Annotated in this window: 34 protein-coding genes (1 of these 34 only partly in view); 11 read left to right on the top strand and 23 right to left on the bottom strand. The window is 60.7% G+C overall.

Annotated elements, in window-relative coordinates; translation table 11 throughout:
* The 10 genes from ACI2KG_RS19980 to ACI2KG_RS19935 all read left to right on the top strand — a co-directional run.
* Positions 1-154, top strand: a 154-nt coding sequence (locus ACI2KG_RS19980) for a transketolase-like TK C-terminal-containing protein (protein WP_404662996.1), incomplete at its 5' end; no start/stop codon positions are given.
* Positions 155-522: 368 nt separating this feature from the next.
* On the top strand, positions 523-1,581 hold the full coding sequence (locus ACI2KG_RS19975; RefSeq protein ID WP_404662991.1) for a phosphotransferase family protein: 1,059 nt from the start codon (positions 523-525) through the stop codon (positions 1,579-1,581).
* Between the two features lie 286 nt (positions 1,582-1,867).
* Positions 1,868-3,889 (top strand): capsular polysaccharide biosynthesis protein, encoded by a 2,022-nt coding sequence (locus tag ACI2KG_RS19970; protein WP_404662990.1) that lies wholly within the window; start codon positions 1,868-1,870, stop codon positions 3,887-3,889.
* Entirely contained in the window at positions 3,829-5,148 is a 1,320-nt protein-coding gene (locus tag ACI2KG_RS19965; protein ID WP_404662989.1) for a capsule biosynthesis protein, read from the top strand. The genes ACI2KG_RS19970 and ACI2KG_RS19965 overlap by 61 nt, the downstream gene beginning before the upstream one ends.
* The gene (locus ACI2KG_RS19960; protein ID WP_201205996.1) at positions 5,145-5,921 is read left to right on the top strand and encodes an SDR family oxidoreductase; all 777 of its coding nucleotides are present in this window, start codon (positions 5,145-5,147) and stop codon (positions 5,919-5,921) included. The genes ACI2KG_RS19965 and ACI2KG_RS19960 overlap by 4 nt, the downstream gene beginning before the upstream one ends.
* A gap of 7 nt (positions 5,922-5,928) precedes the next feature.
* Positions 5,929-7,701, top strand: a complete 1,773-nt coding sequence (locus tag ACI2KG_RS19955) for a sulfatase-like hydrolase/transferase (RefSeq protein WP_404662995.1) — start codon at positions 5,929-5,931, stop codon at positions 7,699-7,701.
* Between the two features lie 4 nt (positions 7,702-7,705).
* Positions 7,706-8,272, top strand: a complete 567-nt coding sequence (locus ACI2KG_RS19950) for a GNAT family N-acetyltransferase (protein ID WP_404662988.1) — start codon at positions 7,706-7,708, stop codon at positions 8,270-8,272.
* On the top strand, positions 8,272-10,413 hold the full coding sequence (locus ACI2KG_RS19945; RefSeq protein ID WP_404662987.1) for a capsular polysaccharide biosynthesis protein: 2,142 nt from the start codon (positions 8,272-8,274) through the stop codon (positions 10,411-10,413). The genes ACI2KG_RS19950 and ACI2KG_RS19945 overlap by 1 nt, the downstream gene beginning before the upstream one ends.
* Before the next feature lie 3 nt (positions 10,414-10,416).
* Positions 10,417-11,460 (top strand): phytanoyl-CoA dioxygenase family protein, encoded by a 1,044-nt coding sequence (locus ACI2KG_RS19940; protein WP_404662986.1) that lies wholly within the window; start codon positions 10,417-10,419, stop codon positions 11,458-11,460.
* Between the two features lie 654 nt (positions 11,461-12,114).
* Positions 12,115-12,570, top strand: coding sequence for an REP-associated tyrosine transposase (locus ACI2KG_RS19935; RefSeq protein ID WP_400622408.1), 456 nt, complete (start codon positions 12,115-12,117; stop codon positions 12,568-12,570).
* A 490-nt stretch (positions 12,571-13,060) separates the two neighbouring features.
* Here the strand turns inward: ACI2KG_RS19935 and ACI2KG_RS19930 are convergent, their stop codons facing one another.
* The 5 genes from ACI2KG_RS19930 to ACI2KG_RS19910 all read right to left on the bottom strand — a co-directional run bounded on the left by ACI2KG_RS19930 (position 13,061) and on the right by ACI2KG_RS19910 (position 25,408).
* The gene (locus tag ACI2KG_RS19930) at positions 13,061-14,413 is read right to left on the bottom strand and encodes an aminotransferase class I/II-fold pyridoxal phosphate-dependent enzyme (RefSeq protein ID WP_404662985.1); all 1,353 of its coding nucleotides are present in this window, start codon (positions 14,411-14,413) and stop codon (positions 13,061-13,063) included.
* Between the two features lie 9 nt (positions 14,414-14,422).
* Positions 14,423-21,922, bottom strand: coding sequence for an SDR family NAD(P)-dependent oxidoreductase (locus ACI2KG_RS19925; protein WP_404662984.1), 7,500 nt, complete (start codon positions 21,920-21,922; stop codon positions 14,423-14,425).
* 269 nt (positions 21,923-22,191) lie between these two features.
* Positions 22,192-22,629 (bottom strand): MaoC family dehydratase, encoded by a 438-nt coding sequence (locus ACI2KG_RS19920; RefSeq protein ID WP_404662983.1) that lies wholly within the window; start codon positions 22,627-22,629, stop codon positions 22,192-22,194.
* Entirely contained in the window at positions 22,629-23,294 is a 666-nt protein-coding gene (locus ACI2KG_RS19915; protein WP_404662982.1) for an acetyltransferase, read from the bottom strand. Before ACI2KG_RS19915 ends, ACI2KG_RS19920 begins: the two co-directional genes overlap by 1 nt.
* A gap of 116 nt (positions 23,295-23,410) precedes the next feature.
* A complete protein-coding gene (locus ACI2KG_RS19910) occupies positions 23,411-25,408 on the bottom strand; it encodes a polysaccharide biosynthesis protein (protein ID WP_404662994.1) in 1,998 nt (665 codons plus the stop codon).
* Between the two features lie 400 nt (positions 25,409-25,808).
* On the opposite strand from ACI2KG_RS19910, the gene ACI2KG_RS19905 reads away from it, so the two are divergent.
* Positions 25,809-26,978, top strand: a complete 1,170-nt coding sequence (locus ACI2KG_RS19905; protein ID WP_404662980.1) for an EpsG family protein — start codon at positions 25,809-25,811, stop codon at positions 26,976-26,978.
* Positions 26,979-27,019: 41 nt separating this feature from the next.
* Here the strand turns inward: ACI2KG_RS19905 and ACI2KG_RS19900 are convergent, their stop codons facing one another.
* From ACI2KG_RS19900 to ACI2KG_RS19815, 18 genes are all read right to left on the bottom strand, one after another.
* On the bottom strand, positions 27,020-29,017 hold the full coding sequence (locus ACI2KG_RS19900; protein WP_404662979.1) for a polysaccharide biosynthesis protein: 1,998 nt from the start codon (positions 29,015-29,017) through the stop codon (positions 27,020-27,022).
* Positions 29,018-29,070: 53 nt separating this feature from the next.
* Positions 29,071-30,246: a DegT/DnrJ/EryC1/StrS family aminotransferase gene (locus ACI2KG_RS19895; RefSeq protein ID WP_404662978.1), complete on the bottom strand. Its 1,176-nt coding sequence runs from the start codon at positions 30,244-30,246 to the stop codon at positions 29,071-29,073.
* Positions 30,247-30,347: 101 nt separating this feature from the next.
* Complete coding sequence (locus tag ACI2KG_RS19890; RefSeq protein ID WP_404662993.1) at positions 30,348-30,944, bottom strand: sugar transferase; 597 nt, start codon at positions 30,942-30,944, stop codon at positions 30,348-30,350.
* A 42-nt stretch (positions 30,945-30,986) separates the two neighbouring features.
* Positions 30,987-32,207, bottom strand: a complete 1,221-nt coding sequence (locus tag ACI2KG_RS19885) for a glycosyltransferase family 4 protein (RefSeq protein ID WP_404662977.1) — start codon at positions 32,205-32,207, stop codon at positions 30,987-30,989.
* A 6-nt stretch (positions 32,208-32,213) separates the two neighbouring features.
* Entirely contained in the window at positions 32,214-33,344 is a 1,131-nt protein-coding gene (wecB, locus tag ACI2KG_RS19880) for a non-hydrolyzing UDP-N-acetylglucosamine 2-epimerase (RefSeq protein WP_404662976.1), read from the bottom strand.
* A 25-nt stretch (positions 33,345-33,369) separates the two neighbouring features.
* The gene (locus tag ACI2KG_RS19875) at positions 33,370-34,482 is read right to left on the bottom strand and encodes an NAD-dependent epimerase/dehydratase family protein (RefSeq protein WP_404662975.1); all 1,113 of its coding nucleotides are present in this window, start codon (positions 34,480-34,482) and stop codon (positions 33,370-33,372) included.
* Positions 34,483-34,487: 5 nt separating this feature from the next.
* Positions 34,488-35,522 (bottom strand): polysaccharide biosynthesis protein, encoded by a 1,035-nt coding sequence (locus ACI2KG_RS19870; protein ID WP_404662974.1) that lies wholly within the window; start codon positions 35,520-35,522, stop codon positions 34,488-34,490.
* Positions 35,523-35,544: 22 nt separating this feature from the next.
* Positions 35,545-36,846 (bottom strand): hypothetical protein, encoded by a 1,302-nt coding sequence (locus ACI2KG_RS19865; protein WP_404662973.1) that lies wholly within the window; start codon positions 36,844-36,846, stop codon positions 35,545-35,547.
* Between the two features lies 1 nt (position 36,847).
* Entirely contained in the window at positions 36,848-38,065 is a 1,218-nt protein-coding gene (locus tag ACI2KG_RS19860) for a glycosyltransferase family 4 protein (RefSeq protein ID WP_404662972.1), read from the bottom strand.
* Positions 38,062-39,378 (bottom strand): O-antigen translocase, encoded by a 1,317-nt coding sequence (locus tag ACI2KG_RS19855; protein ID WP_404662971.1) that lies wholly within the window; start codon positions 39,376-39,378, stop codon positions 38,062-38,064. The genes ACI2KG_RS19860 and ACI2KG_RS19855 overlap by 4 nt, the downstream gene beginning before the upstream one ends.
* A gap of 154 nt (positions 39,379-39,532) precedes the next feature.
* Positions 39,533-40,582 carry a Wzz/FepE/Etk N-terminal domain-containing protein gene (locus ACI2KG_RS19850; RefSeq protein WP_404662970.1) on the bottom strand — a complete coding sequence of 350 codons (1,050 nt, stop codon included), beginning with the start codon at positions 40,580-40,582 and terminating at the stop codon, positions 39,533-39,535.
* 241 nt (positions 40,583-40,823) lie between these two features.
* Entirely contained in the window at positions 40,824-42,269 is a 1,446-nt protein-coding gene (locus ACI2KG_RS19845) for an MBL fold metallo-hydrolase RNA specificity domain-containing protein (RefSeq protein WP_404662969.1), read from the bottom strand.
* 100 nt (positions 42,270-42,369) lie between these two features.
* Positions 42,370-42,633 carry a lipopolysaccharide assembly protein LapA domain-containing protein gene (locus tag ACI2KG_RS19840; protein ID WP_404662968.1) on the bottom strand — a complete coding sequence of 88 codons (264 nt, stop codon included), beginning with the start codon at positions 42,631-42,633 and terminating at the stop codon, positions 42,370-42,372.
* Between the two features lie 19 nt (positions 42,634-42,652).
* The gene (gene ihfB, locus ACI2KG_RS19835) at positions 42,653-42,949 is read right to left on the bottom strand and encodes an integration host factor subunit beta (protein WP_003252675.1); all 297 of its coding nucleotides are present in this window, start codon (positions 42,947-42,949) and stop codon (positions 42,653-42,655) included.
* 351 nt (positions 42,950-43,300) lie between these two features.
* Complete coding sequence (locus tag ACI2KG_RS19830; protein ID WP_404662967.1) at positions 43,301-43,972, bottom strand: aspartyl/asparaginyl beta-hydroxylase domain-containing protein; 672 nt, start codon at positions 43,970-43,972, stop codon at positions 43,301-43,303.
* 221 nt (positions 43,973-44,193) lie between these two features.
* Positions 44,194-45,870: a 30S ribosomal protein S1 gene (rpsA, locus tag ACI2KG_RS19825; protein WP_003252673.1), complete on the bottom strand. Its 1,677-nt coding sequence runs from the start codon at positions 45,868-45,870 to the stop codon at positions 44,194-44,196.
* 124 nt (positions 45,871-45,994) lie between these two features.
* Positions 45,995-46,681 carry a (d)CMP kinase gene (gene cmk / locus ACI2KG_RS19820; RefSeq protein ID WP_404662966.1) on the bottom strand — a complete coding sequence of 229 codons (687 nt, stop codon included), beginning with the start codon at positions 46,679-46,681 and terminating at the stop codon, positions 45,995-45,997.
* Positions 46,678-48,496: the 3' portion of a bifunctional prephenate dehydrogenase/3-phosphoshikimate 1-carboxyvinyltransferase gene (locus ACI2KG_RS19815; protein WP_404662992.1), read on the bottom strand. It continues 401 nt past the right edge of the window; only the last 1,819 of its 2,220 coding nucleotides appear in the window; the start codon falls outside the window, past its right edge; the stop codon is at positions 46,678-46,680. Before ACI2KG_RS19815 ends, cmk begins: the two co-directional genes overlap by 4 nt.

Here is a 48,496-nt window from a genome sequence, read left to right as displayed (position 1 = left end):
CGCCGACTTCTGGTACAAGTACGTCGGCCTGGAAGGTCGTATCATCGGCATGACCACCTACGGTGAGTCGGCGCCGGCTTCGGCACTGTTCGAAGCATTCGGTTTCACCCTGGAGAACATCCTGGGTACTGCCGAAGAGCTGCTGGAAGACTGATACAGGCGTAAGGCGAGGGCTTCGCCCTCGTTTCGCGACACAAGGCCGCTCCTACAGGGTACTGCGCACGCCGTCCCCTGTGGGGCGGCCTTGTGCCGAGCTAGGGCCGCATGGGTCGGCAAAAATCTTTGTTGCCGTATGTTGCTACCCTACCGTTTGGGGTAACAACCCAAAGAAATCGGAGCCCTTGAAAACAGTCTTCCCAGAGGCGCAACGCCTTGGGTTCGCTAGCTTCCAGCACCATACCGCCCGGCCCTCTTGTCCTTCTAAATCAATGTCTTGATGTAACTTTTCATTGTGCCCGACACTCTCATACAGCAGCATACCCTTCCTTCATAGCTTTAAGCCGGACGCATGGCATTGCCAACATGGATGTAACTACCCCCCCTACTCGCCCGCATCTGAGCAGCAAAACGCTCTATCGCTGGCACCGGGGCTCACTCGAAGAGCACCTGCGAGCGCTAAGGCCCGAATGGGCCAACAAACCGCTGGAAATCACCACAGAGATGCTGGGCGGCAACGCCTCCTTTGTGAATTACGTACGGCATCATCACCTGGTTGATCCAAGCACCGGCCAGCCAGTCGAGGTTGTAGAAAAGTCGATTCGCAAGCTGGCACTTATCGGAAGCCAGGAGGCCCGATTCCATCGCACAGAGGGGATGCTGGCTGGAAGCAAGCACTTCCATTACCCCTCCTGCCTAGGCGTCATCGAGACGCCATCTGAGAGCTTGATCTTTACTGAGTTCGTTCGCGGTAAACCGCCACGGATGCACAAAATTGGCAAGCAATTGGCGCTAGGTGTCGCCGAGCTGGAGGCGCTCAGCCACGATTACTTGCAAGCCCAGCCGCTTGGCAAAGCACCCTTGCTGTGGAGCATGGATTTCTTCAGGCCTTGGTTCCTCTTGCGCCCACGCTTCAACTTTGCCCGTTGTCTACCTGAACTCATAAAGCTTGGGCTTGATGACCAGCGCTTTACTGGCCTGGCAGAGCGATTTAAAGCGTTTGTACCCCTGACACAGAAAATGGCAGCCGAGGCCCGTCGAAGCCCCCACTGCATCAGCCACATGGACTACCTACAAAAGAACCTGTTCGTCGACAAAGGCCAATTGCATCTGATCGACTGGAGCGAGGTTAAGGTTGGGCGGATAGGCTTTGACGGCGGCGCCTACCTGGGCAGCCTGTTCCGACGCAAGGACATGAAGGTATTCCTGGCGGCGCAGGCCGAGTTCATCGAAACGTACCGAGCGGCCCTGCCAGAGCGCTTTGATGTAGAGCAGGCGCTAGGGAACTTGCGCTACGTATTCCTACTCACAGCCCTGTTCCACTGCCTGCGCCCGGAGACGGTCGCCGAGTACAAGGAACGTGATCGGATGGCGTTGTTGCTGGAAAAATACAACTATTTGCTGGGGTTGCTGGATCAGGGGTAGATCGGCGTTTTTGCAGGGTGGCAAAAAGCTTCGCGGGCAAGCCCGCGCCTACACTGAGCGGCGCATAACGCCCGCATATTGGGAAGCTTGTGGGCATCGTGTGGCATTTTGATGCCATAGATCATCAATTGCTCAGATCGTCTAATTTCTTTTCGCGATTTTTGCCCAGTGGCGCGCCTACAAATGTGAAATTGTATTAAGATTCGCCACCCCTTTTGATTTCAACGGACCCGCAGGGCTACAAGCCCCTGCCGCCCCTTTGCTGAATGGATACCGCTCCACGTTTATGGACGACGCTTCGCCCCGCCCTCGCCTGCTGGTCCTGTCAAAAGGCGCCCAGCGCATCAGTACGTTGCCTTCATTGCTGCCCGAATTCGCGCTGCAAAACGGTGCTGTGCGCGATGTCGAGCTGGCTGATTGGGTAATGGCCTGGGGCCGCAAGCCAAGCGCCATCAAGGCCATGGCCGAGGCGCGCAAGGCTGGCAAGCCCGTCCTCACGCTGGAAGACGGCTTCCTCCGCTCCGTAGGCCTGGGCGCCGATGAGCCGCCGCTGTCGCTGATCGTCGATGACGTGGGGGTGTACTACGACGCTACCCAGCCATCACGCCTCGAACAGCTGATCGCCACACCCCTCGACGCCGAACAAACCGAACGTGCCCTGGCGCTGCGTAGCTTGTGGCAGCAACAACGGGTGTCCAAGTACAACGACGCACGTATCGAGCTGCCAGCGCTGCCGGCGGACTGCGTGCTGGTGGCCGACCAGACCTGTGGCGATGCCTCGCTGCAAGGCGCAGGCGCCGCTGAGTTCCGCGCCATGCTGGATGCGGCGTTGGCGCGCTACCCGCACAGCACTGTCGTGCTCAAGGTGCACCCTGACGTGGTGGCCGGGCGCAAGGCCGGGCACTTCGACCTGGCGGCGCTGGCCAGCAACCCACGTGTGCAGGTGCTGGCACGCAATGTTCATCCGGCCGACTTGTTGCCACGCATGCGTGCGGTATTTGTCATGACGTCGCAACTGGGCTTCGATGCTCTGCTGTGGGGCGTGCCGGTGCACACCTGGGGCATGCCATTCTATGCCGGCTGGGGGCTGACCGATGACCGCCTGCCAGCGCCTTCGCGGCGCAAGCCGGTGCCGTTGGCGCAGCTGGTGCACGCCAGCCTGGTGGCTTACCCGCGCTATGTTTGCCCGGAACGGGGCCAACCGTGCACGCCAGAGGTGCTGATCAACTGGCTGGGCTTGCAACGGCGGCACCGCAGCGTGTTGCCGAGCGCGGTGCAAATGCTGGGTTTCAGCCGCTGGAAAGAGCCACTGGCCAACCTGTTTTTCAACGGCGCAGCCATTCGCTTCGTCAAACCCGAGCAGCCGCTGGCGCACGATGTACCGGTGGTGTCCTGGGGTTGCAAGCACGACACCGACCTCAGTGCCCACCCACTGCCGGTCAACCGGGTAGAAGACGGTTTTCTGCGCTCGGTCGGCCTGGGTGCTGGCAAGGCCCGGCCGTTGTCGTGGGTGGTCGATGACCTGGGCATCTACTACGACGCCACCCGGCCTTCGCGCCTGGAACGCATCCTCGCCGACGAGCCATTCAGCCCGCAGCTGCTGGACCGCGCCCAAGCGTTGCGCCTGGCCATCTGCGCGGCGGGGCTTACCAAGTACAACTTGCCTGGCGCCAGCTGGCAGCGCCCGGCGCATGCGCAGCGCGTGATTCTGGTGCCTGGCCAGGTGGAGGGCGATGCGTCCATCCGCTTTGGCGGCAACCGTATCCGCAGCAACCTGCAACTGCTGCGCGCCGTGCGTGAGCAAAACCCGGATGCGTGGGTGCTGTACAAACCCCACCCAGAGGTATTGGCCGGCACCCGCGCGCGGGGCGACGACGAAGCGCAAACCGTGCACTGGTGCGATGAAGTGATCGGCGATACGCCACTGCAGCAGTTGCTGGAGGTGGTCGACGAATTGCATGTGCTGACCTCGCAATCGGGCTTCGAGGCCCTGTTGCGCGGTGTACCGGTGACCACCTATGGCCAGCCGTTCTATGCCGGCTGGGGGCTGACCCGCGACCTGGACCTGCAAGCGCCAGTGCAGGCGCGGCGCAGCCGACCGCTGACGCTGGACCAGTTGGTGGCGGGCACGCTGCTGCTCTACCCCACTTACGTAAGCCTGGTGACCAACCGCTTTACCACTGCCGAACAAACCTTATACGAACTACAAAACTGGCACGCCTTACCGCAGCCTGGAGCCCCCTCCCGATGGCAGGACTTGAAACGACGCTTGAGCAGTTTGTTGGGCATGAAGCGCCCGACCAACTGAATGCAAGGGCGACGCGTGGTCCGCTGCTGCGTATCCCGTCCCACAATTTTCTGTTTCTACAGGGGGTCAGTTCGCCCTTCTTCAGCCGCCTGGCCAAGGGGCTGCGTGATATCGGCCAGCGAGTGCACAGCGTGCGCTTCAATGTCGGTGACGCCCTGTATGGCCCCGGTGGCGCACGGCTGACCTGCCCGCATCGCCCGGAAGACTTGCAGGCCTGGTATGCCCACGTGTTCCGCCAACTGGACATCACCGACCTGGTGCTGTTTGGCGACTGCCGCCCGGTGCACCGCCCGGCCGTGACCCTGGCGCGGCTGTCGGGTATTCGCGTGCATGTGTTCGAGGAAGGCTACTTCAGGCCCTATTGGGTAACGCTGGAGCGCGACGGGGTGAACAACAACTCGCGCCTGCCACGCGACCCGCAGTGGTACCGCGAGGTGGGCAAGCACATTCCGCGCTACCAGAATGGCAACCCGTTCAAGCTGTCGTTTGCCGCGCGTGCCACGCACGATGTGCTGTACCACGCTGGCGGTGCGCTGAACCGGCTGTGCTTTCCGCGCTACCGCACCCATGCGCCGTTCAATGCGGCCGTGGAGTACGCCGGCTTCATTCGCCAGGGCATGCGCCTGCTGCGTGCCCGTGTGCACGATGATGCATTGGTGGCAGAAGTGGCCCGTGAGCGGCATCCCACGTTCCTGCTGCCTTTGCAATTGGACAGCGATGCGCAAATTCGTGATCACTCGCCGTTCCAGAACATGACCCAAGTGATCGAGCACGTGATCGACTCGTTCTCGCTCAACGCGCCGTTCGATGCTCGTCTGCTGGTGAAAAATCACCCGCTGACGCCTGGGCTGATCAACTACCGCAAGGTCACCGAGCAATTGGCCCGCAAGTATGATGTGGCCGAGCGTGTCGACTTCATGGAAAGCGGGCATATGCCCACGCTGCTTTCGCACATCACCGGTATGATCACCGTCAACAGTACTGCAGGGGCCTCAGCGATCCTGCACCACCGCCCGACCTGCACGTTGGCCGAGCCGATCTATGCCATGCCGGGGCTTACCCATCAGGGCGGGCTGGACGACTTCTGGCAGCAGCCCGAGGCGCCCGACAACACCTTGTTCCAGCGCTTCCGCAACACAGTCATCCACACCACCCAGGTCAACGGCGGCTTCTACACCGCCTGCGGCATGGACATGGCCGTGGCCAACTGCCTGGAAGTGCTGATGGCAAAAACTTCAAGAATCGAAAAATACCTATGAGTTCGCACGCCTCTCCCCGCTGCATCCTCATCACCGGCGCCACGGGCGGTATCGGCGGCGCGCTGGCGCCGGCCTATGCGGCCCCGGGCGTGACGTTGATTCTGCAAGGCCGGCGCCATGAGCGCCTGGCGGAAATGGCCGAGCAATGTCGCGCCCTGGGCGCCCAGGTGCTGCTCGAAGCCCTCGACGTGCGCGACCTGGACGCGCTGCGGGCGATGGTGCGGCGGGTAAGCGAGCAGCATCAGCCCGACCTGGTACTGGTCGGCGCCGGGCTTAACACCGCCGTGGGCGCCAATGGCGAACCGGAAGCCTGGGACGACAGCCGCGCGCTGATGGAAGTGAACGTGATGGCCGCGCTGGCCACCGTCGAGGCCGCCCTGCCGGCCATGCGCAGCCGTGGCAACGGGCAAATCGCCCTGTTCAGCTCGCTGGCGGGCTGGCGTGGCTTGCCGGTTACCCCCACCTACAGCGCCAGCAAGGCTGCCATCCGTGTGTATGGCGAGGCCATTCGCGACTGGCTGGCGCCGGAAGGGGTGAAGGTGAATGTGATTGTGCCGGGGTATGTGGAGTCGAAGATGTGCTTCGAAATGCCCGGGCCAAAACCGTTTCTGTGGACCGCCGAAAAAGCGGCCCGGCGCATCAAGCGCGGGCTGGCGGCGAACCAGGCGCGTATCAGTTTTCCGTTCCCGCTCAACCTGGGCACCTGGCTGCTGGGGCTTATCCCGCAGTGGCTTTCTTCGATGATCCTGCGTGGGCTGAAGTACAGTGATTGAAATTTCCTTGTTGCCGGTTGCTGTGATCGGCCTTGGCCTGACCGTGGCGGTCGAGCGCCTGCTGCACCCCCGCCCTGCCCTGCGCCGCCCGGCCGATTGCTGGATGCTGCATGCGGGGCTGTGGTGCGTCGGTTTTGGGCTGCTGTATGCGCTGACGGCGCGGCCGTTGTTCAGTGGGGTCAACCTGCTGTTGCTGTGGCTGCTGATCGTGCTGGTGAGCAATTCGAAGTATCACTCGCTGCGCGAACCGTTTGTGTGTGCAGACTTTGAATATTTCAGCGATGCAGTGAAGTTTCCGCGCTTGTACCTGCCGTTTTTCGGTTTCGGCAAGGCGGCGTTGCTGGCGGTGGGCTTTCTGGTTTACCTGTGGGCGGGGCTGAGCTTTGAGGTGCCGGGGGCGCGGCTTGAAGCGCTGTTGCCGCTGGTGCTGGGGCTGGGCTTGTTGCGCTTGGGGCAGCGGCCGGTGCAGCCGAGCTTTGATGCCGAGCGCGATGTGCGGGTTTGGGGGTTGGCGGCCAGTTTGTGGCGGTACTTCTGGGCGGCGCGGGCGCCGGTGGATCGGGCGGGGTTGGGGTCACCGTTTGGTGATATGCCTGGGGCGGCCTCTTCGCGGGGCAAGCCCGCTCCCACAGGGGGTGAGCCTGCACTGGCATCTTCGCGGGTGAAGCCCGCTCCCACAGAGGGTGAGCCTGCACTGGCCTCTTCGCGGGGCAAGCCCGCTCCCACAGGGGGTGAGCCTGCACTGGCCTCTTCGCGGGTGAAGACCGCTCCCACAGAAGCGGCGGTAGCTTTGAGAGATGAGCAGGTAAACCTGTGGGAGCGGGCTTGCCCCGCGAATGCGTCGGCACAGCAAAAACTGCCCCAGGCTGGGGCGCTGCCGGACCTGGTCTCGGTACAGAGCGAGTCGTTCTTCGATGTGCGCGAGCTGTGGCCGGGTGTGCGCCCGCAAGTACTCGACCAGTACGACCTGCTGGCCAGCCAGGCGCTGGCGCGTGGCAAGCTGCAGGTCGCGGCCTGGGGCGCCAATACGGTGCGCACCGAGTTTGCCTACTTTACCGGCATCCCTACCGGCCGGCTGGGCGTGCACCGCTTCAACCCGTACCGGGTACTGGCTCGCCAGGGCCTGCCCAGCATCGCCTCGAAGCTGAAGGCGCAGGGCTACCGGACCATTTGCATCCACCCGTACGACGGGGGGTTCTACGGCCGTAACAAGGTGCTGCCGGCCCTGGGCTTCGATGAGTTCATCGATGTGCGGGCGTTCAACGCTTCGCAAAAGGCCGGGCCGTTCATTGGCGATTGCGCCGTGGCAGCAAAAATCCGCGAGCTGCTGCAGGCGCCGGGGCGCACCCAGCCGTTGTTCATCCATGCGATAACCATGGAAAACCACGGCCCGCTGCACCTGGAAAGCGTGGCCGCGCACGAGCTGCCCGCCTGGTTCGACCGCCCGTTACAACCGGGCATGCAGGACCTGGGGCCTTACGTGCGCCATATCTGCAATGCCGACCGCATGCTGGGCATGCTGCGTGAAACGCTCATGGCTCACCCCAACGACGCGCTGCTGTGCTTCTTTGGCGACCATGTGCCGATCCTGCCCGAGGTGTACCAGGCGGTCGGCGCGCCGGCCGGTGACACCAACTACCTGATCTGGTCCAACCGCCACCAGCCGGGCTGCCGTGCCAGTGCACTGGCGGTGCAGCAGTTGTCCAGCACCTTGCTGGCCCATGCCCAGGCGCCTGTGGCAGGCCGGCATGCGCCCGCTGCCACCGCCGGGGTAGCCTGACAACGTGCTGCGTATCGTGCTGGGATCGGACCTGGCGCCGGAGCGCGCCGCAGACCCCGCCCTGGCCCGCTTGCTGGCCGAAGGGCGTGGGTCGTTGGCGTTTCTGATTGGCAATACGGCCTGCCGCTATCGCCTGCTGGGCACGGCTATTAACTGGGACCGTGTGCTGCTGGCCTTCGAGGGCGAGCAGGCATTGGGCTTTGCGGCGTTCAAGCATGGCCGGCGTGGGCCGTTTGCCCTGCACTGGCGGCCGTTCATTCGTGAGTTTGGCGTGCTGGCTGGCTGGGTGCGGTTTACCGGGTTCTGCCTGAGCGAGCTGCGCGAATGGCGCTACCCGTTCTTGTTGTACGGGCTGCGGGTCAGCAAGGCTGCCCGCCAGCAAGGCGTGGGGTCGGCGCTGGTGCAGGCGTGCTGCGCGCATGCAGCCGCGCTGGGCTTTAGCCAGGTTGAGCTGGAAGTGCCGCTGAACAACCCGCGCGCGCAACGCCTGTACCTGCACACCGGCTTTGCCCTGCGCCGCAAGCGCTGGGTGCCGTTCCCGCCGGTGCGCAACATGTGGCGGGCGGTGTAATGCTGCGGGAGCGGGCTTGCCCCGCGAGCACCGGCCAGTTCACACCCCCAGAGGCCTTGGTAGACGGTACCGGCTGGGTCGGCATCATGTCGCAATGGGTGGCATGGAAGGTTCTGCACCTGCCGCAGTTTCTCGGCCCCGAAGGCCCGCCCTTCTGGCTGTGGCGCCGTGGCCGCAAGGCGCCCAAGGGGCTCAAGGCCATTGCCGGTATCGGCTACAAGCAGTCGTCGGCCCATGCGCGGGTGCTCTGCCAACGCTGGGGGCTGCCGTACATTGCGCTGGAAGACGGTTTCTTGCGTTCTTCCTCGCTGGGCATCGAGGGCGATACGCCGATGTCGATGGTGATCGACCCGGTGGGCATCCACTACCTGGCCGACCGGCCTTCGCTGTTGGAAAACATTCTGCAGCAGCCCGAGGCGCTTAGCCCTTACGAACTGGACTGCGCCCGCGAACTGATTGCCTTGATGCGCAGCAGCGGCATCGGCAAGTACAACAATGCCCAGGACCTGCCCGCCGACGACCTGCTGGGCCGCGACCGGCCGCTGGTGTTGGTGGTGGACCAGACTGCCGGGGACTATTCGATCCCGGGCGGCGGGCTGTGTGAAGCCGACTATGTGCGCATGCTGGATGAGGCCCTGGCCGAAAACCCGGGCGCCGACGTGCGCGTGCGCATTCACCCGGACTGCCTGGGCGGGCAAAAGCCCAGTTGCCTGCTGGATGCGGCGCGGGCCCGCGGGGTAACGTTGGAGGCACGGCCGGTGGCCTGGGCGTCACTGGCCCGGCGTGCCCGGCGGGTGTATGTGGGCACCAGCCAGGCCGGGCTGGAGGCGTTGATCCAGGGCGTGCCGGTCACCTGCTTCGGGCTGCCGTTCTACGCGGGCTGGGGGCTGACCGATGACCGCATGGCCATCCCGCGCCGGCAGGCCCGCCCAGACCTGGTACAGCTGGTGGCGGCGGCTTATGTGCGTTACTGCCGCTATGTCGACCCATTGACCGGGCAATTGACCGATGCCTTGACCGTTGCCCGCCAATTGGCCAGCAAAAAAGCCCGCGACGCGGCGTTTGCCGGGCCTACTACGGTGCTGGGCGTGAAGCGGCACAAGCAGCACAACATTCGGCGCTTTTTTGCCAGCCGCTGGGGGCAGTTGCGCTTCAGTATCGACAGCCCGCACCTGGTCAGCCAGGTAGCCGCCGAACAGGGTCGCCTGCTGGTGTGGGCGGCGCGCGAGCCGGCGGGCCTGGCTCAGCGTGCGCGCCAGGCGGGGGTGCCGCTGTGGCGGGTCGAGGACGGCTTTTTGCGCTCCACGGGGCTGGGCGCTACCAACAGCCCGGCGCTGTCGCTGGTGCTGGACCGGGGCGGCATTCATTACGATGCGCAGTCTGCCAGTGACCTGGAGCAGCTGTTGCAGCATGGCGACTACGATGCCGCCAGCCTGGCCGAAGCGGCGCGCCTGCGGGTGCAGATTGTGGCCAGCGGCACCAGCAAGTTCAATTTGCGCAGCCATGTGCGGCCCGACTTGCTGGGGCAGCCGGGCCAGGCGCGGGTGCTGGTAGTCGGCCAGGTCGAGGATGATGCCTCGGCACTGTGCAGCGGTGGCGGTGCCGGGTGTAACCTGCGCCTGCTGCAACAGGTGCGCGCGCGGTTGCCGGATGCCTGGATTTTGTACAAGCCGCACCCCGACGTGGAAGCCGGCAAGCGCCGCGGGCAGATCGCCCCGGCACAGTTGGTGGGGCTGGCCGACCAGGTGCTGGCGGGGGTGGACATCGCCGGCCTGTATGGCCAGGTCGATGCGCTGCATACGCTCAGTTCCACTGCCGGTTTCGAGGCGTTGTTGCGCGGGGTGCCGGTGGTGACCTATGGCACACCGTTCTATGCCGGCTGGGGCCTGACCGAAGACCACCAGCCATTGCCGCGCCGCACCCGGCGCCTGACCCTGGACCAGTTGGTAGCCGGCGCCTTGTTGCGCTATGCGCGCTATGCCGACGTCCAGCAAGACTTGCCCTGCGATGCCTGGCACGCCCTCGCCTGCCTCAGCGCGCCCCACCCGGCGCGGCTGGCGCATCGGCGAATGGCGCCGTTGCTCAACTATACCCGGACCATGCTCGGCTGCGGCCGACCACTGGCCCCATCAAAGGACTAGAACATGCCTGTTTCGATCAAGGACATCGGCCGTTACGCCGCACTCCCCTGGCATTGCATGCAGCTGGCGACCCACGCCAAGTCGTTCGAGAACAACCCGGTACTGGGCAGTGCCCGGCTCAATGCCCTGGGCCTGCATGTGCAGCGCCGGCAGCTGGCGATGGCCATGGCCGGTTACCGGCGCAATGCGCTGGCGTCGCGGCTGGATGCCGGCGAGCGCGAGCATTTTGAGCAGAACGGTTTTTTCATTCGTGAAAACGCCCTGCCTGCCGAGCAGTTTGCGGCCCTGCGTGCCGAGCTGGGTGCATTGCGCAGCACTGGCTGGGAAATGCGCCAGGGCCGTGCGGTTACCCGCCGGGTCAGCCTGGACCAGGACGTGCTGGCGCAAAACCCGGCCAGCGCCGCGTTTGTGGCAGACCGTGGGGTGCGCGACCTGATTGCCTATGCGTCGTCCAATACCGGTGGCATTACCTACCAGTTGCAGTCGATCGTAATTGACGCGGCCAATGCCGACCAGGACCCGCAGACCCGCCTGCATGCCGACACCTTCCACCCTACGGCGAAGGCGTGGTTGTTTCTGGACGATGTGGCGGATGACCAAGGGCCGTTCAGTTACGTGCCAGGCTCGCACCGCCTGACGCCGGAGCGTTTGGCCTGGGAGTATCGTCAAAGCCTGGGGGCGGCGCGTTCCAGCGAGCGGATGCACCGTGAAGGTTCGTTCCGCATCGACGAGCCCGAACTGGCCGCCCTCGGCTTGCCACCGCCACGCCGCTTTGCGGTGCCGGCCAACACCCTGGTGGTGGCGGACACCTCCGGTTTCCATGCCCGCTGCGCAAGCCACCAGGCCAGCCACCGCGTCGAGATTTATGCCAGCCTGCGGCGCAACCCGTTCATCCCATGGCGCGGCGCCCACCTGTTTGCGCTGCCGTGGATTGCCAACCACCACATGCGCTGGGATATCCGCCTGAAGCGGTTGATGGGGTTTGGCAAGAAGAGCCATTGGCGGTTTGTGGAAGAGTTGAATGCGTATGAGGCGCCGTATATCTGACCGGTTCGGTGTGAGGCTGTAAATGGCCTGGCTCTGGTTTTTTGGGCCTGAGGGGTATGGCTTGAGGTGTGCAGAGCTGCTGATATCGAGCGCCGCCCGCGCGGCGCTTCGCGGGGCAAGCCCGCTCCCACATCTGTTTCGGGCCAGTCACTCCTGTTACATTCGCGCGCGCACCCTTGGTGCATGGCAGGAGATAGGTTGAGGGCAACTAGCCCCCCGATACCATGGAACCAACAAGGCGGACAGAGGTGATCTCACAGGCATAATTGGCCCGAAACAGATGTGGGAGCGGCCTTGTGCCGCGAAGCGCCGCGCGGGCGGCGCTCGATATCAGCAACCACACACACCTTGAGCCATACCTATCCAGCCTCTCATAGAACAAACTCTAACTTATTGATTTGGTGAAACTTGTGGGAGCGGGCTTGTCCCGCGAACACCGGCAAAGCCGGTGCCAGACACCGCGTTGCCTGCTTCGCGGGACAAGCCCGCTCCCACAATGGCCATTGTTCTCTGCGAGACAGCGCAGCCCGGAAGGGCTGGGTGATCTCCTACAAAATCCAAGCCATACCCACCCAACATCCTGCAATACCTATCCCCGCCGCCCAATCGCAAGCCCGCCTATGTTTTCCTCACACATAGATTCGAGGAATTCACATGGAACGTGCGCAATCCCACCTCCTTCGGCGTGGCCGCATTTCTGAACCTGGCAGGGTTTACCTCTTGACCACCATCACTCACAAGCGAAAGCGGGTATTCACCAATCTGTTATTTGCCCGTGCGGTGATCCAGCAACTACGCCAGGCGGAACGCGATGGTGCATGTCGGTCATTAACCTGGGTGGTCATGCCAGACCATGTTCACTGGTTGCTCGAGTTGAAGGACACAACGCTTTGCAGCTTGATGCGCAGGTTCAAGTCACGCAGCAGCCATGCCCTGTATCAGAGGGGGTTCCGGCGCGAAAGGGTGTGGCAGGCGGGCTATCAGGATCGGGCGCTTCGCCGGGATGAAGACGTCATCCGGGTCGCAAGGTATGTGATCTGCAATCCGATTCGGGCGGGGCTGGTTAGCCGGGTGGGCGAATACCCGCATTGGGATGCCATTTGGGTTTGAGAGGTATGGGGTTCTGGCTGGTGACCGGCAGGGGTTTGGTTGGTGCTGGCAGGGAGTTTGGTTGGTGATTGGCTGGAGTTTGGCTAGTGCCTTCCAGTGCCTTTCAGGTGCCTGGCTTTAGCTCTTCAGGGTTGCTGAAATCGAGCGCCGCCCGCGCGGCGCTTCGCGGGGCAAGCCGCTCCCACATTTGTTTCGGGCCAATTACTCCTGTTACACAGGCTCGCGCACCCTTGGTGCATGGCAGGGGATAGGGGAGGACTACTGGCCTCCCCCGATACCAAATGGAACAAACAAGGCGGACAAAGGTGACTTCACAGGAATAACTGGCCCGAAACAAATGTGGGAGCGGGCTTGCCCCGCGAAGCGCCGCGCGGGCGGCGCTCGATTTCAGCAACCCCACAAAACTAGAGCCAGACCTTGCGAAAACCCTACAAAACTAAAGCCAAGCCTTACAGCAACCCCACAAAGCTGCAGCCAACCCCGACAACCCTCACCCCAACCGCGCCATCTCCTGCGCCACCACCGCCACGGTATGCCGAACCTGTTCTTCCGTATGCTCGCAAGACACAAAAAACCGCACCCGCGCCGAATGCTCCGGTACCGCCGGGTACAAGATCGGCTGGGCATTGATGCCGCGTTCAAACAGGGCCTGGGACAAGCGCCCGGCCTTGAACGAGCTGCCGATAATCACCGGAATGACCGCCAGGCCGGTACTGGTCGCGGTGTCCAACCCCGCTTCCTTGGCCAGCCGCAAAAACAGCTCGCCACGCGCCTGCACCTGCCCCACGCGTTCGTGGTCATCCGCCAGCAGCTTCAACGCCGCCAGCGCAGCCGCCGTAACCGCCGGTGGCATGCCTACGCTGTACAAAAAGCCCGGCGCCAGGAACTTCAGGTGCTCGATCAAGGCGGTGCTGCCGGCAATGTAACCGCCGCAACTGGCCAGGGTCTTGCTCAATGTCCCCATCCAGATATCAACGTCATCACCCGCCAGGCCAAAGTGCTCGCGAATGCCTTTGCCGGTCGCGCCCATCACCCCCAGCGAATGCGCTTCATCCACCATCAGGAAGACTTTGTGCTTGTGCTTGAGCTCGACGAACCGGGGCAGTTCGGGGTAGTCGCCATCCATGCTGTAGATGCCTTCCACCACCACCAGCACCCGCTCGAAGTGCTGGCGCTGCTCGCCCAGCAAGCGGTCTAGCGCGTGCCAGTCGTTATGGGCAAAACTCAGGCGGCGGGCACCGGACAGCTGAATGCCCTGCAACACGCTGTTGTGAATCAGCTCGTCATGCACCACCAGGTCGCGTGGGCCGAACAGGTAGCCGATGGTGGTGACATTGGTGGCGTGGCCGCTGACCATCACCACCGCATCGTCCACCTCGTACAGCCTGGCCAGTTCGCGCTCAAGCTCGCGGTGCAGCGGGCGGTCCCCCGAAACCGGGCGGCTGGCCGACACCGAGGTGCCGTAGCGGTCAATCGCAGCCTTGGCCGCTTCGGCCACGCGTGGGTGGCCGGAATAACCCAGGTAGTTGTAGCTGGCAAAGTTCAGGTACTGCTGCTCGCCAATCTGCGTCTGCGCACCGGCCGTGGCCTGGTGCAGGCGGAAGAACGGGTTGCTCAGGCCCAGGCGCATGCCGCTCTGCTGGATCACCCGCAGCTGCTGGTAGCCCGGGTGCTGATCAAAGCGATAGTGCGCCTCGGGTACCTTCAGGGCGGCCTGCTGCACCTGCTCCAGGGTCGCGCCCTGCTCGCCCTCGGCCGCTGCGTGGCGGCGTCGGGCGAGGGCTTGCTGGATCAGGCGTTGCTTGGCATCGCCACCAAGGCCGGTCGGGGTTCTGGCTGTCATCTGACGCTCTTAATCAATCAATCGGTTAGGTGCCGCGCTGCTGTCGGCCAAGGCTGCGTTCATCTGTGCCAACTCTTCGGCACTGTGTTCACTGCCATGGCGGGCAAGCACATTCTGCGCCAGTTGCTCTTCGCCGCTGCCCGCGTCACCGCGCAGCAGCTCCAGCAGGCGCACGGCCAGCTTGTCGATGCTGGAGCTGTCGCTCAGTTCCATCACCGGCAGGCGAATACCAAAACGTTCCTCCAGTGCCACCACCAGCTCCACGCTCATCAACGAATCGAGCCCCAGTTCCTGCAGCGGCCGCTGGGCATCCAGGCGGGCCGGCGGCAGGCGCAGAATCTCGCATACCTCATGCTTGAGCATCTCGGCGAAGCGTTCGAGCAGCTCGGCATCGTCAAGTTCCGCCAGCATGCGCTGGATGTCTTCGCTGCTGCCTTCGTCTTCCTGGTCACCGCCATAGGCGCGGGCCAGTTCAACAAAGCGTGGCGTGCCGGCACTCGGCAGGAAGCGCGCCAGCGCCTTGAAGTCCAGCTCCAGCACGCCATGGCCGTTGTCGCCGTCCAGCAGCATGGCCTCGAGCTGGGCCAGGGCCACGTCGGCGCGCAAGGCAGCGCCACCCATGCGGCTTTGCAGGGCGTCCTTGATTTGGCTGTTGCGCGCCAGGAAGCCGACATCGTCGATGGCACCCCACAGCACGGCAGTGGCTGCCTGGCCCTGGGCACGACGGTGCCGTGCAAGGGCTTCGAGCCAGTGGTTGGCCGCCACGTAGTTGGCCTGGCCGGGGTTGCCGAACAGGGTGGTGGCCGAGGAGAACATCACGAAGAAGTCCAGCGCCAGGCACTGCGTCAGCTCATGCAGGTACTGCGCGCCCTTGGCCTTGGGCTCCAGCACGCGGCGCAGCTGGTCTGCCTCAAGGTTGCGGATCAGGCTGTCGTCGATCACGGTGGCCGCATGCACCAGGCCACGCAGTGGCCATGGGCTGGCAGCGATGCGCTCGAACACGCCCTGCAGTTGCCCGCGGTCGGTGATGTCGCAGGCCACCGCCTGCACATCGATACCTTGCGCCTGCCACAGCGCCAGCTGCGGCTGGGCTTCGACGCTGGCCGGGCCGCGGCGGCCCAGCAGCACCAGGTGGCGGGCACCCTTGTCGATCAGCCATTGCGCCGTGCGCAAGCCAAAGCCACCCACGCCACCGGTGACCAGGTAGCTGGCATCGGCGGCCAGCTGCAAGGCCCGCGGCGGCTGCGCGCGGGTGTCGACGGTCTGCTGGATGGGGTTGGCATAGGTCACCACCACCTTGCCGATCTGCCGCGCCTGCTGCATGTAGCGGTAAGCTTCGACCACCTGGTTGGCGTCGAACTCGCGGAACGGCAGCGGGTGCAAAATGCCTTGGGCAAACAGCTCCATCATTTCGGCGAACAGCCGGCGGGTGAGCGTTGGGCGCTCGCTCATCAGCTGGTCGGCGTCGATACCGAAGTAGCTGATGTTGTTGCGGAACGGGCGCAAGCCGATGCGGGTGTTCTGGTAGAAGTCGCGCTTGCCCAGCTCCAGGAAGCGGCCAAACGGCTTGAGTACTTGGAAGTTGCGGTTGATGGCTTCACCGGCCAGCGAGTTCAGCACCACATCCACGCCACGCCCGCCAGTGGCGGCCAGCACCTGGTCGGCATAGGCCAGCGAGCGCGAGTCGTAGACGTTGTTTACGCCCAGCAGGCGCAGGAAGTCGCGCTTCTCGTCGCTGCCGGCCGTGGCATGGATCTCTGCCCCCAGCCACTTGGCAATCTGGATGGCGGCAATGCCCACGCCACCGGCAGCACCGTGAATCAGCACCTTCTCGCCCGGCTCCAGGCGCGCCAGGTGATGCAGCGCGTAGTACACGGTGAAGAAGGTACTCGGAATGGTCGCCGCCGCCTCGAACGACATCCCTTCAGGGATGCGCGCCACGGCGTTGGCGTTGGTCACCAGGCGGTTGGCGAAACTGCACGGGCCAAAGCCCACCACGCGGTCACCCGGGGCAAAATCGCCGAGCACATCGGCACCTTTGCCTTCGACCACACCGGCAAATTCAAAGCCCAGGGTGGGGCCGGAGAACCCGTTTTCGATGGCTTCGTCCGACAGCAGGCCAAGGGCGAACATCACATCGCGGAAGTTAAGGCCGGTGGCACGTACGGCGATATCCAGCTCGTCTGCCGCGGGCTGGCGCGGCTCGCGCACTTCCCAGCGCAGGTTGCGCAGCTGGCCAGGCAGGTCGAAGCCCAGGCATACCCACTGTGCTTCGCTGGCGCTGTGGCGCGGCTGGTCAGCCAGCACCCGCAGGCGCGGCACATAGCGACGGCCTTCGGCATCCAGGGCCAGCTCGGTTTCGTTGTCGGCATGCAGCAACGCTGGCAACGCCAGTTCGATCGCTGCCGCATGGGCCAGGTCGAGCTGACGGATACGGCAGGTGGGCGATTCGTTGGCCAGGGTGCGGCCAAAGCCCCAAAACGCAGCGTCGGCGATGCCCGCCACGTCGGCGGCGCTGTCGGCGCTGTACAGGTGCTCGGCAGCGCCGCGGCTAACCAGCCAGCACTGCGGCGCAATCGCCAGCGACTCGCAGGCCTGCACCAGTGCAGCCGCCAGCATGCAGCGCTCGGCCTGGCCGTCCAGGCCGGCAGCGCTGTCGACGCCTGCCAGGTGCAGCACATGCTCCGGCGCCTGGGCCAGGGCGCCAAGCTGGGTGGCCAGCGCCTGGGCATCACCCGGCAGCAGCAGGTCGACTTGCTGGCCATGGGCGCGCAGCTGCTCGGCCAGGCTCAGCGCCGCTGCCTGCCCGGCTTCGGCAAGCACTGCCCAGCGCTGCACGGCCACGCTTGGCGCGGCTTCAGCCGCGGCAGGCTTGTCGGCCAGCAACAGGTAGCTGCCACAGGCGCTACCTGGCAACGCGTCCAACGTGCGCAGCGCCGTCAGGCCGTGGCGCTGCAGTTCGTGGCGCCAGAATGCCGGGGCCTGCTGACGCGACAACGCCTGCTGTGGGCCGGCCAACCACCACTCGGGCTGGGCACCAAAGACGAAATCGGCCCAGCGTGCCGGGTACTGGCCCAGCAGCGCCAGCTGGCCGTGCGGGTTAAGTTGGCCGCAGGCCAGGCGCAAGGCATCGCCCACCGCACCCAGTGCGCCCAGGTCGGTTGGCACCAGCACCCAGTCGAAGCTACCGGCTTCAGCCAGTTGCTCCAGGCCAAGCACCTCCAGCGCCGGGCAGTCGTCACGCAGGCGCTGCTCAAGCTCGGGCTCGGCCACGCAGTAGGCATAGTCGAGGCGGTCGAAATCCAGGCCGGCGTACAGCAGCTCGGCAAACGAGGCGCCGCCAAAGCCGATTTCCAGCACACGCAGGCGCTGGCCAGCAGGCAGTTGCGCCAGGCGCTCGGCCAAGGTCTGGCCGATGCCGGTCAGCAACTGCTGCTGCCCCGCCGCGCCCAGCACCAGGCGCGCCAGGCTGGCTGCGCTGGTTTCCCGTGGCTGCAGGGTGTCGAACAGCACGCTGCCATCGAGCAAGGCCGGCAGGTGGCGGCCGATACGGCCCACCGTGTGGATAATCTGGAAGTACTCGGGGTAGCTCTGGAACAGCTCTTGCCAGATGGCTTCCGACGCCGGGCGCTCGCCCTGGTCAGCCAGTTGCCAGCCGCCGTCGGCGCTGCGCAGCAAGCTGCCGTCCTGCTCGGCCTGGCGCAGCAGCGCCGCCAGGAAGTCGCCCTGGGCCTGCGACCACAGTGCCACCTGCTCGGCGCTCAGGCGGCCACCGGCCTGCTCCACGGCATCCAGCACAAAGCTGCTGCACAGCACGTCCAGCAGCGGTTCCACTTCGTTCAGGTAACGCACCTGCGCCGGCTCGTCGGCCAGGCGTTGCAGGGCTTCGGCCAGCGGCGTGTGGGCCACGGCATGGCGCTGCAGCGGCACCACCTTGCCCGGCGCCGCCAGGCCCACATGGCCCATGCGTTTGATATCGCCGCTGCGGTCGTACTGCAGGCGTACGGCACGCATGCGCGCGTCTTTGATCGCCAGCACGGCAGCGCCGCTGGCATCGAACAGGGTGAAGTCGACCAGCAGCGAATGCGCGGTGCGCTTGCGCTGGCGCACCTCGGCCAGCACCGGTACACCGCCGGCGTTAGTGAAGGCGATGCGGCCCAGCTTGACCGGGATAAAGGCCAGGCCGTCGTTACGGCCCGGGCGGCTGGCCAGCAGCTCGGTAATCAGCTGGAAGGCACCGTCCAGCAATGCCGGGTGCAGGTGCAGGCCAGCCAGTTCGTGTTCGATGGCAGCTGGCACAACCAACTGGGCCAGCACCTGCTCTGGCGTTACCCAGGCGGCGGCCACGGTCTGGTAGGCCGGGCCGTAGTTCAGGCCCACCGCGCGGGTCATCGCCAGGTGCTGCTCGCCGGTAAAGTCGGCCGGGCGTGCCGGCAGCGCCGGGGCGCGGGCGTCCAGCAGCACACCGCGGGCTTCGCCCGGCAGGCGGGCCACCACGTGCTGCACCCAGTCTTCGCGGTGCATCAGCGTGCGTGAGCTGATACGCAAGGTGCCGTCGGCCTCTTCGACCTGCACGCGTACTTTCTTGCTGTTATCGCTGCTGAGCAGTAACGGGTTGTGGATTTCCAGCTCTTCGATATCGACGAACTCGCCCGGCTGGTGCAGTTGCGCCACGGCCAGGGCCAGTTCGGCAAAGCCTGCCCCCGGGAACAGTACCGACTCACCGACCTTGTGGTCGGCCAGGGTCGGGTACTGCTGGGTGTCCAGGCGGTTTTCCCAGGTCAGTGCGCGGTCGGGTACCGGGTAGCCGAGCAGCGGGTGGACGCGCTGGTGGGTCAGTTGGCCATTGGCCTCGGCACTCACCGGCAAACTGAAGTGGTCATGCTGCCAGGCATAGTTGGGCAGGCGCAGCGGGCGCCCGGCCACCGGGAAACGTACCGGCCACTGCGGCTCGACCGCGGCAATCTGCAGGCGCGCGACGGTACGTTCCAGCAGCAGCGGGCTGTGGTCGTTGCGCTTGAGGGTGGCAACCACCTGCCCTGGCTGTTCGCATTCGGCCAGCACGTCGGTGACGTAGCTGCGCAGGATCGCGTGCGGGCCTACTTCGACGAACAGGTTCAGGCCGCTGCGCACCAGCGCCGCCAGCGCCCCCTGGAACAGCACCGGGAAGCGAATGTTCTGCCACCAGTACTGGCTGTCCAGGCGCTCGCCGTCCAGTTGGCCACCGACCACGGTGGAGTAGAACGGAATGTGCGTGGCACGCGGGCGAATGTGTGCGAGGTCGGCGATGACCGCCTGCTCGATGGGGTTCATGGCCGGCGAATGGAAGGCGTAGTCCAGGTCCAGGCGGCGGGCGAACACCTGGCGCTCGCCCAGGGCCTCTTCCAGCGCTGCCAGGGCGTCGACTTCACCGGCCACGGTGGCGCCGCGGGCACTGTTCTCGCCGGCCACCACCAGGCGGCCGTCCAGTTTCAGTTCGGCAATCAGTTGCGCCGTGGCCTCAGCCGACAGGCCGACCGCGGTCATCTGCCCGGTGCCACGGGTCAGGCCTTGCAGGCGGCTGCGGTGGTAGATGACCTGGGTGGCGTCTTCCAGGCTCAGCGCACCGCTGGCCCAGGCGGCGGCCACTTCACCCACACTGTGGCCGATCACCGCCACCGGCTGAATGCCTTCGGCAGCCAGTACCTTGGTCACCGCCACTTGCAGGGCAAACAGCGCCGGCTGGGCAATTTCGGTACGGGCATAGCGGCCTTCGCCGTTGTCACCCAGCAGTTCGGCGCGCAGCGAGTAGCCGGCCAACGGCTGGAACAGTGCGTCCACTTCATCCACAGCAGCGGCGAACAGCGGTTGGTCGAGCAGCGCCCGGCCCATGCCCTGCCATTGCGAACCGTTGCCGGAATAGACAAACACCGGGGCCGACGCGCCGTCCAGCGCCTGGCCGGCCTCCAGCAGCGCGCTCAGCTCGCTAAGGGTCGGGTCCTGGGCGTAGTCGTCCAGTGCCTGGGCGGCTTCGGCAGCATTGTCGCTGACCAGCAGCAGCCGGTGGCTGTGCGCATCGCGGCGGTACATGGCCCGGTAGGCGACATCGTAGTAGTCGGCCTGGGGATGCTCGGCCAGGAAGGCGGCAAAGCGCTCGGCGGTTGCGCGCAGGCCTTCTTCGCTCTTGGCGCTAAGCAGCAGCGGCACCCGCTGGGCAACCGTTGCGGGTGCAGCAGGTGCTTGCGGCTCGGGGCTTTGCAGGATGACGTGGGCGTTGGCCCCGCCAAAGCCGAACGAGTTCACACCCACGGTCAGCTGGCCTTCGGCCTTCAGCGGCAAGGGTTCGGTAACCACCTGCAGGTTGAGGTCGGCAAAGGCGATGTTCGGGTTCAGCGCCTGTACGCCAATGGTGGCGGGCACGGTGCGCTCGGTCAGGCAGTTCAGCGCCTTCATCAGGCCCGCCGCACCCGAGGCTGCTTCCAGGTGGCCGAGGTTGCTCTTCACCGAGCCGATCGGCAGCGGGTTGCCGGCGCCACGCCCCTGGCCCAGTGCCTCGCCGATGGCGCGGGTTTCGATCGGGTCACCCACCGCGGTACCGGTGCCATGGGCTTCCAGGTAGTCCAGTTGCTCGGGAGCGATGCCGGCCTGGGCGTAGGCGCGCTTGAGCAACGCGGCCTGGGCCTCGGCATTGGGCAAGGTCAGGCTGGACTTGCGCCCGTCGGTGTTCACTGCACTGGCCGCCACCACCGCCAGAATGGTGTTGCCATCGGCCACGGCCTGGTCGTAGTCCTTGAGCAGGAACAGCCCGCCGCCTTCGGACCGGGCGTAACCGTCACCGTGTTCGTCGAACGACTGGCAGCGGCCGGTGCGCGACAGCATGGTCGCCTTGGCGAAGATCATGAAACCGAACGGGTGCATGTGCAGGCTGATGCCGCCGGTCACGGCCTGGTCGACATCACCGCTGAGGATGGCCTGGCAGGCCTGGTGGAAGGCCACCAGCGACGACGAGCACGCGGTATCGATGGCCATGCTCGGCCCGCGCAGGTCGTAGAAGAACGACAGGCGGTTGGCCGCGATGCTCATGGTGTTGCCGGTGGCCGTGGCGCCATCGATGGACGACAAGTCTTCGAGCAGGCGGTACGACTGCTCGACACCGGCAATGCCCAGGTACACGCCGCAGTTGCTGCCGCGCAGGCTGGACGGTTTGACCCCGGCGTTTTCGAAGGTTTCCCAGCACATTTCCAGCAGCATGCGCTGCTGCGGGTCCATCATGGCAGCTTCACGCGGCGAGATGCTGAAGAAGCCTGCGTCGAACGCGCTGATATCGCCCAGGGTGCCTGAGGCGAAGGTATAGCTGGTTGCAGGGCTGGCCTTGTCCGGGTGCAGGAACTCGCGCTTGTCCCAACGCGACGGGTCGACCTGGGTCACCAGGTCGCGACCTTCCATCAGGTTTTGCCAGAAGCCGGCATTGGAAGAGCCAGGAAAACGGTACGCACTGCCAACGATTGCAACCTTTCTACGCTTGATCAAAACCTATTCCTTCAAATCTCATCGGGCACCGTCCCATCCGCTGGACAGCCGGCATGCCTGGCCTGGCCATGAAGCTGGCCGGTCGTTGTACGTCACTGATGATTGTCTGGTTACCTGAAGCAGCATGCACGCGGCGGGCGCAAGACTTTTGGTCTGAGGCTGGCGTGGGATTGTTCAGATCTGTGGGGGCGGATGATACGCGGGTTGTGGGGGTGGGAAAACCCTGGGGTGTGGCGACCCAGGGTGGCAGTAGGCCAGCCTGATACCGTTCAGGGCTTGGTTGGCGGGATGTAGATTTCGGCGGCGCCTGCAATCACCACCTTGCCCTTGACCTTGCAAAGGGTATCGAAGGTAACCCTGTTGGACTTGAGATCGACCCCCGTCACCGTCACGGTCGCCACCACGGTATCGTCAATGTAGACCGGGCGCTTGAAGTTCAGGGTCTGGGACACGTACACACAGCCTGGACCCGGCAGCCGGGTGCCGAACAATGCAGAAAAGAAGCCGGCAGACATCAAGCCGTGGGCAATCCGCCTGCCAAAGCGCGATGCTTCGGCGTACTCGGCATTCACATGAACCGGGTTATGGTCGCCACTCAATCCGGCAAACGCCTTGATATCTGCGTCCGTGATGGTCTGCGAATAGCTGACCGTCATGCCAATGCTGATCTGATCGATGGGAATGACGCCAAGCGCAATATCGGTCATCAGCCACCCAGCCCTTTTCGTGCAAGCGGCTTTGCCGGGTTACCCACCACCACGGCGCCAGCGGCGACATCCTTGGTGACTACGGCGCCCATGCCAATTACCGCACCCTGGCCAATGCGCAATGGTTTGCCCGCGCGCCCTTGCTTGATCACCGCGCCGGTGCCGATGTAGACATGGTCTTCGATCACTACATTGCCGTTGCACTTTACGGCGGGCGCGAAGGTCACGTAGTCGCCAATCACACAGTCATGTGCGACATAAGAATAAATGTTGGCATGGAAATACTTGCCAATCGTTGCATTCGAAGTGATGGTGGTGAAAGGACACAGTACTGCGCCCTCGGCAACTTCATTGCCATCCAGCATGACCACATTCCCGGCCTTGACCATAAACGGTTCAGCCCCCAGCGCCAGCATCTTTTCAACGACACGTTCGCGCACTTTGCTGTCGGCAATGGCAACATTGAAATATTTTTTTTCCGCCGCCCGCTGAGCGAACCCTTCGCTGCTCACGACTTCATAGCCATTGATGGATTCAGGAACTTCGCCATCATCGACAAATATCACTTGAACGTCGGCCTTCCCCGCACTATTCAGCGCTTCCCTGACCAGAGGAATGACTTCGCGTCCGTATCCACCTGCCCCTACTATTGCGTAGATAATCAAATTGCACTCCCCTGTATGATCATGGACGGGCCCCAAATCTATCATGCTTCAACCTGCCCGTCTTGATGGCACTTTCATTTGCGAATTACCGCGCGCCAGTTCGAAAAAATCGATAACTAGGGGTCCAGCCGTCGCTGCTGGTAAATCCAGTCAACGATCTCCCCGTCCGGCGCATAGCCGACTACCGTTTCGCGCAACATGACACGTACACGCGGATAGTCATCGATATCCAATGCTGCCAACAATTGCCGCAGGCGCTCCTTGAGCGGCTCCCACGCTAGCAGGTCTTCGTTTGCACACATGATCATGGGGTGACGGGTGGCTATCACGTTTTCGCCAATCAGCAGTTCTTCATAAAGTTTCTCACCGGGCCGCAGGCCGGAATACTCGATTGCAATATCGCCATGGGGGTTAGACTCGCTGCGCACACTGTAGCCAGACAGGTGAATCATTTTTTCGGCCAGCTCGACGATTCGGACCGGCTCGCCCATGTCAAGCACGAACACATCCCCACCCTGCCCCATTGATCCGGCCTGGATTACCAACTGCGCTGCCTCGGGGATGGTCATGAAATAGCGGGTGATCTTCGGATGCGTGACGGTGACCGGGCCGCCCTCCCGGATCTGGCGATGGAAAAGCGGAATGACCGAGCCTGAAGAACCCAACACATTGCCGAAGCGCACCATGGTGAAACGGGTGTTGTTGACTTGGGCCACATTGTCACTGGCACCGAACAGCACCGGCGCGGGCTCCTTGCTTAATGCCTGAAGTACCATTTCCGCCAGGCGCTTGGTACTGCCCATCACGTTGGTTGGGCGTACCGCCTTGTCGGTAGAAATCAGCACGAAGTTGGCGACCCCGGCCCGCAAGGCAGCTTGGGCAGCATTGAGTGTGCCAAAGACATTGTTGTGCACGCCCTCGGCGATGTTGTGTTCGACCATGGGCACATGCTTGTAGGCTGCCGCGTGGTATACGGTGTCCACACGCCAGGTGCTCATCACATCGTACAGCTGATGCGGGTTGCGCACCGAACCCAAAATCGGCAACACAGTGGTCGGCAACGACTCGCGTGCTACACGCTGCTCCAGTTCGCCCAGGATGCTGTAGAGGTTGTATTCGCCATGCTCCAACAGCAGTAGAACCGTCGGTTCAAGCTCCAGTATCTGTCGACACAACTCGCTGCCAATCGAACCGCCCGCCCCGGTCACCAGCACCACCTGCTTGTGCACGCAGCGTGACAGCAGGTCACTCTGTGCTGGCACCGCATCCCGGCCAAGCAAATCAGCAATACCCACTTCCTGGATATCATCCACCTTGACACGACCGCTGGCCAGGTCCATGAACCCCGGAATACTGCGCACGTGCAGCGGGTACCCCTCAAGGCCGGCGATAATCTCCCGCCGGCGCGCACGGGTAATCGAAGGCATCGCCAGCAACAGCTCGTCGGCTCCGGTCAGATCAATCATCCGTTGAATATGCCGAGGGCTGAACACGTGCAGCCCACAGATAATCCTGTCGGTGATGCTGGCATCATCATCAATGAACGCGACTGGGCGCATGACCCTGCCCATTCGAAGCGCAGTCACCAATTGGTTGCCGGCCGCTCCAGCGCCGTAAATGGCCACCTTCGGCAAACCATCATCCCGAGAAGCAAAGGGAACGTGCTGGGCAGCCATGCTAAACCAGTCACCCAGAAAATATTGACGCAGCATCAAACGCAAGCCGCCGATAAGGATCAGGCTCAACCACCAGTAATTGAAGGTAATCGACCGCGGCACAACGCGCTGGTGGTCACTTGACCAATAGATGATCACCCCCAGGATGAGCGCCGACAACGTCACCGCCTTGATGATCGCAATCAATGCGTCGTTACCGAAATAGCGCATCACCGCACGGTACAAGCCAAAACGGATGAACAACGGAACGGCCACCACGGGCGCCCAGGCAAACAACCAGGCGTGGTCCTTGATCGGGCTGCTCAGGTTGTCGACGCCGAGCCTGACCATGAATGCCAGCCACAGGGCCAACCATACCAGCAGGATGTCGGTAATCACCTGCAGTATCCGCTTGTAACGCCTTGGCAGGGCCAGCAGCGAGCTGCGAAGCGTCCCCATACTCCTGTCGAACATACTTGATCCTCTCACACCAGAACCTTACAGACTTTAGTCCAGATGGCTACACATGCTGCCGCATGGCCTACCTGGGAATCACAAGGCTGTCAGCTTCTTCCTGTACACCATGGTAAGCATTGGCTGCGGTCCGGCTGTCGGGGAAGCAGCAAAAAGGCAGTGGAACTTTCTTATTCTGAGGTGCATCGTATGCCGTCGAGTCACACGGTGCCCCACGTTTAGCCAGTACTCATCTCATGGATCCGACCTATATGCTCAAAAGGAATGAAAACTCCGCATCACTTGCAAGCGGTATGCATATGGCTCAATCACGCGCTTCTGCCAGGCAGGGTGGAAGACGGTCAAATCCCGCCACCAAAACAGACGCTGATCAGCAGAGGGGCAAATGAGTTTTTATCTTTTAGTTGCCTTGGCGCTCTGGCTACTGTCGATACTAGGCATGCTATCGGTTCGCAGCACGCCGGCTGAGTGGGTACTAGGCGTTGCGCTGGTGTGGTTCGTCTGTGCGCTTCGCTATGAAACCGGTTTCGACTGGATGGTGTACGAAAGCTATTTCCAAGGTGTCGCAAGCGGCCCCTTCCTTTCGCCACCTGATAATGTAGTGGCCATGGAGCCGCTCTATTACCTGCTCAATTATGCCGTTGCCCAGTTCGGCAGCTTCCAGGTGCTGCTATTGATCGTTGGCTCGTTCAACGTCATGTGCACTGTGTATTTTTTCAAGCATTTCAATATCCGTATTGTCTTTGGCCTGGCGTACGTTTTCTGCTGGGTTTTCCTGCCGCTTGAAATGGGCACCATACGGCAATCGGTAGCGGTATCGGCCATGCTGGTGAGCATGGTGATGGTGTCCGAAGGCAAGCCGAAAACCTCGCTGCTCTGGTTCGTCATTGCCTTGGGGTTTCAGTTTTCGGCGATCATCTACGGCGTGATCTACCTGCGCAATGTGTTGCGCCCGGTAATCAAGCATGCCGTTGGCGTGGCGGTGTGCTGCGTGCTGTTCTACTGTATTGCGCCTGCCGGCATTGGCCAGGCTGTGTTGGGCTTCGTTGCCCAACTGAACTTGCCATTCATTTCCCGAAAACTGGGGTACTACGCTGAGTATGGCGGGTCACCCCGCAGCTTGGCCGGGCATGGCTTCCTGTTGCTCAACTGCCTGCTGTTGATCGCCGCCCGGTACACCCTCGACTATCTGTCGCCTCGCCAACTATTGTTGTGCAGCTTACTGCTGTGCTTGATCGCTGCTCAGGCGTTCCTGTTCGACTTTGCGCTTATCTGGAATCGCGTGCACTACCTCGCAGCGTTCGTTCAGGCCGTGTTGATTCATGACATTCTGAAATCACAGGCTTTACCGTTACGGGCACCCGGTTTCCTGTTAGCAGTCGGCGTCAGCCTCGCAGCCATTGGCATGTTCCTGCGTTCCCCAGCATCACTGCCATTCGTACCCTACCAGTCGTATGTAACCAAGGCATGGTTGAACGACCCGGGCGACGGACGTGCGCGTACACTGGAGTACTACCGAATGTTTGAAGAGGCAGAAAAAGCGCGCAACAACTGAGGCGATTAACGGCGGCAACCCGCCGCCGTTATCCAGGGAGCTCAAGCGTCGAGGCGACGCTGACGATGGATGAAGTCGACAATTTCACCCTGCGGTACATAACCGGCAACCGTCTGCCGCAAAATCTGGCGGACAGTGTCGTAATCATCCCGCTCGATCGCCGCCAGTAATTCACCAAGCTTCTGTTTCAGCACCTCCCAAGGCAAGTACTCTTCCTCAGCACTCATGATCATCGGGTGACGCGTGGCCAGCACATTGTCACCAATCAGCAGCTCCTCGTAGAGTTTTTCACCTGGGCGCAATCCAGTAAATTCCACAGTGATGTCACCATGGGGGTTACGCTCAGAGCGCAAGCTCAAGCCCGACAGGTGAATCATCTTCTCAGCCAGCTCAGCGATCAGCACCGGTTCCCCCATGTCAAGTACGAATACATCACCGCCTTGGCCCATGGACCCCGCCTGGATAACCAATTGCGCCGCTTCAGGAATGGTCATGAAGTAGCGGGTAATCTTCGGATGCGTGACCGTAACCGGGCCCCCGGCCTTGATTTGCTTGTGGAATAACGGAATGACAGAGCCTGAAGACCCCAGCACATTACCGAAGCGTACCATGGTGAACCGCGTGCGGTTTACCTGCGACACGTTACCTACATCCCCGAACAGCACCGGGGCTGCCTCATGGCTAAGGGCCTGCAGGGTGATCTCTGCCAGACGCTTGGTACTGCCCATCACATTGGTCGGGCGCACCGCCTTATCGGTAGACACCAGTACGAAGTTGGCCACCCCCGCCTGCAAGGCAGCCTGAGCGGTGTTCAGCGTGCCAATGACGTTATTCAAGACGCCTTCGGCGATATTGTGCTCGACCAATGGCACATGCTTGTAGGCTGCGGCATGGTAGACAGTGTCGACGCTCCAGTTTCGCAGTACGTCGAGCAGTTGCCGAGGGTTGCGCACCGATCCCAGAATTGGCAGAAGCCGGATCGGCAAGGCCTCTCGGGCGATGCGTTGCTCCAGTTCGGACTGGATACTGTAGAGGTTGAACTCACTGTGCTCAAACAACAGCAGTGTGCAGGGCGACAGACTGACAATTTGCCGGCATAACTCAGATCCGATCGAGCCCCCCGCCCCAGTTACCAGTACGGTCTGCCCCGCGATGCAGCGCTCAAGCAAGTCTTCCTGCGCGGGTACGGCATCACGCCCGAGCAGATCGGCGACATCGACATCCTGGATATCATCGACCTTTACCCGTCCGCTGGCCAGGTCCATGAACCCGGGAACACTGCGTACGTGCAAGGGAAAACCTTCGAGGTAGCTGAGGATCTCGCGGCGCCGCGCCCTTGAGGTCGAAGGAATCGCCAGCAGGACTTCCTCAGCACCAGTGGCCTCCAACATCTTGTGAATCTGCCCTGGCTTATACACCTGCAGACCGGAAATGACCCGTTCGGCAATGCCGTCATCATCGTCAATGAAGGCCACCGGCCGCATGACCTTGCCCATGCGCAACGCTGCAACCAGCTGATTGCCCGCAGCGCCGGCACCATAGATGGCAACCCGTGGCAGCCCGTCCTGGCGATTGGCAAAAAGCACATGTTGTGCCGTCACAAACCAGTCACCGTGGAAATACTGGCGCATACCCAGGCGCAAACCACCGACCATGATCATGCTCAACCACCAGTAGTTGAAGATGACCGAGCGTGGCACCAGCCGCTGGTGATCGCTGTACCAGTACACCACCAGGCCGAGCACCAGTGCCGACAAGCTGACCGCCTTGATGATGGCAACCAGCGCATCGTTGCCGAAGTAGCGCATGACTGCACGGTACATGCCGAAGCGAATGAACAGCGGTATGGACACTATGGGTGCCGCTACGAACAGCCAGACATGCTCAAGAACCGGGTTGGCCAGCTCATCGATGCCCAAACGCACCAGAAAAGCCAGCCACAATGCCGCCCAGACCAGCACAATGTCTGTAATGACTTGCAGCAGGCGCTTGTATCCCCGCGGCAGGGCTAAAAGCCATGCTCTCATTCTATTAATCATGCTTCCAGTTCCATGGCAGTTCACTCACTAAAGGTCATCCAGGCTTCGCACTATCATTCTGCAGCGAGGGCCATTACCTCCTTGAGTACCTGGCAGGTCTTGTCGATTTCCCTTGCACTCAGTGTCGGATGCACAAGGAACATCAGGCTGGTTTCCCCAAGTGCCTGGGCAACCGCGAAACGCTGCTGCGGCCGCCAACCCGTGCCGTCGAAGGCTTTTTCCAGATACACTTCCGAGCAAGAACCTGAATAGCAAGGCACGCCCCGCTCGACGATTTCATTGATGATGCGGTCGCGCGACCAGCCCGCACGCAGGGCCTGCGGCTCCACGAACACATAGCACTTGTAGGCGGCATGCACTACATCGTCCGGCACCTGCGGCACGCGCAGGCCAGGCAAGTCACGGGCACAGCCCCAGATGGCATCGGCATTGGCGACACGCGCCTGGTGCCAGCCCGGCATGCGCCGCACCTGGATGCGCCCGATCGCACCTTGCATTTCCATCATTCGCCAGTTGGTACCGAAGCTCTCGTGCAACCAGCGGAACCCTGGTGCATGTTCGCGGTGGTAAACCGCTTCGTAACTCTTGCCATGGTCCTTGAACGCCCACATGGCCGACCACAGCGCATGGTCGTTGGTGGTGATCATTCCTCCTTCACCACCGGTGGTCATAATCTTGTCCTGGCAGAACGACCACGCCCCCACATGGCCGATCGAGCCGACTGGACGTCCTTTGTACTCTGCCCCATGGGCCTGCGCGCAATCCTCGATCACTTTGAGGCCGTGCTTGTCAGCCAGCGCCATGATCGGGTCCATATCGCATGGCCAACCCGCCAAATGCACGCAGATGATGCCGCGTGTCTGTGGTGTCAGCACGGCCTTGATGGTCTCTGCGGTGATGTTTTGGGTGTCTTCGTCAACCTCGGCAAAAACCGGAATAGCGCCTGCATTGACGATGCTCGACACAGAAGCCAGGAAGGTCCGTGGCGTAACAACGACTTCGTCACCTGCTCCAATGCCCAGCGCCTGCAAGGCCAGGTCAAGTGCAACGGTGCCGTTGGCCAAGGCAATGGCATAGTCCGTGCCTACCCAGGCCGCGAACTCCTTCTCGAATGCTCGACACTCCTGGCCTGTCCAGTAGTTGACCTTGTTGGAAAGCACGACATCACGAACCGCATTGGCTTCCTCTTCAGTAAAGGAAGGCCAAGGGGAAAAAGGAGTATTCAGCACTTTGCGTACCTGTCATGAAAATAGATCGACTCGCCCGGGCACTGTGTCACCCAGCGTGTTTTGAAGAACGACTGATTTTTGCTCGTGACTGCCGTCGTCAGTCACTTGCGTGAACCCGTGAACCTGGCCATCGTTGCCTCACCCTGCGCACTGATACCGTCGCGTACGACCACCTTGCGAACCGTCAGGAAAATGATCTTCAGGTCCAGCCAGAATGTGCGTTTGTCGACATACCACGTGTCGAGTTTGAATTTGTCCTCCCAGCTCAGTGCATTACGGCCATTGATTTGCGCCCACCCCGTAACGCCGGGGCGAACTTCATGGCGCCGCGCTTGCTCAGCGTTGTACAAAGGCAGGTATTCCATCAGCAACGGCCGAGGGCCTACCAGGCTCATATCGCCCTTGATCACATTCCATAGCTCAGGCAATTCATCAAGGCTGCTGGCACGCAGGAAACTGCCGAATGGCGTCATGCGCTCCGCATCAGGCAGCACGTTGCCGCGAGCATCCACAGCATCGCGCATGGTACGAAACTTGACCATCTCAAAAGGCTTGCCATGCATCCCGGGGCGTACCTGCCTGAACAGCACCGGCGAGCCCAAGCGACGATGGATCATCAACGCCACGATGGCAATGACGGGCGACAATAGAAACAGGCCAATGCTGGCCGCTAGAACATCGAACAATCGCTTCAACATCTCAATTCCTGACTGGATCAATGGATGGCCGCTGTCGCGCTGTTATTCATGCAAACGCCTGAAATGCTCGCCAAACCGCTGCGCACCGACCTTCAGAGACAATTCACGCTGGTAGAAGCGTGCCGCCCGCTCGCCCATTTGCGTGCGTGCATGGAGGTCCAGCGCTGCCAGCTTCATGCAGGCTTCGGCCAATGAGCGGGCATTTTCCGGCTCGACCACAAGGCCACAGTCTGCCGCTCTCACAAGGTCCGCCGCGTCACCCTCGACCGCCATTAGCAGCGGCTTGCCAACTGCCATGTACGCCTGGGTCTTGGAGGGAATGGTGATGGCAAACAACGGGTCCTTCTTCAAGTGCACCAGCAGCGCATCAGCATTGGCCAGATAGGCACTGACCTGACTCATGGGTACACCTGGCAGGAAGGTGACATTGTCCAGACGCCGTTCACTGGAGAGCGCTTTCAAACGCTCGACGTCCACCCCGCCACCCAGGAAAACCAGCGAAATACCGGGTGCCCGCTCCTTGAGCATAGCCGCCGCCTCGATCACCGCATCCAATGCCTGCGCCTTGCCTATGTTTCCGGCAAAAAGTACGCGAAAATACGATGGCGCGGGGAAGCCGACAGGGGCCTCTACCCCCTTTGCACACACCAGTTCTTCGGCACACCAGTTGTAGATCACGTCGATTTTTGCAGCAGGAACACCACGCTCGATCAGCAACCGCTTGAACCCGGGCGACAGCACTACGATCTGGTCCGAACACCGATAGACCCAGTCGCAAACACGACCGACCACGCGCAGCGCCCGTTCGTTCGAAAACATACCCGTCGCCCGCAACGTATCAGGCCACATGTCCTGAATGTCGTAGACGACCGGAACCCTGCGGAACAGGCGGATCAGCGCTGCAGACATGCCAACCGTCAATGGTGGGTGGTACGCATAGATAACATCAGGCCTGCGCGCCCCGAACAGCCCGTACAACAAGCTACTGGCTGCGAAACTCACATAGTTGAGCACGCGACCGAGCCCGCCCTGCCCATGGCTGGGGTAGAGCGGGACACGGGTAACCCGCACGCCATCGATGATTTCACGCTGAATGAGCTTTACCCGATAACCCGGGTAAATCTTGCCTCCCGGGTAATTAGGGAATCCGGTGATGACCTCGACCTCGAAGCCTTGGGCCACCAGCTCACGAGCGAAGACCAACCCCTTGAAGGTTGGCTCTGGATCGAACCATTGGGTCAGCAGCAGTATGCGTGTGGCCATGGGCAATCAGTACCTTCTCCAGACAGTACGCATTACGTAGTCCCGGTAACTGTGGATAATCCGCACAACCTTTTCCGAAACGTTGGGCATGCTGTAATCCTCGACCAGACGCAGGCCGCGCAGCTCGCCGCGCGGCTGGCTTTCCAGCAAGGCCAGCCCCTGCAGCACGCGCTCTACCTCAAGCCCAGCCATCATCACTGCGGCCTCTTCCATGCCTTCCGGGCGCTCGTGTGCCTCTCTCAGGTTCAGCGCAGGGAAGTTGAGGATCGACGATTCTTCGTTGATCGTCCCGCTGTCAGACAACACGGCCTTGGACGAAAGCTGCAGCTTGTTGTAATCGGTGAACCCAAGCGGCTTGAGCAAACGCACGTTAGCGTGGAACTTCACGCCAAGGGCATCCACACGCTTTTGCGTGCGCGGGTGGGTGGAAACGATCACCGGCAGGTCATAGTGTTCTGCCACCGTATTGAGCACGTCGACCAGCTTGAGGAAGTTCTTGTCTGTGTCGATGTTTTCTTCACGATGCGCACTCACCACGAAGAAGCGCCCCTCCTCCAGCGCTAGGCGCTGCAAGACCGCGGAGCTTTCGATCGATGGCCGATAGTGGTTGAGCACCTCGAACATCGGGCTACCGGTCTTGATCACCATGTCCGGAGACAGGCCCTCGCGCAGCAGATAGTCGCGGGCAATGGTGCTATAGGTCAGATTTATATCTGCAGTGTGGTCGACGATGCGGCGGTTGATCTCCTCAGGAACGCGCATGTCGAAACAGCGGTTGCCGGCTTCCATGTGGAAGGTCGGGATCTTGCGACGCTTCGCCGGGATCACGGCCATGCAACTGTTGGTATCACCTAGCACCAGCAGGGCTTCCGGCACGACTTCAGCCAGCACCTTGTCCACTGCGATGATTACGTTGCCGATGGTCTCGGCGCCTGTCGCACCCGCCGCATTAAGAAAGTGGTCCGGTTTGCGGATACCCAGGTCGTTGAAGAAAATCTCGTTCAATTCGTAATCGTAGTTTTGCCCGGTATGCACCAATACATGCTCGCAGTGCTGGTCCAGCGCAGCCATGACCCGGGACAGCCGGATGATCTCTGGGCGCGTCCCTACAACAGTGACAACCTTCAGCTTTTTCATTTCTCTTCCTTACTGATGCAGTCGCTCAAGCGGTCAGGGGCTTGGCATAGGTATCGGGGAGCGCCCGGTCAAAGATCTCGTTGGCCCATAGCATGACTACCATCTCTTCATCACCGATGTTGGTGATGTCATGGGTCCAACCAGGCACGGTTTCCACGATCACCGGTTTGTCACCACTGGTTTGCAGTTCATAGAACTCCCCCGACACCATATGACGGAACCGGAAGTTTGCAGTGCCCTTGATGACTAGAAACTTTTCGGTCTTGGTGTGGTGGTAGTGGCCACCGCGGGTGATACCTGGATGCGCAGTGAAATAAGAAAATTGGCCGCTGTCACGCGTCTTGAGCATTTCGACGAAGACACCACGCTCATCACCGTGCCGGGGTACCTCGTACGTAAAACGCTCTTCGGGCAGATAGCTGACGTACGTAGAGTACAAGGCACGCAGGAAACCGGTGCCAACCGGCTCGGTGATCAAGTTGTCGCGACTGGCCTTGAAAGCATGCAGATGATCAGCGATTTCGCCCACACTGGCGTTGTATTGCGGCTGCACCTCGACGGCCCCTTTGCCGGCATGCTCGCCGCGCATGATCTCGAGGAAGCAGCGGACAACGTCGTCGATGTATACAAGGCTGATACGTGCGTCGCGATCATTGACCTGGATCGGCAAGTCCCGCGCAATGTTGTGGCAGAACGTGGCAACTGCAGAGTTGTAGTTCGGTCGCGCCCACTTCCCAAAGACGTTCGGCAAACGCAGTAAGTACACCGGTGCAGCAGTGGCTTGCGCCAACTCCTCCAGGACTTCTTCCGCCCCACGCTTGCTGGCGCCATACACGTTGTCCAGAGCGGCTTGGGTCGACGAGGTGTAGAGCAACGGAATCGCCCGTCCGGTAGCCCGCATGGCATCCGCCAGGGCCCGCGTCAGATTGACATTGCCAGTGGTGAACTCTTGAGGATCCTGCGGACGGTTGATACCTGCCAGGTGGAAAACGAATTCGGCCTGCGCCACCTTTGCCGGCAGGCTGGCGACCTCATCGTTGCGGGTAAACGTATCAATGACAATACCCGGCTGCTCACGCAGATGCACCATCAGGTTCTTGCCGATGAAACCGTCTGCCCCTGTAATCAATACATGCATGAGGGTCACTCCTCTGGCACCGCGTGTTCACCACGCGCAATGGCCTGCATGAAATCGAGCTTGAGCAGCAAGCGCTGCATGCCCTCAACGTCCAGCCGCTCAGTGTTATGCGAATTGTAATCTTCAGTGCGGGAAATCTTCTCCTCACCCTGCTCCACGAACTTGGCGTAATTCAGATCACGCAAGTCTGGCGGCACACGGTAGTAATCACTCATGTCCTGCGCGCAGACCATCTCCTCGCGGCTGAGCAGCGCCTCATAAAGCTTTTCACCATGCCGGGTACCGATCACTTGAATCGGATGCTCGGGTTTGCCCATCAGGCCGGTGAGAGCTTCAGCCAGCGTCTGGACAGTAGCAGCCGGTGCCTTCTGCACGAACAGGTCACCGTTTTCACCGTGTTCGAAGGCAAACAGCACCAGATCAACCGCGTCTGACAGGGTCATCATGAAGCGGGTCATGTTGGGGTCGGTCAGGGTCAATGCCTTGCCAGCACGGATCTGCTCAACAAACAACGGGATCACCGACCCCCGCGAGGCCATGACATTGCCGTAACGTGTGCCGCAAATCACAGTTCGGGTGCTATCCACATTACGTGACTTGGCCACCATGACTTTTTCCATCATCGCCTTGGAAATACCCATGGCATTGATCGGGTAGACTGCCTTGTCGGTACTCAGACATACAACACGCTTGACGCTGTTCTGAATAGCCGCCTCGAGCACGTTCTCGGTACCCAGGACGTTGGTCTTGACCGCTTCCAGCGGATGAAACTCGCAGGAAGGCACCTGCTTGAGCGCGGCCGCATGGTAGATGAAGTCCACACCCCGGCTGGCATTCAGTATGCTCTGGTAGTCACGGACATCACCGATATAAAACTTCAGCTTGCTATTGGCATAGCGCTTGCGCATGTCATCCTGCTTCTTTTCATCGCGGCTGAAGACACGGATTTCCGCAATGTCGCTGTCCAGAAATCGCTTCAGGACAGCATTGCCGAAAGAACCCGTGCCACCGGTGATCAGCAGTGTTTTACCTTTGAACATGACAACCTCTTGGAATTTCTAATTAGACTTCATCCATGCCCGCGCCAGAGCCTCTCTGTTTTAGCCAGACCATCAGCCAAAACACAAATGCAAAATAGGCATCGAGCGTCTGCGTCAATTGGTTATTAGCCGGCATATACAACACGGACAGCGTCAGAAACAAAAATACCAGTGCCCCCGCCTCACTGCCCTTGAGCAATGCACTTTTCCAGGCACTTCCCCACAGGTAGCCCATTATCAGGATCACCAGTGGCACCAGCGGGAAACTCACATCGCTGGCAATCCATGTGAACAGGGTCGACCACTGGGCGGTATCGCTCCAGCCCGCCAGGTCAACCTTGTGCAAGTAACTGCGTTCGTACAGGGCCTCATCGACAACCTTTGAGTAATTGCTCATGAGGAACGACGAGTGCCCCAACCCCAGCGTGGAGGTGAAGTCTTCCTTCAGCGCCAGCGACAAGCCGTAGTACCCTTGGGCCATATAGCCAGTCAGCATTTCAAACGCGAAGTTCATTTTGCTCGACAGAGGGTCATCACTGGGAGAGCGCTGCGTGCAGACCACCCCACCCGCAACACAGAAATCGCTGTTGCCCCCCATACGGGCTTCCTTGCGCTCCAGAAACAAGGCAAATGTGGCTAGCAGCAATATCAGTAACAACAGGGCCGCCCCGAACATCTTCGCTGCGCTAAACGGAAAACGCCGATGACGGATACACGCCTGGCCAACGAGGATCATGAATGAGCCCCCCAGAAAAACCAGCAGGTCTCCGGTTTCGCGGTCAGTACCTCGCATCAGCGAAAAAATCAGAATGGCACTGATATGTCCAACCAGCAGCAGAATATCCACCCACCTCAACGATCGCCAATTGAGGATTGCAAATGGGATGACGCAACAGACAAAGGGTGCAAGAAGGCCCCGCGCGAGTGCCACATGGATACGAATACCTGACTCGTTGGTCTCCAGCGCCTTGAGCATTTCCTGATAGGCAGCCCCTTGATCACCGAGGACGCCAAGCACATCCCATGGCCACTTGCCGGTATAGGCGTAGGTAGAAGGAATTGACAGCGCTATGCTTGCCAGTGCGCCAATTCGATAGTACCTGCGCCAATTCAGCAGCGGCCGCCCTGGCGCTTGGGTGTAGCCGCCCATCGTGTAGCCCAGACCCAACGCAAACAATGTCACCAGCAGAAAGCCCAGCAATACGCCGCCATTGCTCACCGGCCACCCGAAGGGACCGAAAAAGAACAACATCAGCGTTATTCCCAGGTACAGCATGCCCAATTGCAATGGCAAATAGCGAAGGCTGGCAAATATCGATGGCATGTTAGCGCTCCGAGTGCCCAGCCTGGCTCAACAACTGCCGGATGACCAGTTCTACGTCGAAGTGCTCAGCCATGCACGCCGGCCCCCTTTGCGCCATCTGCGCCAGCCGCTGATCATCGCCCAGCAGTTGCTCGATACAGGCGTGAAGCCGCAAAGGTTCGCCTGCTTCAACGCACACACCAACGCCCTGTTCAACGATGAATTCGCCATAATCGGTGCTTTGCTCGACCGAGGCGACAATCGGCAAACCCAGGCGCAGGTAATCAATGGTCTTGGAAGGAAAACTCGGGACATCCACATCACGCACCGTGCAAACCAGCGCAGCATCGCAGGATTGAGCAATTTCGAGATATCGCTCACGCGGCACCCTGGCTATCCAGGTGAGGTTACCGTGGCCCTCGTTCAAATAAGCCTGGACAAGGCCCTCCAGGGTGCCACTACCCATGATCAGAAAATGGCTGCGCGAGCCTCCATGTGCAGCAAGTCGGGCGACCTCCAGAAGGTCTTCCACTCCACGGCCATGCACCAGCTGCCCGCCAAATACGACAACCGGCCGGTCTGCGGGTAACCCGGCAGCCGCGCGTACCTGTGCTGAATCAACCGCAACGACAGGGGCGTTACCGCCCCAGATTGGCAGGATATGAATACCTTGCACGGCTCGCAGGCGATAATGCCGCTTCAGGTAAGATACGTTTGCAGGTGACATGCAGCCGACATGGTCGAACGAGCGAATCAGCATGTTTTCAAACCATTTCGCCAACCGAAAGACTAAGCCGGACGGCATCAGGCCGATTTGTTGCTGATGGTGCGGAAAGAAATCCCAAAGCACCATGTAGGAAGGCGCACGCCCGATAAAGCGCTGCCACAACAATGGCAGGGCCATGGTCACAGCCGGAGAGAAGCCGATCAGCAGATCGATGCGGCGGCAGCGTGCCGTTTCGCGCAACAGTTTGACGACGCGCAGAGAGGATCCCGCCCACTTCGCCAGGCGCCTCACCAGCGGTAGCCGCGAGTTGACATGCAATGGCACCAGTGAAGTGACTTCTACCCCTCTGGAAGTGATGAAGCGCTGATCCGGCTCGCCCGCTTGAGCCCACCAGTCGAGATTGATCACGGTGACCGAATGCCCCTGCCCTTGCAAAGCTGCCGCCATCTCATTAGTCAGCCAAGGATCACTCTCCTGCCGCGAGAACTTGGTGCAAAGCATGACGATATTCACGAAGGCTTCCTTTTCATCCAGATCAGCAAACCGAAAGCCATCACGATCGTTAATGACAGGTAAGTGAACAGGTGAGCATAGACTGGCGCCATGACACCAGTATTATCAAACAGCATGCTGAAGGCGCAAACCAGCACGACGCCTTGCAATAACTCGAAAACAAAGGACACGCGCACTATGCCGCGCGCCATGAACAAATATGAAATCGACGCCGCAATCGTGCGCAGCACATCCCCCGCCATTTGCGGCACAAGTAGCTGGGTCATCGGCAGGAAATCGCTGGAAAACACCAAGATAATAAGGAAGTTGCGTAAAAAATAGAAAACTGCGAACCCTGACAGCAGCACCACCACCAGCGCCGAGACACTCCCCAGCCATTCCTTGAAAACCTGCCGCTTGTCGGCCGCCGCCGCAATGCGAGGCAACACGAAGTTGATCAATACCACGCCCATGAACTGCATATACACGTCGGACAGCTTGATCACCCCTTGCCATTGCCCAACCTGCTCCCAACCCTGCGACGCACCCAGCGCATCACGCATATACAACTGGGCCAGTGGAACAGACAGGGCACCGATCAGGGTCACCATGGAAAATGACATCAATAGCTTCATGCGGCCACGCTCGAATGACCAGCGGCAGGCCTGCAGAAGCACGCGCCGACTGACTACGGCATAGAACACTGCGCACAGCCCGACCATTGCGGGCATGAGCACCACAGCATAGGTTGCCCCTATGAAGCCCCTATACCAGACAGCCATAATGACCAGCCCTGCGCCCACAAGCGTGCCCGCAACGGTGATCAACGAAAATGTACGACTGTCGCCACGACTGCTGGCTTCGGCCAGCGGTAAATTGCCATACGCGATGACAACCTGGCTGACTGCCAGCACGGTAAAAAGAAGTGCTCCCACACCCGGTAGGAAATAGCTGGACAGCGTCGAAGAAAGTGCGAACAGCAACACCGCCACCGCACCGCTGACAAGTGCTGAGAGTGTAAAAGCAGAGGCGTACCAGACTTTACCTTCGGCACCGCCCAGCGGAGCCTTGGCAAGCACTTTGATCAGGCCATTGGTGATACCGCCGCCAGCCAACATGCCTACGATCGCGACAAGTGTCATTAACTGGCCCAACAAACCGAAACCTTCAGGCCCCAATTTCCAGGCAAGAACCTTGATGACTAACAAGCCTGCAAGTGTTTTAACAAGTACGGTAGAGCCGAAATAGAGGCCTGCTTTTATTCTTGACAAATCTGTTGCCCCATTCAACGCTTCCATGCAAAACAAAACAAAATAAAATCGGCGCTTGAGCACACCCTGAAACCAGATCCGGATACCTCAGGATGCACCCCCCCAAAAAAAGAGGGGGCGGATTGTGCAATCCTTTAATTGGTTTGCCTACTGCACCAGCTCCTTGTCTTTCAGTTTCTGTGCCACTGCATTGTTGATAAAGCGCTAAGTACGCATGTCATACCGTTCTCGAACGCGCAGTACGCAGCCCCCGATAGAGCGCCAGACAAACCCCCAGCAACAAGCCTGTCACCACCCCAAGCATTACAATCAAGCTTTTTCTCGGCTTGATGGGACGGTCAGGAACTTCGATAGCACCGTCCTGGCGATAGACTTGAACTGCCTCAGTATTCAGTTGAAGATCACGATAGAAGCTCATCGTCTCTTGTCGCTCGCGTAGATCCCTGACGAACGGATCATCCGAACGGCGCTTGCGTAAGTTATCGATTTCTGCCTCAAGCGCTTTGACACCTCGCATGTAAGTCAGGCTGCCGTCCATACCCGCCGACACCTCAGTAGCCAGCGTGTTGGATATCAGTGGTGGCTTTTCCAGACCGATGGTCCTGGCAACCTTAAGTGCTTCCGACAAGCGTACGATCTGATCCTCTCGAATATTGCGCGCCGCCTCGCGAGCCCCCGAGATCAGCCGTTCAAGGTTGTTGGCAGTGGCCAGGGCATCCGCGCGCAGGTCCTTGGCCAAGTCCCGCTTGGTCCAGTCACTGGCCATCTGTGCATATTGGGCGACCCACTGCGCGGCGGTTTTCGGGTCTGGCAGATCCGCCGCCACATAGAAGCGATCAGGCGCAAGAGGGCTGACCGCCGCAATACTCAATACCTTGTTGAAATCAGCGTACAGGGCATCCTGGGACCCTTGCCGCTGGGCCTCATCCAGGCTTGGCAAGTAGACCTCACGAAAAAACTTTCTACGCAACGCCTGAGACTGCAAGTTGCCGAGATAGAAGGCATAAACATCCTTTACCGATAGCCTGCCGAGCCCCGCCCCCTCACCCCGACCGATATTGACTTGGGAAATATCATCCTGTGACGGCGGCTGAACAACTACCCTGGCTTGATAAACAGGCGTCGAAAGCAAGGCATAAGCGAGCGCTGCCAACGCAACGATTGCAGTCACAACCGCGATCAGTAACCTTTGCGCCCACAACCAACCGATCAACTGGAAAAGGTCGACATCTTCGTTACTGCTCAAGCGCTCAGGCAGATTGCGCATGCTTTCTAATGTTCCTTGAATCAGTATTTTTGGATTCCCTTGGCGATCAGCTATGGCGTTTGGCATATAGCCACATAGCTGAGGGCCGCTTCTTCGCTCTCCGGCCCGGCAACCTGCCAGCGGTAATATTTGAAGCGAATGCGCCGCCTACACTACAGTGAAAGCTGCGCTCAAAGTAGGGGAATTTCAAAAAAAACGCCCAAGCCACCACAGGGTGAACCGTGATTACACTTCGGACGTGTCAGGGAATAGCTACGTCGATGTCTAACCCCTCATCCCGCGCCTTTCGCCTCAGCGCGCTTGCCAACGAGGCCTTCGCCTCACGCTCCCCATGCACCAGCAGAACCCTTTTTGCTGGCTGGCCAGCGCCCAGAGCAAACCTGATCAGACCTTGCTGATCGGCATGAGCCGAATAGCCTGGCAAGGTCATCACTTTCGCCCTGATTTCGTACATATCTCCATCCAGGTCAAGCTGAACGAACCCTTGGACGCCCTCGCTCGCCTGTATTACCGCCCCTGGCGTACCTTTTGCCTGATACCCGACAAATACAACCTCGTGACGAGGATCGCCCAGCATCGCCTTAAGGTAATTGACGATTCGCCCGCCGGCACACATACCATTTCCGGCAATGACAATTGCTGGTCGCCCAGTGCTCTTCAGATAGTTGACCACCTTCTGGTGCTTTGCATGAGTATCCACGCAAACCAGTTGAGAAAACGCCAATGGTGCCCGGCCCTCACCCAGTCGCTGCCGAGCCTCGCAACGCCAGTACTCGTGCAACTCAAGATAAGTTCCAGTGATGCGCTGGGCCAACGGCGAGTCGAGGATTATCGGCAAGCGCGACCATTCGATCAACCCGACCGGATCATCACCCAATGCCGGGAGCTCGCTTTTGAGCAACGACTTACGATAAAGAATATCTTCGAGCTCATAGAGTAACTCCTGGGTACGACCAAGGCTGAATGCCGGTATCAGGACAGTGCCGTTATCGGCCAGTGCCCGTTCAATCAGCGCTTCGAGCCGCTGCTGACGATCACAGCGCCCGGCGTGCATACGGCCACCGTAGGTACTCTCCAGCACCAAGGTGTCAGCCCGCTCTGGCGGCCGAACCGGGAAAAGCAAAGGGTTACCGGGCGCGCCAAGATCACCTGAAAACACAACGCGCGAAGGTTTTTGATCACCCTGTACTCGTACATCACATTCTACATAGGCAGACCCAAGCAGATGACCAGCTCGCTGCAAGCGAATGGCACAAGCCAACTCACTTTGCTCTAACGCACAATGCCATTGACCAAAAGGAACCGGGACGATGAGACGATTTAAAAGCGCCAGGTAGCGTTCGACCTGCACGGGATCAGTACTGACGGCTAGCTTGATGGCGTCTTCCAGCACTAGCGGCAAAAGCCTGGCAGAGGGCTCGCTGCACAGGATGCTGCCGCGAAAACCAGCAGCCAGCAACGCAGGGATACGCCCCACATGGTCAATGTGTACGTGAGTGACAACCAGTGCCTGTATGCCCGCAACATCAAAACCCAAAGGCGTGAATTGAGCCCCTACAACTTCATCGCGCCCTTGCTCCAGACCGCAGTCGATCAATAGGCTTGTGGCCGGACCCAGATGCAACTGATGGCACGAACCGGTTACACCTCTGGTGCCACCATGGTGGGAAATGGCGGGGAATTCCATACTGACTCACGCTCACAGGATCGAATGAAGTCCGCTATTACTCCATGACGACCGGCGCAAGAACAGGTGAATTAACCTTGTTTGAGGGTAGGAACTTTCCCTAATTGCCGCTCAGTGCAGCCTCGCGAGCAGAGGCCTTGATCTTGCGCTTGCTGAGCTGCACGCCATAAGCCCCTAACAACGGGCCGACTGCAAGACCTACCACCAAAGCCGCCAGCACCAGCACAGCGACCGGCATCGCCGGCGCGACCCAGCCAAACAGCGTCAACGATACGGCCTGCTGGTTCTCCAGCACGAAGAACAGCACCACAGCCGCCAAGAGCAGCACGAACACCGCCGCCAGGGCGCGCTTGAGGTTACGCATCAGATTGCTCCTTGATTGATCAGGCTTCGGCCTCGTCTTCTTCGTTGACCCGGTCGCGCAGCTCTTTACCGGGCTTGAAGTGCGGCACGAACTTGCCTTCGAGGCTGACCGACTGGCCGGTCTTTGGGTTACGACCCACGCGAGGGGCGCGATAGTGCAGCGAGAAGCTGCCAAACCCGCGGATCTCGATGCGATCGCCAGTCGCCAGACATTGTGACATCTGCTCAAGCATGGTCTTGATGGCCAGCTCCACGTCCTTGGACGAGAGCAGCCCCTGATGGGTGACAATACGTTCGATCAGCTCCGACTTCGTCATATTTTTCCCTTCGTTATCAAGCAGCTAGATCATTGCTTAACCAGTTTGTAGCACGCCGGGAAGGATTTGAACAGGGTGGATCTTGACTTAATAAAAAAATTCAAGATTGAAGTAATTCAAGAATGGTCTACCGTGCGAGGCAGCTGCAACCGGGCCTCTTGTCAACGCGCGCCCTGCAGCGCCGGGTTCATTGGCACAACCGCCCCAATACAGGCACGCGCACACTTCAGGCTGCGCTTGCCTACCAGAAGAAACGGGCCTGGGCCACTTCACCCAGCAAATCGGGCCGCTAGGCAAAGCGACCAAATGACGACCATGCGACTCTGCAGCAAGGGAACCCGCTACCAAAGCCTATTTGACGTCTTTTTTGCCAAACACTCGCCAGGCGACGAATTTTTTCAGCATCTGCATTTGCGCGAGGAAATACCTGGGATCCTTCCAGATATTGACCAGTATTGATTTCAGGAAACTGGCACCCAAAATCGATACAAAGTACAAATCATGAACCCTGCCTTGCAGGTTCTTGGCTGGCAGATGACGCTTCACTGCGTTACTGATCTGGCATTCAATAACAATATGTACGCGTGTCTGGTCGCTTTCATTCCTGACCTCATGAAGAAATGAAGTATCCAGTGCCCAGAGCTCCCCCGGGGACATGATGACACGCGCCTTTGATACATTGAAATGGACCTTATCATTGGTGATGACAGGAACATGGAAGCGGAGTCGCGCATTGCTGGACGCGCCAGTCAGATCGCGATGCGGATGAAGTACAGCCCCTGGAGACAAGTAATAGAAAACACAAATCCCATTTTTTTCCGCACCCAAAAAGTCATAGATTTTCGCAGCAAATGGATGATCCTCGGGGGCAAGGTCTACCTTGTGCCACTGAATACTCTGGTACTTACCGCTCTCGTGCACACTGGACTTTCCCTGCTCCAATGCAACAGCTAAGCCAGCGATTTCTTCAATTTCGTCAGCATCAAAAAAATCTTTTTGAATTAAAAATGCACCAGTATTCATCTATTTTCTCATTTGAGTTCTTTAGCTTGAACCAGGCGTTTCCGTGGTGGTAGCGAACGCGTTACGCCGCTAAGGTTATAGCAGCAAATGGACGTTTCCAAGTGCTACGCGCAAACCAGCGCATTCTCGCCAGGCGCTAGAACGCCAACCAGCGATCATCCTGGAAGCAGCCCAAAAAAAGGGCGACCCGAGGGTCGCCCTTTTTACCGATCAAACAGAACTCAGTTCTGTTTGGCCATTGCTTCGCGCAGCAGCGCAGCCATGGTGGTGTCGGCAGCAGCTTCCGGAGCGTTTTTCAGGCTCTGGATAGCTTCGCGCTCTTCAGCGTCGTCTTTCGATTTGATCGACAGGCTGATAACGCGGGACTTGCGGTCAACGCTGATGATCTTGGCTTCGATCTCTTCGCCTTCCTTCAGAACGTTACGCGCGTCTTCAACGCGGTCACGGCTGATTTCGGAAGCTTTCAGAGTGGCTTCGATGTCGTCGGCCAGGGTGACGATGGCGCCTTTGGCGTCAACTTCTTTCACGATGCCCTTGACGATAGCGCCCTTGTCATTGACAGCAACGAAGTTGGAGAACGGATCGTCTTCCAGCTGCTTGATGCCCAGGGAGATGCGCTCGCGCTCTGGGTCGACCGACAGGATGACGGTTTCCAGCTCGTCGCCCTTCTTGAAACGACGTACGGCTTCTTCGCCGGTTTCGTTCCAGGAGATGTCGGACAGGTGAACCAGGCCGTCGATGCCGCCGTCCAGACCGATGAAGATACCGAAGTCGGTGATCGACTTGATGGTACCGGTGATCTTGTCACCCTTGTTGAACTGGCCGGAGAAGTCTTCCCATGGGTTGGACTTGCACTGCTTGATGCCCAGGGAGATACGACGACGCTCTTCGTCGATGTCCAGAACCATGACTTCCACTTCGTCGCCAACCTGAACGACTTTCGACGGGTGGATGTTCTTGTTGGTCCAGTCCATTTCGGAAACGTGTACCAGACCTTCAACGCCTTCTTCCAGCTCAGCGAAGCAGCCGTAGTCGGTCAGGTTGGTAACGCGAGCTTGTACGCGAGTACCTTCTGGGTAACGGGCAGTGATAGCTACCCACGGATCTTCGCCCATCTGCTTCAGACCCAGCGAAACGCGGTTGCGCTCACGGTCGAACTTCAGAACGCGTACGTCGACTTCGTCGCCAACGTTAACGATTTCCGATGGGTGCTTGATGCGCTTCCAGGCCATGTCGGTGATGTGCAGCAGGCCGTCGATACCGCCCAGGTCCACGAATGCGCCGTAGTCGGTGAGGTTCTTGACGATACCTTTGACTTGCTGGCCTTCCTGCAGGGTTTCCAGCAGGGCTTCGCGCTCGGCGGAGTTCTCGGCTTCCAGCACGCTGCGACGGGAAACGACAACGTTGTTGCGCTTCTGGTCCAGCTTGATGACCTTGAATTCCAGCTCTTTGCCTTCCAGGTGGGTGGTGTCGCGCACTGGGCGGACATCAACCAGGGAGCCCGGCAGGAACGCACGGATGCCGTTAACGTCGACAGTGAAGCCGCCCTTAACCTTACCGTTGATAACGCCCTTGACCACTTCTTCGGCAGCGAAAGCAGCTTCCAGAACAATCCAGCACTCGGCGCGCTTGGCTTTTTCACGGGACAGCTTGGTTTCGCCAAAGCCGTCTTCGACCGCGTCCAGCGCAACGTGAACTTCGTCACCGACCTTGATGGTCAGTTCGCCAGCTTCGTTGTAGAACTGCTCGAGCGGGATGACACCCTCGGACTTCAGGCCAGCGTGTACGGTAACCCAGTCGCCGTCGATGTCGACAACGATACCGGTGATGATGGCACCCGGCTGAAGATTGAGGGTTTTCAGGCTTTCTTCAAAGAGTTCTGCAAAGCTTTCGCTCATTTTAATTCCTGTAGATTCGGGCGAAACAAACGCCCCTCGCCACATTCCAGACAATGTGGGTCTGTTTTAAGTAAAGGAAAGCCGGCAAGACGTTGACTGGTGAACCTGCCTGCTCTCCTGGCTATCAGAGAAGGTCGCGCTGGGCGATCTCGCTCCTGATACGTTGCAACACCTGCTCGATGGACAACTCGGTAGAGTCCAACTGAATGGCATCGACCGCTGGCTTCAGCGGGGCCACTGCACGTTGGGTGTCGCGCTCATCACGCGCACGAATCTCATCCAGCAGACTCGACAGACTAACATCTTCGCCCTTACCCTTCAACTGCAGGTAGCGGCGGCGCGCGCGCTCCTCGGCACTGGCGGTGAGGAATACCTTCAACGGCGCGTCCGGGAACACCACGGTGCCCATGTCGCGGCCATCGGCAATCAACCCGGGCATCTCACGGAAGGCGCGCTGACGCTGCAACAGCGCTTCGCGCACGGCAGGCAGTGAAGCCACCATCGAAGCGCCGGCACCGACGGTTTCGGTACGGATGACCTGGCTCACATCCTCGCCTTCGAGGATGGTCTGCTGCAGCTTACCGGGCTCGGCAGCAATGAACTGCACATCCAGATGGGCGGCAAGCGTGGTCAGCAGCTCTTCGTTGGTCAGGTCGACGCCGTGGTTGCTGGCGTTGAAGGCCAGCAGGCGGTACAGCGCGCCGGAATCCAGCAGGCGCCAGCCCAGCTCGCGGGCCAGCAGGCCGGCAACCGTGCCCTTGCCCGAGCCGCTTGGGCCGTCGATGGTGATGATAGGGGCTTGCGAACTCACGACTTGCCCTCTTCTGCCACGCGAATGCCGACTTCGGCGCACAACGCCAGGAAGTTCGGGAACGATGTCGCGACGTTGGCGCAGTCATGGATGCGGATCGGCGCACTGGCGCGCAGCGAAGCCACACTGAAAGCCATGGCAATACGGTGATCACCGTGGCCATGCACTTCACCGCCACCCAACTGGCCACCGTCGATGATGATGCCGTCCGGGGTCGGTTCGCACTTGATGCCCAGGGTGATCAGGCCGTCGGCCATGACCTGGATACGGTCGGACTCCTTCACACGCAGTTCTTCGGCACCGCGCAGCACGGTACGCCCTTCAGCGCAGGCAGCGGCCACGAACAGCACCGGGAATTCGTCGATGGCCAGCGGCACCAGCTCCTCGGGGATGTCGATACCTTTAAGCTTGGCACCGCGCACGCGCAGGTCGGCTACCGGCTCGCCACCGACTTCACGCTGGTTTTCCAGGGTGATGTCGCCGCCCATCAGGCGCAGGATGTCGATCACACCGGTACGGGTCGGGTTGATGCCGACGTGCTCCAGCACCAGCTCGGAGCCTTCGGCAATGGAGGCAGCCACCAGGAAGAAGGCTGCCGAGGAAATGTCGGCCGGCACTTCGATACGGGTAGCCGTCAGTTTGCCGCCAGATTGCAGCGATGCTACCGGGCCATTGCTCTCGACGGCATAACCGAAGCCGCGCAGCATGCGCTCGGTGTGGTCGCGGGTCGGCGCCGGTTCGGTGACGGTGGTCTTGCCTTCGGCATACAGGCCGGCCAGCAGCAGGCAGGATTTGACCTGGGCGCTGGCCATCGGCAGCGTGTAGGTCAGGCCCTTGAGCGTGTGGCCACCGCGGATGGTCAGCGGCGGGCGGCCTTCCGGGCCGGTCTCGACCACGGCGCCCATTTCACGCAGCGGGTTGGCGACGCGGTTCATCGGGCGCTTGGACAACGAGGCATCACCGGTCATGGTCACGTCGAACGACTGGCCGGCCAGCAGGCCCGACAGCAGGCGCATCGAGGTGCCGGAGTTGCCCACGTACAGCGGCCCGGGCGGCGGCTTGAGGCCGTGCAGGCCAACACCATGAATGGTCACGCGACCATGGTTGGGGCCTTCGATGACCACACCCATGTCACGGAATGCCTGCAGGGTCGCCAGTGCGTCTTCACCTTCGAGGAAGCCTTCGACCTCGGTAGTGCCTTCGGCCAGCGAGCCGAGCATGATCGAGCGGTGGGAAATCGACTTGTCGCCCGGTACGCGAATCCGCCCGTTCAGGCGGCCACCCGGTTGGGCCAGGAAAATCAGATCGTTGGCGTTCATAGCGTCCACATAGGCCCGGCGGGCCAGGATTTTACTGAAATGCTCGCGGGCAACCCGTGCACGGGTGAATACACCCAGCAGCTGGTGCCCGTCCCCTTCAGCGATCGCGTCGCGCAAGGCGTCGAGATCACTGCGATATGTATCAAGTGTGCGCAGGACAGCATCGCGGTTGGCGAGGAAGATGTCGTGCCACATGGTCGGGTCGCTGCCGGCGATCCTGGTGAAATCGCGGAAGCCCCCGGCAGCGTACCGGAAGATCTCGAGGTTTTCATTGCGTTTGGCCAGCGAATCGACCAAGCCAAAGGCCAGCAGGTGTGGCAGGTGGCTGGTGGCGGCCAGCACTTCGTCATGGCGCTCGACCGACATGTGCTCCACGTCGGCGTCCAGCGCACGCCACAGGCGGTCGACCAGGGCCAGTGCGGCCGGGTCGGTTTCGGCCAGCGGCGTGAGGATGACCTTGTGCCGACGGAACAGGGTGGCATTGGCGGCCTGTACC

Source organism: Pseudomonas sp. NPDC089407 (assembly GCF_044900445.1).
Classification (GTDB): Bacteria; Pseudomonadota; Gammaproteobacteria; order Pseudomonadales; family Pseudomonadaceae; genus Aquipseudomonas.
This window is presented reverse-complemented; position numbering and strand designations above follow the sequence as displayed.

Excerpts from the sequence above, each read along its gene's own strand:
- ACI2KG_RS19920 (WP_404662983.1), bottom strand. The coding sequence starts at position 22,629 with ATGACCGATATTGCGCTTGGCGTCATTCCCATCGATCAGATCAGCATT.
- ACI2KG_RS19840 (WP_404662968.1), bottom strand. The coding sequence starts at position 42,633 with ATGCGTAACCTCAAGCGCGCCCTGGCGGCGGTGTTCGTGCTGCTCTTG.
- ACI2KG_RS19845 (WP_404662969.1), bottom strand. The coding sequence starts at position 42,269 with ATGGAATTCCCCGCCATTTCCCACCATGGTGGCACCAGAGGTGTAACC.
- ACI2KG_RS19830 (WP_404662967.1), bottom strand. The coding sequence starts at position 43,972 with ATGAATACTGGTGCATTTTTAATTCAAAAAGATTTTTTTGATGCTGAC.
- wecB (WP_404662976.1), bottom strand. The coding sequence starts at position 33,344 with ATGAAAAAGCTGAAGGTTGTCACTGTTGTAGGGACGCGCCCAGAGATC.
- ACI2KG_RS19875 (WP_404662975.1), bottom strand. The coding sequence starts at position 34,482 with ATGCATGTATTGATTACAGGGGCAGACGGTTTCATCGGCAAGAACCTG.
- ACI2KG_RS19930 (WP_404662985.1), bottom strand. The coding sequence starts at position 14,413 with ATGACAGCCAGAACCCCGACCGGCCTTGGTGGCGATGCCAAGCAACGC.
- ACI2KG_RS19850 (WP_404662970.1), bottom strand. The coding sequence starts at position 40,582 with ATGCGCAATCTGCCTGAGCGCTTGAGCAGTAACGAAGATGTCGACCTT.
- ACI2KG_RS19970 (WP_404662990.1), top strand. The coding sequence starts at position 1,868 with ATGGACGACGCTTCGCCCCGCCCTCGCCTGCTGGTCCTGTCAAAAGGC.
- ACI2KG_RS19975 (WP_404662991.1), top strand. The coding sequence starts at position 523 with ATGGATGTAACTACCCCCCCTACTCGCCCGCATCTGAGCAGCAAAACG.
- ACI2KG_RS19940 (WP_404662986.1), top strand. The coding sequence starts at position 10,417 with ATGCCTGTTTCGATCAAGGACATCGGCCGTTACGCCGCACTCCCCTGG.
- ACI2KG_RS19910 (WP_404662994.1), bottom strand. The coding sequence starts at position 25,408 with ATGGGGACGCTTCGCAGCTCGCTGCTGGCCCTGCCAAGGCGTTACAAG.
- ACI2KG_RS19960 (WP_201205996.1), top strand. The coding sequence starts at position 5,145 with ATGAGTTCGCACGCCTCTCCCCGCTGCATCCTCATCACCGGCGCCACG.
- ACI2KG_RS19945 (WP_404662987.1), top strand. The coding sequence starts at position 8,272 with ATGCTGCGGGAGCGGGCTTGCCCCGCGAGCACCGGCCAGTTCACACCC.
- ACI2KG_RS19905 (WP_404662980.1), top strand. The coding sequence starts at position 25,809 with ATGAGTTTTTATCTTTTAGTTGCCTTGGCGCTCTGGCTACTGTCGATA.
- ACI2KG_RS19890 (WP_404662993.1), bottom strand. The coding sequence starts at position 30,944 with ATGTTGAAGCGATTGTTCGATGTTCTAGCGGCCAGCATTGGCCTGTTT.
- ACI2KG_RS19935 (WP_400622408.1), top strand. The coding sequence starts at position 12,115 with ATGGAACGTGCGCAATCCCACCTCCTTCGGCGTGGCCGCATTTCTGAA.
- ihfB (WP_003252675.1), bottom strand. The coding sequence starts at position 42,949 with ATGACGAAGTCGGAGCTGATCGAACGTATTGTCACCCATCAGGGGCTG.
- ACI2KG_RS19965 (WP_404662989.1), top strand. The coding sequence starts at position 3,829 with ATGGCAGGACTTGAAACGACGCTTGAGCAGTTTGTTGGGCATGAAGCG.
- ACI2KG_RS19885 (WP_404662977.1), bottom strand. The coding sequence starts at position 32,207 with ATGGCCACACGCATACTGCTGCTGACCCAATGGTTCGATCCAGAGCCA.
- ACI2KG_RS19865 (WP_404662973.1), bottom strand. The coding sequence starts at position 36,846 with ATGCCATCGATATTTGCCAGCCTTCGCTATTTGCCATTGCAATTGGGC.
- ACI2KG_RS19870 (WP_404662974.1), bottom strand. The coding sequence starts at position 35,522 with ATGTTCAAAGGTAAAACACTGCTGATCACCGGTGGCACGGGTTCTTTC.
- ACI2KG_RS19900 (WP_404662979.1), bottom strand. The coding sequence starts at position 29,017 with ATGATTAATAGAATGAGAGCATGGCTTTTAGCCCTGCCGCGGGGATAC.
- rpsA (WP_003252673.1), bottom strand. The coding sequence starts at position 45,870 with ATGAGCGAAAGCTTTGCAGAACTCTTTGAAGAAAGCCTGAAAACCCTC.